This window comes from Pseudomonas sp. FBCC-B1667 (assembly GCF_059133255.1).
This window is the reverse complement of record NZ_CP101437.1, coordinates 172,858-229,995: the sequence shown is the minus strand read 5'-3', so window position 1 is coordinate 229,995 and position 57,138 is coordinate 172,858. Positions and strand designations below refer to the sequence as shown.

The following is a 57,138-nucleotide window of genomic DNA, read 5'->3' as shown; positions in this document are numbered from 1 at the left end:
CGACGCCGTGGCAGATCCCTATCCAAACAAGCCTTCCAAGTGATCATGGGGGGCTGAACCATGCTGATATCGTTCACGATCGACGCGCAGGCTTTCGAGCAGGAGCAAAAGGAGCCAGTCAAAAAGACCCTGAGGATCTCCGACCACGAAATCACCCACGCCCTGCAGCGAATCGCCAAGGCGAGCCTGACCGAATACTTGAAAATGCTGGTAGAAGGCGGCATGCCGAGCCGGGCCGATGAAGCAAAACAGGATCGCTTGCTGTATCTGATTCAAAATTATTTCGGGCAGACGTTGCCGACTGAATCGCAGATCTCGACGATTTTCCAGTTGACCCAGAGCCAAAGCAAAACCCTGTTGAAAAACACGGTTTCACGCTTTCGCAATCAACTGGACGAGATTCTGCAGCACAGCATGCGCGCGGTCGTCGAGTCTGCGGAACACGCAAAAGATGTCTATCTGGTGGTCATCAGTTCGGACGTGATCCGTGATGAGCTGAACATGCTGATCACGCAAAACGAGCCGACGTTTAAACCCATCATCAAGCGTAAAGGCAGCGCCGGGCAGTTTGAGATCAGCGAGGACTCCCACGATTTGTTGTGCACGACGCTGGGACTCAATGCCGTTCAGTGACATCGTCGCGGTCAGTGGCTTGCTGCTGACCTTGACCACCTTCATGTTCAATCTGGCCTGGCCGAGGCTCAGTGAGGCATTGGCGCTGGATGAGCACCAATCCGGCGTGCAGGCCAGAACGCGCTGCCGCGAGAAGGTCAAGGATGCTTTTTACTGGCTTGCGCTGCCGCTAACCTGCGCTTTTGCTGCGCTGTTTTACGTCAACCTGCCCGCGGCCGTGCGCATATTTCGCAGTAGCAGGCTGGAGCTGTGGGACTTCGATGTTGATCGAACGCTATATGTGATGGTGGTCACGGCGCTACTGGCATTTGCGCTGATAAATGCAGGATTGACGCTGAAATTGTTCAAAAAATGGCAAAGCCTGGGTTGAACGCAAACAAATAGACCCCGTTCAGCCTGACTGAACGGGGTCTATTTTTTACCTGTGGCGCGCGATTACACGCCGAACCGGGCGCGGTACGCTTCCACAGCTGGCAGATGCTGCTTGAGCTGCGGATCGTCGGCGAGGAACTCGAGTACCTGGTTCAGCGAAACGATGCTGATCACCGGAATGCCAAAGTCACGCTCCACTTCCTGAATCGCCGACAACTCACCGTTGCCACGCTCCTGACGGTTCAGGGCGATCAGCACGCCCTTGGCCTTGGCGCCGTCCTGGGAAGCGATGATCTGCATCACTTCACGAATCGCGGTGCCGGCGGTGATCACGTCGTCGATGATCAGCACGTCGCCGGTCAGCGGAGCGCCGACCAGGCTGCCGCCTTCGCCATGGGCCTTGGCCTCTTTGCGGTTGAAGCACCACGGCAGATCGCGCTCGTAATGTTCGGCCAGGGCCACTGCCGTGGTCGCCGCCAACGGGATGCCTTTGTAGGCTGGACCAAACAGTACGTCGAACGAAATACCGCTCTCGACGATGGCTGCCGCGTAAAATCGACCCAGCTGTGCAAGGGCCGAACCCGTGTTGAACAGGCCGGCATTGAAGAAGTAAGGACTGGTGCGCCCGGACTTCAGGGTGAACTCACCGAAGCGCAAAACGCCGCGATCGATGGCAAAACGAATGAAATCGCGCTGATACGCTTGCATGAAAAAAACCCCAAATACCACGGATTTAGCTAATTAGGTTGACGCCGTGTATCATACACGCACGCGATTTTTGGGGCCATTTATGCGGATCATCAGTGTGAACGTCAATGGTATTCAGGCTGCAGTCGAGCGTGGTTTGCTCAGTTGGCTGCAAGCACAGAATGCCGACGTCATCTGCCTGCAGGACACCCGCGCCTCCGCCTTTGAACTGGACGACCCAGCCTTCCAACTGGATGGCTACTTCCTTTATGCCTGCGAAGCCGAAGTTCCTGCCCAGGGTGGCGTGGCTTTGTATTCGCGGTTGCAACCGAAGGCAGTCATCAGCGGTCTCGGCTTCGAGACGGCCGACCGCTACGGGCGCTACCTGCAAGCCGATTTCGATAAGGTCAGCATCGCGACCTTGCTGCTCCCTTCGGGGCAGAATGGCGATGAAGACTTGAACCAGAAGTTCAAGCTAATGGACGACTTCGCCCGTTATCTGGATAAACAGCGACGCAAACGTCGCGAGTACATTTACTGTGGCTCGCTGTACGTGGCGCAACAGAAGCTGGATATCAAAAACTGGCGCGACAGCCAGCAATCCCCGGGCTTCCTGGCACCTGAACGTGCCTGGATGGACGAGATTGTCGGCAACATGGGGTATGTCGATGCCCTGCGTGAAGTCAGCCGTGAAGGCGACCAGTACAGCTGGTGGCCGGACAACGAACAGGCTGAGATGCTCAACCTGGGGTGGCGTTTCGACTATCAGTTGCTGACACCGGGCCTGCGCCGCTTTGTTCGCAGTGCGCGCCTGCCGCGTCAGCCACGGTTCTCGCAGCATGCTCCGTTGATTGTGGACTACGACTGGACGCTGACTATCTAAGCGTCGTTCCGCAGATAAAAAAATGCCCGTATCGCAAGATACGGGCATTTTTTATGCACCAGCAAACATGACCCAAACCCTAGGCAACGGCAAAAAACGGTAGCGCAAGGTACAGCTTGATTACGATGACATTAATGATATCGATGAAGAAAGCCCCCACCATGGGCACCACGAGAAACGCGATCTGCGAAGGCCCATAACGCTGAGTCACCGCCTGCATGTTCGCGATAGCCGTGGGCGTGGCACCTAGCCCAAAACCACAGTGCCCGGCCGCCAACACCGCCGCATCGTAATTACTGCCCATGACTCTGAACGTCACGAAAATCGCATACAGCGCCATGACCAACGCTTGCGCCGCCAGAATGATGAAGATCGGCAAGGCCAGTGCCGCCAGATCCCAGAGCTTGAGCGACATCAAGGCAATCGCCAGAAACAGCGACAGGCTGACATTCCCCAGCACGGAGACTTCACGCTCGAATACCTGATACAAGCCCAATGCCGACAGCCCATTGCGCAACACCACACCCACGAACAAGACGCACACGAACGTCGGCAACTCAAGCGCAGTTCCCTGCAACCAGCCATTTAGAAGATTGCCAGCCAGTAAGCTGACTGCAATCAGAGCGAGTGACTCGATAAAAGAAAACGGCGTAATCGAGCGCTCTTTGTTCGGTTGCTCAAAGCCCTTTGGTAACCGAGGCGTTTCCTGAGGTTGGCAGCCCGGTACCTGAACACGCTTGATCAGCAGACGAGCGACCGGACCACCGATCAAGCCGCCTAACACCAGGCCAAACGTCGCAGAGGCAATCGCAAGCTCGGAGGCAGAAGCCAGACCGTACTTTTCACTGAACACCGTCCCCCACGCAGCGCCCGTGCCGTGACCGCCCGACAACGTAATCGAGCCTGTCAGCAGCCCCATCAAAGGATCGAGCCCCAGCATTTTTGCGAGGCCGATGCCCATGGCATTCTGGACGATCAGAAGCCCGACCACTGCCAGCAGAAAAACGCCCACTACGCGACCGCCCTTCTTCAGGCTCGCAAAGTCCGCACTCAAGCCGATAGTGGCAAAAAAAGCCAACATCAACGGCGTCTGTAATGAAGTATCAAAGCGGACTTCAATATCAAAGGTTCGCAATACCAGAAGTGCCAGTGCAACCAACAGGCCACCGGCAACGGGTTCAGGGATATTGTAATTACGTAAAAACCCAACACGTGTAACAAGTCCGCGCCCTAGCAAAAGTACTAAGGAGGCGGCCACAAGCGTTCCATAAAAATCGAGCTGAATCATTGGGATTATTCTTGGCTATATATTCAGAGGCGAACTTTTTACCTGGGCTGGCCTCTTGAACCGGCTGAGTGTCTCAACACTGATTGCTTGAAATTCAAAGACCTTCGATGGCTTGAATATGTCGAAATATTTCAGAATGAATATGACGTGGGGCAACTCTATCAACCGTAAAGTCCTATTGCCAATGGCATAGGTCGTGCTGATGCAATGCAGTTGTGACTAAAAGTGTAAGAGCGATAATTGTGTATACAGAACATAGCCGCCGTCTTTGGATATCGCAAAAAAATCGGCGGTAAAGATATCCAGACTTCAAAAAGCAAATGCCCCGACAAATCGGGGCATTGTTTTAACGCACGCTACTTGATCAACCGCCAAGTGAACGGGTACCGATAGGGAAACCCTTCGTTAGCCTTGACGCCCGCAATGATCGTCAGCACCAACGCACCAATCGCCACCAGACCGAACATGAAGAACCCGATAATCACCACCATCAACAAGAAGCAGATGGCGGAGGCAATGGCGACGGTGATCTGAAAGTTCAACGCTTCCTTACCCTGTGCATCGACAAACGGGTCCATCTCGCGCTTCATCTGCCAGAGAATCAGCGGACCGATCAGCGTGCCGAACGGAATCCAGATCCCCAGCAAGGCGGACAAGTGACAAAACATCGCCCACTGCCGAGCTTCTTTGCTCGGGGTGGGAAGTACCTGTTGCTCGTCACTCATAATGTCCTCCTTGTTTGGATCAGACCGGTCAGTCGGCCAGTGCAGCCTTCTGCAGTTCGAAGATTTCGGTCATGCCTTTCTTCGCCAGTTCCAGCATAGCGTTCAGCTCTTCAGGCTGGAATGGCGCGCCTTCGGCAGTGCCCTGAACTTCGATGAAGCCGCCAGTGCTGGTCATTACCACGTTCAGGTCGGTCTCGGCAGCCGAGTCTTCCAGGTAGTCGAGGTCGAGCACAGGCTCGCCTTGGTACATGCCCACGGAAACGGCCGCGATCATTTGCTTGAGCGGGTCGCCGCCTTTCAGGCCGCCGCGCTTCTTGATGACTTTCAAGGCATCGACCAGTGCAACCATGGCGCCGGTGATGGACGCGGTGCGGGTGCCGCCATCAGCCTGGATCACGTCGCAATCGACGTACAGAGTCACGTCGCCGAGCTTGGACATGTCCAGCGAAGCGCGCAGGGAACGACCGATCAGACGCTGGATTTCCAAGGTGCGGCCGCCTTGCTTGCCACGGCTCGCTTCACGCTGGTTACGCTCGCCAGTGGCGCGCGGCAGCATGCCGTATTCGGCGGTCAACCAGCCCTGGCCCTGGCCTTTGAGGAAACGCGGCACGCCGTTTTCGACGCTGACGGTGCAGATGACTTTGGTGTCACCGAACTCGACCAGTACAGAACCCTCGGCGTGTTTGGTGTAGTTGCGGGTAATGCGGATCGAGCGAAGCTGATCGGCAGCGCGACCACTTGGACGTTTCATAGGGAATACCTGTACGGGGGACGGAAATCTGCGGAGCATTATAGAGCCGCCGGCCACGACTGGGCACTTCTAAAAAATTCGCCCGACGACCGAAGGCCCTGAACAGCGCTTTACCGACGGTCTGCAGCCCTTTGTCACACCGTGTGTTTGGGCGCATCCGCCCCACTGCGCTACAATCCTGCGCCTTTGCTGCCTGTCGGCTTTCATTCACAGATATCGGGTCTGCGAAACCTTTGGCAACGCAAACCCGACTTGCGAGGTACCCCCATGGTGCACAGCATGACCGCCTTCGCCCGCGTAGAAACAGCCGGCACCCAAGGCACCCTGAGCTGGGAACTGCGCTCGGTCAACAGCCGCTACCTTGAGCCGCACTTGCGCCTGCCGGAATCCTTTCGGGATCTCGAAGGCGCAGTCCGCGAGGCCCTGCGCCAAGGCATCTCCCGGGGCAAGCTTGAATGCACCCTGCGCTTCACCGAAGAGAACACCGACAAACCCTTGCAAGTGGACCGCGAGCGCGCCGCCCAACTGGTCGCCGCCGCCGAGACAATTGCCAGCTTGATCAAGAATCCTGCGGCGCTCAACCCGCTGGAAGTGCTGGCCTGGCCCGGCGTGCTGGTAGGTGACGCCACCGACCCGCAAGCCTTGAATGCCGAAGCATTGGCGTTGCTCAACGAAGGCTTGAAAGAACTCAAGGCCGGCCGCGAGCGCGAAGGCGCGGAGCTGGCGCGACTGATCAGCGACCGTCTGACCTCCATTGAAGAAGACGTCGTCACCCTGCGCGACCTGGTCCCGCAGATGCTCGCCACCCAACGCCAGAAAGTCCTCGACCGCTTCACCGACATGAAGGCCGACCTCGACCCTCAGCGTCTGGAGCAGGAAATGGTCATGCTTGCGCAAAAGAGCGACGTCGCCGAAGAACTGGATCGCCTGAGCACCCACATCATTGAAGTTCGCCGGGTGCTCAAATCCGGCGGCGCTGCTGGTCGGCGCCTGGACTTCCTGATGCAGGAACTCAACCGCGAAGCCAACACACTGGGCTCCAAAGCCTTCGACCCGCGCAGCACCCAGGCGGCGGTCAACCTCAAAGTGTTGATCGAGCAGATGCGTGAACAAGTGCAGAATATTGAGTAAGGCAAACCCGACATGACCCACAGCACCGGCACCCTGTACATCATTTCCGCCCCTTCGGGCGCAGGCAAGAGCAGCCTGGTCAAGGCCCTGACCGACGCTGATCAGGAGATCCGCGTCTCGGTCTCCCACACCACCCGCGCCATGCGCCCCGGTGAAGTGAACGGCGTGAACTACCACTTCGTCGACCGCAGCGACTTTGTGAAGATGATCGAGCACGGCGATTTCCTCGAGCGCGCCGAAGTGTTCGGCAATCTCTACGGCACCTCGCAAAGCCACCTGCAGCAGACCCTGGACGAAGGTCACGACCTGATTCTGGAAATCGACTGGCAGGGTGCGGAGCAAGTGCGCAAGTTGATGCCCCAGGCGCGTTCGATCTTCATTCTGCCGCCGTCACTGGAAGCCTTGCACCAGCGCCTGAACAATCGCGGCCAGGACAGCAGCGAGGTCATCGAAGGCCGGATGCGCGAAGCCGTCAGCGAAATGAGCCACTACGTCGACTACGATTACCTGATCATCAACGACGATTTCGCCCACGCACTGCGCGATTTGCAGGCGATTTTCCGTGCCAATCAGTTGCATCAGAAGCGCCAGCAGCAGCGCAACGGAAAACTTTTGGCTGAATTGCTCGGCTAAACAGCTCTTTCCAAAACCGCTGCAAGGGCTTTACATTGGCACTTGCAGCGCGTTGAAGGGCCTGGTCAAAAAATCAGCGCTTCCCTAATCGCTGGTGATTTTTTAAACTGTTGAGTCCGCTTGCCCACCCGGGCAGCGCGCATATTGCATTCGCTCCGAGGAATACCATGGCCCGCGTAACCGTTGAAGACTGCCTGAACCACGTGGAAAACCGTTTTGAGCTGGTCATGCTGTCCACCAAGCGTGCCCGTCAACTGGCCACCGGCGGCAAAGAGCCACTGGTTCAGTGGGAAAACGACAAGCCTACCGTTGTAGCGCTGCGTGAAATCGCTGAAGGCCTGATGAGCTACGAGTTCATCGCCAACGCTGAAATCGTCGAAGACGAACCGCTGTTCGCAGCGTTCGAGGACGAGTCCAACGAGGCCGTCTAAGCCTATGCCTGGTCGACGTAGCACGGCGCGGGGTCACAGCGAACGGCAGGAGTTATCATGCCGAGCATAGACGCCCTCGCCGATCGCTTATCGACCTACCTCGGCAAGGACCAGGTCAACCTGGTCCGCCGAGCGTACTTCTACGCCGAACAAGCCCACGACGGTCAACGCCGCCGTAGCGGTGAGGCGTACGTCACGCACCCTCTTGCCGTGGCGAATATTCTTGCCGACATGCACATGGACCATCAGAGCCTGATGGCGGCGATGCTGCATGACGTGATCGAAGACACCGGTATTGCCAAAGAAGCGCTGCAAGCGCAGTTCGGTGAAACCGTGGCCGAACTGGTCGACGGGGTCAGCAAACTGACCCAGATGAACTTCGAGACCAAAGCCGAAGCCCAGGCCGAAAACTTCCAGAAAATGGCCATGGCCATGGCGCGCGACATACGCGTGATCCTGGTCAAGCTCGCCGATCGCCTGCACAACATGCGCACGCTGGAAGTCCTGTCGGGCGAAAAACGCCGGCGGATCGCCAAGGAAACCCTGGAAATCTATGCGCCCATCGCCAACCGGCTGGGCATGCACGCCATCCGCATAGAATTCGAGGACCTCGGCTTCAAGGCCATGCACCCGATGCGTTCCGCGCGGATCAACCAGGCGGTCAAACGCGCCCGGGGCAACCGCAAGGAAATCGTCAACAAGATCGAAGAGTCCCTCAGCCACTGCCTGGCCGTCGATGGCATTCAGGGCGAAGTCAGCGGTCGCCAGAAACACCTCTACGGCATCTACAAGAAAATGCGCGGCAAGCGTCGGGCCTTCAACGAGATCATGGACGTCTATGCGTTCCGGATCATCGTCGACAAGGTCGATACCTGCTATCGCGTGCTGGGTGCTGTGCATAATTTGTACAAACCGTTGCCGGGTCGCTTCAAGGATTACATCGCGATCCCCAAGGCCAACGGCTATCAGTCGCTGCACACCACGTTATTCGGCATGCATGGCGTTCCGATCGAAATCCAGATCCGCACCCGTGAAATGGAAGAGATGGCCAACAACGGCATCGCCGCTCATTGGCTGTACAAGTCCAGCGGCGACGAGCAGCCAAAAGGCACGCATGCCCGCGCCCGCCAGTGGGTCAAAGGCGTGCTGGAAATGCAGCAACGCGCCGGCAACTCGCTGGAATTCATCGAAAGCGTGAAGATCGACCTGTTCCCGGACGAGGTCTACGTGTTCACGCCCAAAGGCCGGATCATGGAGCTGCCCAAAGGCTCTACGGCGGTCGACTTCGCTTACGCGGTGCACACCGACGTGGGCAACAGCTGCATCGCCTGCCGGATCAATCGTCGCCTCGCACCACTGTCCGAACCGCTGCAAAGCGGCTCCACGGTCGAGATCGTCAGCGCTCCCGGCGCGAGACCAAACCCGGCTTGGCTCAACTTCGTGGTCACCGGCAAGGCGCGGACCCACATCCGCCATGCACTGAAACTGCAACGCCGCTCCGAATCCATCAGCCTCGGCGAACGCCTGCTGAACAAGGTATTGAACGGCTTCGACAGCTCGCTGGAAAAAATCCAGCCCGAGCGCGTCACGGCGATGCTGGCCGAATACCGCCTCGAACTGATCGAAGACCTGCTGGAAGATATCGGCCTGGGCAATCGCATGGCTTACGTGGTCGCCCGCCGCTTGCTTGGCGAAGGCGAACAGTTGCCAAGCCCGGAAGGCCCGCTGGCGATTCGCGGCACCGAAGGCCTGGTCCTCAGTTACGCCAAGTGCTGCACGCCGATCCCGGGTGACCCGATTGTCGGCCACCTGTCCGCGGGCAAAGGCATGGTTGTGCACCTGGACAACTGCCGCAACATCAGCGAAATCCGCCACAACCCGGAGAAATGCATTCAGCTCTCGTGGGCCAAGGATGTCACCGGCGAATTCAACGTCGAGCTGCGCGTCGAACTGGAACATCAGCGCGGCCTGATCGCCCTGCTGGCCAGCAGCGTCAACGCGGCCGACGGCAATATCGAAAAAATCAGCATGGACGAGCGCGATGGTCGCATCAGCGTGGTCCAACTGGTGGTCAGCGTGCACGACCGTGTGCACCTGGCCCGCGTGATCAAGAAACTGCGTGCCTTGACCGGGGTGATTCGCATCACCCGCATGCGTGCGTAAAGCCCACTCTAACAAGGAGTCATTCATGACCAAGACTGTTATCACCAGCGACAAAGCCCCGGCCGCTATCGGTACTTACTCCCAGGCGATCAAGGCTGGCAACACCGTTTACATGTCGGGTCAGATTCCTCTGGACCCAAAAACCATGGAACTGGTTGAAGGCTTCGAAGCCCAGACCGTCCAGGTGTTCGAGAACCTCAAAGCCGTAGCCGAAGCGGCCGGTGGTTCGTTCAAGGACATCGTCAAACTGAACATCTTCCTCACCGACCTGAGTCATTTCGCCAAGGTCAACGAAATCATGGGCAAGTACTTTGACCAGCCTTACCCTGCCCGCGCCGCCATCGGCGTAGCCGCCCTGCCAAAGGGCTCGCAGGTCGAGATGGATGCCATTCTGGTCATCGAGTAATACGTCCGGCGCAGCCCTCTAAAGGTTGCGCCGATCTTGTCTTGAAAGGATTCCACCATGCGCCAAGCGCTAGCCCTCTCGCTGGTCGCCCTACTCTTGGGCGGTTGTGCCAGCAACCCTGCCGATCGTGACATCAGCGGCACCTGGATCAATCAGGTGGCGATTGACGCTGCAGCCAAAGGCGCTCCCCTGCGCGAAGCGCTCCAGGCCTATGGCCCGAACCTGGAATGGGACGTCAACACCAAGGCCGGCCAAGCCCGCTACACCAACGGTTTCGAAAATGTCGATGGCAAGTTGCTGGGCGAAGAGTCCGGCGCCTGGAAGATCGAGTTTTATGGCAGTTCCGGCAGTGAGCTGAAACGCGACGGCAAGCAACTGCGCCAGGCTGCACTCGATAACGAACCCGCCCAGGTGTTCGACCGCGCGCAGATCCAGGTACCGGAAGGTGCGCCGGTGGGTGCGAGCTTCGAACGTGCGCTGTATACGGCGTACATGGGTGGCAACTGGAATATTGTCAGCGGTCAGGGCGAAGGCAATACCGTGCAATTCCAGGCTGACGGCCAAGTGGCCGGCCTGCCCGGTGCAGACCGCTATGCCTTGTGCCTGGCGGGCGATTGCGCGTCGATGAGCGGCGGCAACGACAACATGTGGCTGCAACTGAATGGCCAAGGCACCACCTGGATCTTTGCGCGCAAGGGCAAGGAGATGGAAATCTTCCAGGCGGTGAACACCGCACAGGCTGACGAAATGCCGCAGTTCACCCCGGGCGACCGCAAGTGGCTGCTGGAAAAGCAGTAACCCGATCTCAGCGACAACGAAGATCAAATGTGGGAGCGGGATTGCTCGCGAAGGAGCCGTAACATTCAGCATCATCGTTGACTGTTACACCGCTTTCGCGAGCAAGCCCGCCCCCACATTTGGCTTGTCGTAAACGGGAATCAGCTGCGGCCTTCAAGGATGGCGGCGTAGCCTTCGCGATAGCTCGGGTACTTCGGCGTCCAGCCCAAGGCTTTGACCCGCGCATTGCTGCAACGCTTGCTGCCGGTGCGCCGCACGCTCGAATCATCATCCCACCCCGTCACGCCCAGATACTCGCGCAACCAGCCCACCACTTCCGCCAGTGGTGCAGGCGCATCATCGACGCCGATATAAACGTCATCCAACGCCACACCACGCCGATCCGCTTCCAGCAGATACGCCATCAACCCCGCCGCATCGTCAGCGTGAATACGATTGCCATACAACGGTGGATCGACGGCCACGCGATAACCGCGACGCACCTGAGTCAGCAGCCATTCACGGCCCGGGCCATATATGCCGGTCAATCGCACAATGCTCGCCGGGATGCCACTCTGGAGCGCCACCTGCTCAGCCTCCAGCATCAATCGACCTGAATAGCCCGTGGCAATGGTCGGCGAAGTCTCATCGACCCATTCACCGTCCTGCTGTCCATACACACTGCTGCTGGACACAAACAGCAGCCGCTCCGGCACCTGACCGTAGTCGTTCAGCCACTCCAGCACATGCTGCAAACCCTGCACATACGCCGCGCGATAACCGGCCTCATCGTGGTCGGTAGCCGCCGCGCAATACACCAGGTAATCCACTGCCCCGATAGGCCATGTTTCGGGACAGTCTTCCTTGAACAAGTCGCCGGCAACGCCAATGACGCCCTCGGGCAGGCGTGAAACGTCACGTCTCAGGCCATGGACCTCCCACCCGCCAGCCACCAATTGCGCGGCCAGGCGACTGCCGACATCACCGCAACCGGCGATCAAAACTGAGGGTGTGGACATCGAAAAACTCCTATCGGAAAGCCACAGACTAGCGCCGACACAGGACGAGCGGCTAGTAATGCAGGAAAAAAAGAGACGCTATTACTTTTGTTAACAAGAATTAATTGCAATAATGCACGCCACTTTTGTTCTCGGCCTCGCGAGGCCTGGAAGAACATTAACCGTCTTTTTTTCTCAGGTCCGGCCAGCATGACACGCAATCAATTCTCCGCTTCGCCAACCAAACGACCTCGCGCCTGGAGCGCAGTGGCCGCTCTGCTGCTGAGCCTGATGCTCGCGCCGACCGCCGCATTCGCTGACGCACAAGCACCTGCCACTCCGGCTGTCGCCGCGGCACCAGCACCTGCCGATCACACGCCCCCTGCCGCTGCACCAGCCGCGACCGATCCGGCTCAGGCTCAGGCTCAGGCTCAGGCTGTTGAGACTGAAGACGCACCTGAAGTGCTCGAAGCCGACAACTCCCTGGGCATGGCTCACGACCTGTCGCCGTGGGGCATGTACCAGAACGCCGATATTATCGTGAAAATCGTGATGATCGGTCTGGCGATTGCTTCGATCATCACCTGGACCATCTGGATCGCCAAGGGCCTTGAGCTGATGGGCGCCAAGCGTCGTCTGCGCACAGAAATCGTCCACCTGAAAAAAGCCACCACCCTTAAAGAAGCCAGCGCGACCGCCACCCAGCAAGGCACCCTCGCCAACCTGTTGGTGCATGACGCCCTGGAAGAGATGCGCCTGTCGGTCAACAGCCGCGAGAAAGAAGGCATCAAGGAACGGGTTGCCTTCCGTCTTGAGCGCCTGGTAGCGGCGTGCGGTCGCAACATGAGCAGCGGCACCGGCGTCCTTGCCACCATCGGTTCCACCGCGCCGTTCGTGGGTCTGTTCGGCACCGTGTGGGGCATCATGAACAGCTTCATCGGCATCGCCAAAACCCAGACCACCAACCTCGCCGTTGTCGCACCCGGCATCGCCGAAGCCCTGCTGGCGACCGCACTGGGTCTGGTTGCCGCCATCCCGGCCGTGGTGATCTACAACGTCTTCGCCCGCTCCATCGCCGGTTACAAGGCTCAAGTCTCCGACGCCTCGGCTGAAGTCCTGCTGCTGGTCAGCCGTGACCTTGATCACCTGCCGACCACCGAGCGCTCCATGCAACCGCACAGGGTCAAAGTAGGGTAATCCGCCATGGGCTTGCATTTGAAAGAAGGCGCAGACGACGATCTGGCCGAGAACCACGAAATCAACGTCACGCCGTTCATCGACGTGATGCTGGTGCTGCTGATCATCTTCATGGTGGCCGCCCCTTTGGCCACCGTGGACATCAAGGTCGACCTGCCCGCTTCCACCGCCAAGCCGGCGCCTCGCCCGGAGAAACCGGTGTTCCTCAGCGTCAAGGCTGACCAGCGTCTGTTCCTCGGTGAAGACGAAGTGAAGGCCGAAGCCCTCGGCGCCACGCTGGACGCCAAGACCCAGGGCAAGAAAGACACGACGATCTTCTTCCAGGCCGATAAAGGCGTGGATTACGGCGACCTGATGAGCGTGATGGACAACCTGCGCTCCGCCGGTTACCTGAAGGTGGGTCTGGTCGGGCTTGAGTCGGCAGTCAAGAAATGATCACGACGCGCCATAAGCTGACGCGTTACAGCGCGAGCCTGGCCGTGGTGCTGGCCGTCCATGCACTGGCCATCGCGCTGGCGCTGAACTGGACGTCGCGCCCGCCGATCGAGTTGCCGCCGCAGGCCATGATGGTTGAGCTGGCACCGATTCCGGCACCGCCACCGCCTGCGCCGCCGAAGGTCATTACGCCGCCGCAGCCACCAGCGCCGGTGGAAGAACTGCCGATCCCGAAACTGGCTGAAGCGCCGAAAGCCGAGATTGCCGTGCCCAAGCCGGTCAAACCCAAGCCCAAGCCGCAACCGCCCAAGCCCGTGGAAAAGAAGCCGGAGCCGCCGAAGGAAAAGCCGTCCGAGGCCAAACCGAGCGACGCGCAACCGACTCAGGCACCGACCGAAAAATCCGCACAACCGGCACCGGGTCCATCGCCGGCGCAGCAAGCTGCCAAGGCCAGCTGGCAAAGCGAATTGCTCGCTCACCTCGCCAAACACAAGAAATACCCGGACGCTGCACGGCTGCGGAACAAGGAAGGCGTGAACCGTTTGCGCTTTGTCGTGGATGCGCAAGGGAATGTGTTGTCATTCCAACTGGAGAGCCCTTCTGGCAATGCCGATCTGGACCGCGCCACCTTGCAGATGATCCGTAACGCCCAGCCGCTGCCCAAGCCACCGGCTGACATGCTCACCAACGGCACCATCGAAATCACGGCACCGTTCCTGTATTCCATAGACAAACGCCGCCGCTAAATACAACAAATAGCACTGTAGGAGCCGAGCTTGCTCGCGATGGCGGACATACCGCCACTGAAGATGTTGAATGTGACGACCTCATCGCGAGCAAGCTCAGCTCCTACAGGTTCTGCGGCGAATGAAAGAGTTCTGAAAGGCACCCCGAAAGGTGCCTTTCGCATATCTGCCCGCGGCAAACACGCATTACCCGGTGTCACTCAACGCACTCACTCTGATAACGTGCGTCTATCGATTGCAGCCGCTATGCTTGGCGCGCAACTTCATGGACGCTTGCTATGACCCTCACAGAATTACGCTACATCGTTACCCTCGCCCAAGAGCAGCATTTCGGCCACGCGGCCGAGCGTTGCCACGTCAGTCAGCCGACCCTGTCGGTGGGCGTGAAAAAGCTTGAAGACGAACTCGGTGTGCTGATTTTCGAGCGCAGCAAGAGCGCCGTGCGCCTGACCCCGGTCGGTGAAGGCATCGTGGCCCAGGCACAAAAAGTCCTGGAACAAGCCCAAGGCATCCGTGAACTGGCCCAGGCCGGCAAAAACCAGCTGACCGCACCGCTGAAAGTCGGCGCAATCTACACCGTCGGCCCGTACCTCTTTCCGCACCTGATTCCACAACTGCACCGGGTCGCCCCGCAGATGCCGTTGTACATCGAAGAGAACTTCACCCACGTGCTGCGCGACAAACTGCGCAACGGCGAGCTCGACGCGATCATCATCGCCCTGCCGTTCAACGAAGCCGACGTCCTGACCCTGCAGCTCTACGACGAGCCGTTCTACGTCCTGATGCCGGCCCAGCACCCGTGGACCCAAAAAGACTCCATCGACGCCAGCCTGCTCAACGACAAGAGCCTGCTGCTGCTCGGCGAAGGCCACTGCTTCCGCGATCAAGTGCTGGAAGCCTGCCCGACCCTGACCAAAGGCAACGACGGCGCCAAGCACACCACGGTGGAATCCAGTTCCCTGGAAACCATCCGCCATATGGTCGCGTCCGGCCTCGGCATTTCGATCTTGCCGCTCTCGGCCGTCGACAGCCATCACTACGCTCCCGGCGTGCTCGAAGTGCGCCCACTGACGCCGCCAGTGCCGTTCCGTACCGTGGCCATCGCCTGGCGCGCGAGCTTCCCGCGTCCGAAGGCAATTGAAATTCTCGCTGACTCCATTCGCCTGTGCTCGGTGGCCAAGCCGTCCGTGCCGGTGGTGGCGGCGTAAGTTGCTGTCATGACCGAGTTGTCGCAAGTGTCGGTGACGGCACTCAAGGGTGTCGGCGAGGCCATGGCCGAGAAGCTGGCCAAGGTCGGCCTGGAGAATCTTCAGGACGTGCTGTTTCACCTGCCGCTGCGCTATCAGGACCGCACCCGCGTGGTCCCGATCGGCCACTTGCGGCCGGGACAAGACGCTGTGATCGAAGGCACCGTCAGCGGCGCCGACGTGGTCATGGGCCGTCGCCGCAGCCTCGTTGTGCGCCTGCAAGACGGCACCGGCGGGCTCAGCCTGCGCTTCTACCATTTCAGTAATGCACAGAAAGAAGGCCTCAAACGCGGCACGCGGATTCGCTGCTACGGCGAAGCGCGGCCTGGTGCGTCTGGGCTGGAAATCTACCACCCGGAATACCGCGCCATTACCGGCGACGAACCACCGCCGGTGGATGAAACCCTGACCCCGGTGTACCCGCTCACCGAAGGCCTGACCCAGCAGCGTTTGCGCCAATTGTGCATGCAAACCCTGACGATGCTCGGCCCGACCAGCCTGCCCGACTGGCTGCCAACCGAACTGGCGCGCGACTATCAACTCGCGCCGCTGGCCGACGCGATTCGCTACCTGCATCACCCGCCCGCCGATGCCGACGTCGACGAACTCGCCCTCGGTCATCACTGGGCGCAGCACCGTTTGGCCTTCGAAGAACTGCTGACCCATCAACTGTCCCAGCAACGGTTGCGCGAAAGCATGCGCTCCCTGCGCGCACCGGCCATGCCGAAAGCCACCCAACTTCCGGCCAAGTACCTGGCCAATCTCGGCTTCGCACCGACCGGCGCACAGCAACGGGTCGGCAACGAAATCGCCTACGACCTGAGCCAGCAAGAACCCATGCTGCGGCTGATTCAGGGCGATGTTGGCGCCGGTAAAACCGTGGTCGCCGCACTCGCCGCATTGCAGGCATTGGAGGCCGGTTATCAGGTCGCGCTGATGGCGCCCACCGAAATCCTCGCCGAGCAGCACTTCATCACCTTCAAGCGCTGGCTCGAACCGCTTGGCATCGAAGTCGCGTGGCTGGCCGGCAAGCTCAAGGGCAAGAACCGCGTCGCCGCGCTGGAACAGATCGCCAGCGGCACGCCGATGGTGGTCGGCACCCACGCGCTGTTCCAGGACGAAGTGCAGTTCAAGAACCTAGCGCTGGTGATCATCGACGAACAGCACCGCTTCGGCGTGCAGCAGCGTCTGGCGTTGCGACAGAAAGGCGTCGGCGGGCGCATGTGTCCGCATCAGCTGATCATGACCGCCACACCGATTCCGCGGACGCTGGCCATGAGCGCTTACGCCGACCTGGACACCTCGATCCTCGACGAACTGCCGCCCGGTCGTACGCCGGTCAACACTGTGTTGATCACCGACACCCGACGCGTTGAAGTCATCGAACGGGTGCGCGGCGCCTGCGCTGAAGGGCGTCAGGCCTATTGGGTGTGCACGCTGATCGAAGAGTCGGAAGAGCTGACCTGCCAGGCGGCAGAAACCACCTACGAAGACCTCACCGCCGCCCTCGGCGAGTTGAAGGTCGGGCTGATCCACGGCCGCATGAAGCCCGTCGAAAAGGCCGCCGTCATGGCTGAATTCAAGGCCGGCAACCTGCAACTGCTGGTCGCTACCACCGTGATCGAAGTCGGCGTCGACGTCCCGAACGCCAGCCTGATGATCATCGAAAACCCCGAACGCCTCGGCCTCGCGCAACTGCACCAATTGCGCGGCCGTGTCGGTCGAGGCAGCGCCGCCAGCCATTGCGTATTGCTCTACCATCCGCCGTTGTCGCAAATCGGTCGTCAGCGTCTCGGTATCATGCGTGAAACCAACGACGGTTTTGTCATCGCCGAAAAAGACCTCGAACTGCGCGGCCCCGGCGAAATGCTCGGCACGCGTCAGACCGGCCTGCTGCAATTCAAGGTCGCCGACCTGATGCGCGATGCCGATCTATTGCCCGCCGTGCGCGACGCCGCCCAGGCCTTGCTGGAGCGCTGGCCGGACCACGTCAGCCCGCTGCTCGACCGCTGGCTGCGCCATGGGCAGCAATACGGCCAAGTGTGAGCACCGTCGCAGTTTGTGGACGATGCTTTTAAACAAGCTGGTTATACTCCTGCAATTGTTTGAATACGGATACAGACCATGACTGAAGCTGCCCTCGCCCCGGAACCCCTGCACGCTCCGTCTGTTATTCGGTTGCTGCTGGGCAAGCTGGGCATTGCCTACGAAGAAGTGCTGGACCACCACGGCTTGAACGCCTCGCGCAAAGTACAGGCGGTGTTGCTGGACGACGCCGTCGGCGCGCTGATGGTGTTGTTTCCGCAAAGCCAGTTGCTGGACCTCAATCGCCTCGCCGAACTGACCGGCCGCCGCCTCACTGCCGTGCCCACCGAACGTCTGGTGAAGATGCTCGGCAAACACAGCTTGAGCCTGTTACCCGGCCTGCCGGCGTTGACCAGTTCGCCGTGCCTGTACGAAGAAAGCCTGCTGCGCGAACCGAAGTTGCTGATCAACTCGGGCGAGCCGGGCCTGCTGCTGGAAATCACCAGCGAAGATTTCAAGACCATGCTGACCAAGGCCAGCGCCGCGAACTTCGGCGAGAACCTGACCAGCATCCGTCCGAACCTCGACCGCCCTGACGATGACCGCAAGGAAATCACCCAGGCCGTACAAGTGTTCACCGCGCGGCGCATCCAGCAACGCCTGGAAGAGACCATCGAGATTCCGCCGCTGGCCGAGACCGCGCAGAAAATCATCAAACTGCGCGTCGACCCCAACGCCACCATCGACGACATCACCGGCGTGGTCGAAACCGACCCGGCGCTGGCGGCACAAGTCGTCAGCTGGGCCGCGTCGCCGTACTACGCCTCACCGGGCAAGATTCGTTCAGTAGAAGACGCGATTGTGCGGGTGCTGGGTTTCGACCTGGTGATCAACCTCGCGCTCGGCCTGGCCCTGGGCAAGACCCTGGCCCTGCCCAAAGACCACCCGCAACACGCCACGCCGTACTGGCAGCAATCGATCTACACCGCCGCCGTCATCGAAGGCCTGACCCGCGCCATGCCGCGCGCCCAGCGCCCGGAAGCCGGCCTGACCTACCTCGCCGGCCTGCTGCACAACTTCGGCTACTTGCTGCTGGCCCACGTCTTCCCGCCGCACTTCTCACTGATCTGCCGCCACCTGGAAGTCAACCAGCACCTGTGCCACAGCTACGTCGAACATCACCTGCTCGGCATCAGCCGCGAACAGATCGGCTCATGGCTGATGCGCTACTGGGACATGCCCGACGAACTGGCCACCGCCCTGCGCTTCCAGCACGACCCGCACTACGACGGCGACTACGCCGAATACCCGAACCTCGTCTGCCTGACCGTACGCCTGCTACGCGGCCGCGGCATCGGCTCCGGCCCGGACGAAGACATCCCCGACGCCTTGCTCGAACGCGTCGGCCTGACCCGCGACAAGGCTAATGACGTGGTCACCAAAGTCCTCGAAGCCGAAGTCCTGCTGCGCGAACTGGCTTCGCAGTTTAGCCAGGCCTAAAAACCCGCTCCCACACTCGGTCAAATGTGGGAGCGGGCTTGCTCGCGAAGAATCCCTCGCCGATCTACCTGATTCACCACACGCCCCTGTAGGAGTGAGCCTGCTCGCGATGAATCCAACTCGGTATCTCTGACTCACCACACCCACTGTGGCGAGGGAGCTTGCTCCCGCTCGACTGCGCAGCAGTCGCAACCCAGCCAACAACGTCTGCCTGACACACCCCGAACTCAGCCTTTAGGGCCGCTTCGCAGCCCAACGGGAGCAAGCTCCCTCACCACAAAGTCAGTCACTCGACTCAAGCCTTTGCTTTAGCTTTGGCCTTGCGCGGCTTCAAATACTTGGTCAACCCCTGAAACCAGATCACCAACGCCGGATTCCCTTTGATCTGAATCGACTTGTCCTGAATCCCCGTCATAAACGCCAACTGCTTGTTCTTCGCCTGCATCGTGGCAAAGCCATACGCCGCATCTTTAAAAGCAATCGCAAACGCCGGCTCGGCATACAGGCCCGACTTACTGGTAATACGCTGATCCTTCACAAAGAAATGCCGCGCCACTTTCCCGTCCAGGGTCTGTAGCTGGAACACCAATTCCTTGTCACCCAACTGCTGCTGAAACGCAGGATTAGTCCGACTGGCCTTACCCATCAACAAACCCAGCATCCACAGAAGAAAACGAAATTTCATGCGCACAGCCTCAAGAGAAAAGTGAACGGCCGGCGCAGTGTAGCGGCTTCAGACGATAACGACACTATTGGCTTGTGTTTGCAGAAGATGATGCAGTTTTTGGCGTCAATGACTGCCAAGTCACGCTTTTCAACTGACGAAGCAACGCCTATTTAGCCCACGATCAACGATTGATGGGCAACTGAAAATGCATGCGCTGCCCACAGAACTCCAGATCTTCTCGAAACAGACCGAAGGCCCTTTCACAGTGGCCATCCACGTAATGCTGCCAAATCGGGTCAACCAACGCCTCGCCTCCCAACCGTTCCGCCGCTGCCTCCAGCGTCATGGCGTTGTCTTTGCCCACCATCCCTCCTTGAACTTCACCCAACTGCGCTGAACATCCACCAACAATTGATTGTCGTCCGGGGACAAGCTGGCCAGCGCTTTTTTGTATTGGGCATTCAATGCCACGTCGAGTGAATCGAAAGTCTGCTGGCTGCACATCAGCAAATCAGGCGTTTCCAAACTGTCGAGATTGCAGTTGGGCTGGGCGAAAACCGTGGCCATGGACGCAGCCAGGACCACGCCCACGAAAATGAAAAACAGCTTCTTGCGTCCGTTCACTCCACCACTCCATTGCTACGCTCAGCCACTCGCGTGGGAATCTTCGATATCTTGCCCGCGTCGCTCATCAACGAGGCGTACCGCTTGTAAGCCTGTGCCGCCAGCGCTTTATTGTTCAGGCCCCAGTAACTGTCTGCGAGGTTCAGATAGGCCACGGTTCGGGTGGGGTTTCTGGCAATTACCGCGTTCAATAGCTCAGTGGACTCTGCGTAATAACCGGTTTCACCGAATAGAAACCCTAGGTCGTTGGACCAGTCCGGCGATTGGGCGAAGTCATACTTTTGCGCGATGTAGCTGTCCGGATAACAGTGACCGCTGCCTCCATCCATCAGGAAATTCGCCATCACCGTCGAAACGGCCTCGGTCTGCCCTTTTCGATACAGCCCCAACGCCTTGTCGAGCTGTTCCGCGACGTCAGTCATCATCAATTTTTTGTAATCGCTGGCAGCTTTAATGCGCAAGTCAGACAACCGCTCAAACACTTTGCGTCCATCGAAAGACGCCAAAGACATTTCACCGATCAGGCTTTTTGGTACTTCTTCGACACTGACAACCGAGTGATCACAGGACTCGTTGTTGACGACCTGCAATACATTTTTCAGCTCGAACTGCCTGGAGCTTTTGTTGTAGCGAAACACCAGGTTGAAGTTATAAACGGCGTTATCTTCTTCGCTGCTGACCAGCACAAGGGCGTTTCCGGCTTCGGCAGAAGACTGCTTGACCGACACGGACTCGCCTTGCATATCGATGACCTTCAGCACGCCAGCCGGGTTGTTGATTATGTTGACGCTGAAGATATCGCTCATGGCCGACGAGTATTGGCTCTTGATCAACGGCAATGCCTTGGAGGTATCCAGCAGGATGTCGTCACCGGTGCCGTGTTCAGGTGTGATCTGCAGGCGGCGGAAGTCTGCCCCAGCATCACCGGACAGCACAGACACGTTTTGACGGGATGCATCACCCAATAAACTGGCCTGTTGCTGTTTGATCACCGTTGGCTGATGGGCGCTGGAACTCGGCTGCGCGACCTCACTCGTACTCAGCGAAACTGGTTCTTTCAAGGGAAGCGCGCAGCCGGAATCACACGCCATCTTCAGAAACTCAGGCTCGTCAGTCCCCTCGAACACATAAGTTGCCGCGCCATTGCGTTGCCCGTCGCTGTCACCGGGACACTGACCGCCAACGAACCGGTGGCCGAAGATGCTGGGGGTTGATCCGCAACCGTTACCACGCTGGCTTCAACGTCCTTGCAAAAGGTGTTGATGGCGGAATCCAGAAGCCCCTGCCCCGCGCCAGCAACCAACTTCGCATTGGCCGGACGGCAGTCATAGCCATGCCAGTACGGGCCAATCTGTGTAGAGATATCCAAGGAAAAAATATAGATATGGTTCAGGACGATCTCTTTACCGTCATAGCTGAAAACCACCCAACGGTGCGATTTAGCCGAAGAGTAGTTCTCACTGTCCAGGATGTACTGCCTTCCGGATCGATACAGCGCGTTGGTAAACATCGCGCCGGTATATTCCGCGTCGTCGAACAGTCGCTTTCCTGAGCGGGCATCTAAAATATAGCCGTCTGCATTCAAGGCAATGGAACAACTGCCGGGCGTCTTGCCGTAAGGCTCACAGATCGTTGCGTGTGGAAAAACAAACTCAGCGGCGCCAGCGCCAAAACTCATTAGCGCCATCAGGAACATTGAAATCTTCAAGGTATACAGCTTCACCACTGACACCCCTTCTCGGGAGAAGACTCAATCTGCGGGTGATGCTCAAACCCATAGTGTTTCTTGCTTTTGGCATTGGTGTACGCCATGCCGTAAATCAGCGCCCCTTGACGGACCATGACATATTCGCCCGTGACTGCGCCGCCAACGACCTCGACCCACGTGGTGGTAGTGGTGGATTGAAAAGGTCGGCCGTCGGACATTGCTTCTTGCTCGGTACTTTTGAATACCAGCGGGATCGACTCTTTGGACGTCCCATACTTGACCCCCGCCCCGCTCCACTTGGCGGTCTGATCACTGTAGATCCTGAACTCCAACTTTATGTCCTTGCCTTCCTGGGATCGAAAACAGGAAATTTCCGTTTCCACGTCGCTGTGAGCGAATGTGGGGAAGGCCAACAACATCAGCATCACTACCTTTTTCAAAGACAACTCCCTTTGCCAAATCGCTTATGAATCGGTGATTTTCAACAGCCGGAATTCGTTGTTCACAAACTCGTAATAGCGAGTTCGGTCGCGGTTCTTCAGCCGTTTACCCTTCATGTCTTCTTCGGTATTGGCGGTGATGCCGGAGACGATGATCAAGTTGCTGTCTGGCTGGTAAGACAGCGTCAGCAAGTTGCCGTCGTAGGCATTGGGCAGCCCCGTCGCGACCTTGCCCGTCTGCGCGTCCAGCACCTCGACACACATCGTGCTGCCACCACAGCCCACCCGGTGCAGAACGTAGTGCCCGGCGAAATTGACCTTGCCGGCGAGGGCTTGTGCTCGTGCTTCATCCATCCATTGGTTGCTGTTTTCCTGGGGCGCCAGGGCGTTGTTTGGACCGGCAAACACTTCGGTGACGGTGAAGTCCGTGAAGGATGGATCGGCGGCGAAAGATAAAGAGGCTGCACCGGCCAGGATGCAGCCCCATAAAATCGGCAGTCCTTTCATGTTGTAACTCCTCAGCAAACCGATTATTCCCATTGGCAGCCTTTCTCCAAAGAGGCTTCGGTCCCCTTACTCAATTATCTCGACTCACCACTGACAGCCTGTCTCTAGTGACGCCTCCATGCTGATATCTTGATCGAACGAATACTTCTTACCGGATTTGTAATTCGTGTAGGTCATCCCATAGATCCGAGCCCCCTGACTGACCATCTCATACTCACCCGTCAGCGCCCCTTCGGAAACCTCCACCCAAGTTGTCGTGAATTCATAGGGCCAATCCTCTGCCAGGATTTCTTGCTCGGTGCTTCGATGGACTAGAGAAATGGCTTTCTTTGACTTGCTGTACTTAACTCCCGCGCCGCCCCACTTGGCGACCGAGTCGTAATAGGTTCTGAACTCAAAATTGATGCTTTTGCCTTCCTGCGATCGGAAGCAATAGACCTCCGTTGTGACTTCGCTGTGAGCCGCCAGCGGACAGAGGAGCAACAACGCAATAAAAAACACAGACAAAGATTTCAAACCGTTCATTCCTTTAGCGGTTCATGGGTAACTGAAAGCGTTCGTACGGCGCAATAGGCGGAGTGTTCACTGAACAGACGAAAAACCACGTAGCAGTGTCCGTCAGCGTTACGACCGAAAGCCTCTTACGTGCCATGGTCACTGTTGTATCCCAATGCGACGACCGGGCTCCAGTTTTTGATCTGCAACAGCCTTTCCATCAAGTGCTGCCAAACGCTTTTTAATACTCGCCGCGTCCTTGTAAGCGCATACCACGTCTACCCCCTTCTCCAGATCTCGACCGTCGCGACAGTCCTGCCATTCAGGATCTGGCGGATCACCGCGAAAAAACTTCAAAGACAACTGGTCGCCGTTTTTAATGAGCGGCAGCTCTAATACTGAATAGGAAAAGCCCTCGAAACTAATGTATGACTTTTTGCTTTTCCCCAGCACAAACATGGATTTCCCCGCCCGCTCCGGGGTCTTTCGCTCGTAGAAAAACACCGATACAACCTGCTCATCTTCCAGCTTCCACACATAGTTCAGCGTTGGCTTCGTTGCGTTAACTGGTGAGTAGAAAATTTCGGCGTCAGGAACGTGAACCTCTGTCACCTGATCTTTCAGATTGTTCTTCAAAAAGAACACCATGATCTTTTGATCGCCCACGGAAGCCACTACAGGCGGATGCAGCTCACCGATGGTTTGCGGATCGCTTGCCGATGCCGGTTGAGTTGGTAAGCCAATCATGAGCCCGAGCACGCAGACATACCTTAAAAGCCTTTCCAATTTCAGCTACCTTCCTTGGTGATACACGAATAGAACAATTCCTATCTTTGCTTGTACTTACATGGATTCAGGCGGGCCGCATTTCAGCTCTTTGATTTGCGAGTCCTGAATCGGAATCACACAGGCACGACGCTCCTTACCATTGCCACGAAGCTCCGCCAAGCTGAGCGTCATGTGCAACCCGTCCGCATGAAACTCAAGGTTTTCAAACCCGGCATAGGAATAACCATCCCAAAACGATTTGCCGTCAAAGCTGCAGAACCGCGCAAATGACAGCACTCTCCAGCCGCCGTCAGGCGCAAGGATCTGGACGTTGAGGCAAACGCTGCCGAAGGTAGTCACATAGCGAGCCACAACATCACCGTAGCGTTGTGAGCCCGCCGTGAACACCTTGCTAAGATCGAGCAAGTCGCCCGGCCTATCCGTCACGATCCCGTCCAGATAAATGGCACGCTCCAAACTCATTCTGGTAATGCAGTTATCGATCGTAGTGGTATGCGCCACTGCACCAGGCTCGATATCCGTGGCTTCAAGTGGGCAAGTGGTATCGCGCAACTTGATCCAGGCCCGTTGGGAATCTTTGGCAATAGCCATAAACGCTTTCCCTTGTTCCGGACCACGCTTTTGCTGAGTCTCAAATCGCGCCATCAGTTTTTTGTAGCTGGCATTGAGTTTCGCGTCAGCCTCCTTGCGAGCGGTTTCGGCGCATTGATCGACTTGCGCACTTGGAGAGACCACTCTGCAATTATCGTAAGCGAACGCGAATGAAGCGGGCAGAAGTCCAAAGGACAACGCGGCAAGCCGGATAAACATGTTCAATTTTTCGGTCCCTGATTTACGGATCGCTCGACGACTCGCTGTGGAATTTTTTGTATCTTGCCGGCGGCACTCATCCCTTCGCGGTACTGGCTGTAATACCGCCGCGCTTCCTCTTTTCGATCAAGTCGCCACAGCGAATCAGCCATGTTCAACATCAACACCGTGCGCTTGCCGACCGCTTCAATGCCGCGATAAAACTTCAGCGCAAACTCATCGTTACCGCCCTCGGCCAGGTAAAAACCCAGGTCGTTGAACGCCTGAACATTTTGCGCCGGAGGATGACACGCCATGTAGGACTCCAGACTCAAAAAGCTCAGGCTCCATTCGATGGATTGTGCGCGGGACTGCGCCGGCCCGATGTCCACGACATGCCTCAACAAGTCCTTTGGGGACTGCGTCTCCAAGAAGGGATTGAACACTTCGCCGTCGTTAGAAACCCACTGATTGCCCACCCATTTACCGACACAAAAGCTGGCAGAGCGCTCAGCCAGCACGCAACCGGTCTCCATCGAGATCACATCGCAATGCTGTTGCGACACCAGCTTTTCTTCACCACTCTCGACCGACAAAATGCCGAAGCTCACCGGGTCGAGCAACAAGGTTTTCTTGTCAGGACTAAGCCAACCGGAGTGCCCATCAGCTCCAACGTCGATGCTGAAGAGCGGGAAGGTTTTGCCGTTTACGGTGAACCATGCAGTCGCCGACTCCACACCAGGCATCATCCATTTTGTCGCTTGAAACGTCACTGTGTGCCCGTCGATACCGACTATTGACGGCTCCTCGGCAAAGGCACTGGCGGCGGCAAACAGACTACCGACTATCAACACCCACTTAAGGCTGGCCATAGGCGTTCCTTTTCACTGCAAGGCTTTCCGATTGCAGCTGCCTCTTCGTGATGCCATACGCTTTGATCAGCTCTTCCCAGGAACCCTTCGAGCCAAATGAACGCTGGTTACTATCGAAGCTGTATTGCTCCAATCGCCCGACTGTCGAGTAATAACCGTGCCGCTGCGAACAGGCACCGCAACCGCCATAGCCGTCTATCGAAACAAGGCTGCCTTTGCTGCCCTTCACGCAATCTATCTCCACTACCGCGTTGTTCAACTTCTTCGCCTTCTCACCGTCGGACGTGAGTTGTGAAACTTTGCCAATATCACGCCGAAGTACTTTGCCGCCGATAGCATCTGCGGCAACGGCATTGCCCGTATGAGCAATCGCGAACAAACTAGGCAGCAACCCGTGGAGGTATCTAGGTTTCAATTCATATCCTTCGAATTCATCAGCTCCAACTCACCATCCCGATACAACACCTCATACCCCATCCACGCCGGATCCACCTGCGGCATTACCGCTGAGGGTTTGCGCAGCTCCCGCAACAACGTCGAGCCATGGGACAAACGCCCACCCATCCGCGCTATCACCGCCCGCGCCGCTTGGTAGTGCGCATGTCGTCCAGGGTCAAGAGTGTCTTCGAGCAAAATGTCTTCACCCAAAATGCCTTGCACCTGCCCCGGATAAATCATGAAACCCGTCGCTTGTTCGGTACCTTCGCGGCCGTCCTGCCAGAAGCTGCCGTCGCGGCTGCGAATGTCCGGATGCGGTGCAAACCAATGTGCTCGATCCGCCATCGGCATGGCGTGATGCAGGCGGAAGAACACCCGCATCAGGTTGTCGCGATACCACTCGCGCACTTGCAGGTAATAACCACGCAGGCCCGGCAAGCCGGCTGAATGCGCCAAGCGGATAAACCCCGGCCAGTGCGGGAAGGCCTGCAACGGCAGATCGGTTGGTGCCGGGCGCGGTGTGGCGGGATCGGTTTCCCATGGCAGACGATGTGGGCTGTTTTCGAGGTCGTCATACGCTGTCGGTGGCCGTCCCAACAGGTCGCCGCCGCTGCTGGCCAGGGAGGTGGCGATGCATAGATTGCCCTGCACCACGAACACATAAAACCGGGTGAACCAGTCGGCCAGTTGCTGACCGTCGGCGTCTCGGGCAATCAGCTCCGCAAGCTCCTGATCGAAACGGCGCAAACGCTCTTCCAACGTCAACAACTGCCCGCGAGCGATGCGCTGCATGCGCAGAAACAACGGCAGCGAATGCATCAGGCGCAGCAGTCGCCACGGCAGATGCGGTGTTGCACCACCCACCTCACCGGCGTAACTGCTGGCGGAGATTCCCCAGTCCGCCAGCCGTGCAAGAAACAAATCATTGTTGATATACGAAGCGCCGCCAAACACCGCCGTGAACGGTTCGTTATCCTGCAACACCCGCGAATCCCAACGCCCCATGATCGCCGGAATACTTGCTGCAGCACGGCGCTGGGCGTACTCCACCAAGTGGCTCGGTTGCGGCGGCAGGATCTCGGCGATGTTGGCGGCGGTCAGGTGCCGGCGCCAGCCGTAATCGCTGATCGGCCGGTATTGCAGCAACCAGAGTTGCTGGCCATCCCAGGCCCATTCGACGTCGCCCGGCACGTAATGGAAGACTCGCAACACGCCTTGCAGAAAACGCCACAACAGGTCCGCTGTCAGGCCGTGAAAGGGCTTGAAGGTGCCGCTACTCCACGAGTCGCCGAGGCGGGAAATGATTGCGCGCTCGGGGCTCACCTGACCATCGGCCAGCGACTCCAGATGACCTTCGACCCATTCAAGTTCCACCGATAGATGTCGCACAAAAGCGATCCCGGACAACTGCGGTGTGATGAAGCGCTGCACCACCACTTCTTCCACACCCGCCGCGCTCAGCTCGGCAATGCGCGCGGGCACGTTGGGCGTCGGTTCCCGCAGAAATGTGGTGCTCAGCCCGGCGTTCGCCGCATCGGCTTGATCCTCGCCATAACTGGAGGAACGCACCGCCCAAGTGGCGTCCGGTTGGCTAGCGAGAAACGCCGGCAGACGTTCATCGTGACAATCATTGAGTGACAGCGCCGGCGGCACCGCTTGCCCGGCCAACTCGGCCAGACGCAAACGGCCGCCCTTGGTGTGCGCGACGAATCCGTGCTCGCCCGACTCCAGCCACGCAGCGAATTCCGCCGGCGAGTCGATCCACGGGTAATGACCCCAACCGGTTTTCAGGCTGATAGTCAGATCAGCGCGAGCCAGAATCGCCGACCATGCGGCAGCCTGTGCGATGCCCAGCACGTTGTCCTGATCGCCCCAGACCAGCTCGACCGGATCGGTGATCCACTCCAGCAGCGGCAACGCGGTGTCGGCCCGCACCAAGTCCCAATGGGGCACAAAAGCGCGGCATCGCGCATACCCCGCGCCCATGCGCTGGTACTGCGCGGGCGTCCAGGTCTGGTTGGAAAACTTGTGTTTGAACAGCGCTGGCTTGTTCGCCAGCAACCAGTGAATGGTCTTGCGAATCGACAGCGGCGACATCAGCGCCGGCAGCCGTCGTTGCCACAAAAATGCCCCGACCGGCGCCAGCAACACGCTACGGCAAAAGTGCCCTGGCTGACGTTGCAGCGCATGCAACACCAGCAACGCATTCACCCCGACCGCCATGATCGAGCTGCCCTGGACCGTCGCCGTTAACAACGCCTGCGCATAAGCCGCGAGATCTCCGCAGGGCGCTTGCGGGTTGGCGCCGAAGCCCGGCAGTTCGAGCGGCACCACCTCGTAGCGCTGAAAGTGCGGCAGCGCGTCATCCCACCAATCGGCAGCACTGCCGTTGCCGGCCAGCAGGTACATCAGCGGCTTGCTCATGGGCGATCCTCAGGCCAGATCGCGCAGGGCGGCGTCGAGGGTTGGATAGCGGAACGTGTAGCCCGCCTCGCTCAAACGCTCAGGCACCACACGCTGGCCGTCGAAAAACAGTTGAGCCATTTCCCCCGCCAGCGCACGCACCGGCGCCGCCGGAATGTGAAACCACACCGGACGCTTCAAGACCTTGCCGACCTGCTCGGCAAACGCTGCCTGACTGACCGTATCCGGCGCCACCAGGTTGTAAGTGCCGCTCAAGCTCTCATCATCGAACGCGCGTGCGATCACTTGAATCACATCGTCGCGATGCACCCAGCTCATGATCTGCTGACCATCGCCCATGCGTCCGCCAAAGCCCAGGCGAAACGGAATCAGCAACGGCAACAACGCACCGCCCGGCCCGAACACCACGCCGAGGCGCATGACCACCTGACGCACACCGAACTCAGTGGCCGGCTGGGCGGCCGTTTCCCATTGCGCGCAGAGTTCGGCCATGAAGCCGTCGCCCTTGGTCGATGTTTCATCGAGACGTTCGCTGGCGTCACGCACACCGTAGAAACCAATGGCCGAGGCCTGAACCCACAGCGCCGGTTTATGCGTGGCATTTTTCAGCCAACTCATCAGCGCTTCGGTGGTGTTGACGCGACTGGCGATCAGTTGCGCCTGACGCTTGGCGCTCCAGCGCGGCCCGGCCACTGGCGCACCGGCCAGGTTGATCACCACGTCGAAGGTTTCGTTGTAACCGAGTTTGCTCAGCGAACGCAGGCAACGGGCGCGGCCGTCAAACAGGTACGCCGCTTTCAACGGATCGCGGGCCAACACGCTGACGGAGTGGCCGGCATCAAGCAATTGATTGACCAAGGCTTCACCGATAAACCCGGTGCCACCGGTCACCAGCACCCGTTTGTAAGCTCCGCCAGCGAACGGATTAGACGGTTTACCTTCGCGCTGCATGCGCAGCGCCGCCAGTCCGTCACGAATACCCGAAGCCGTAACGCCGATAGCGAACAGCGTCAGCAACCAGCCACGCCAGCCGAAATCGATAGCGCTCAGGCCGGTAGGCAAATTCGCCCACTGCGCCAATTGCACCCCGTACAAAGCAAAAAACGCCCCGCCGTTCACCGCCAGCACGGTATGCATGATGCGCTCGATGGCCGGCAATTTTCGGCTGCGGTCCTCGACCACGAAGTCCCAGAGCGTCAGACCGATCTCCAGCGCGAACAGCAGCGCAATCACAATCGCCCACGTGCCTTGGAATGCCAGATGCGCCATGCCCAGAAACAGAATCCCGTAGAAGCACGAGCGCATCGCGTGGATCGACAACTCCAGACGGGCACTGTGGCGATACGGCAACGCTACCGTCAGTTCGTGGTGATACAGGGTATCGAGCGCCCCAAGGCAGGCCTGGGCAATCAGCAGAGCAATCGCCCAATCCAGGAGAGAAAAGTCAGGCATGGTTGGCATCACTCAGTGTGTGTTGAGGTGGAGGTGCGGCGGTCGTGGCGATACAGCCAAATCAGCGGTGGCAGTAAAGTGAGCAGCGCGAAGCTGTCGAACCATAGGTGCGACCAGACCTGCGCCTGGAGGGAAATCAACATGTCCTGCGGCGCCCAGAGCACGATGCCGGCGATCAACCAGCCCCAAGCCATTGAGGTTTTGAGTCGATGGCCGAGGTGCACGAGGGCGAGCATGTAGAGGGAATAGCTTTGCAGCGTGGCGCCGAACAAGGCTAACCACCAGGCTTGTTGGGTGCGGGCGGCGGTGGGTACGGCGTCGGTGGCCCAGAAGGCTTGTTCGATGGTTTGCAGGTAGCCGTCGAGCAAGCCGGAATGGCCGGCCCAGGTCAGTGTGACGCTGACGAGCAAATGCACCAGGGCGGCGGCGTATAGCCAAACAACCAGGGCTTTGCGAAGGATAAAAAGGGGGACTGGCATTCCGTGTCCTGAGGTCTTCCTTGAGGGGCGCAAGTCTAAAGGAAAACGGGGAATTTAGTGATTAATCACGGTGCCCGTTTCACCTCTGAAATTTCGAATGGAAAATCAACTAACAACCATCGGCATCGCTGCATTGAACCCAGCCCCGAATTTCCTTTCCTTTGGGGGTTTTAAACATGATTTGCAGCCGTACAGCCTGAAGCCATTCCTGCAACACCGAGTCGCCCATAATCAAATACATTTTCGTCAGGTCCGCCAAAACGGGACGAACTGAACTGTTGTGCAGCGGTAGAAGAAGACGCCGGAGTTTTTGACGCTGATGACTACCAAGTCATTGACGAAACGAGGGTGTTTAAAAGCGTGAAGATTTCGATCTTTCTACGCTCGACTCCCTCGGATATTTCCTTCAACACGTGGTGCTGTTCGTGAACTAGGCACGCTAGGGCTTCACCGATAGGCTTTGTTCGTCGCCGCAAAATCGGTGACACGGACGTGCAAGTCCGAATCCAGGTGCGCAATTGCTTATGGCTATTCGTCGAGCGTTTTCCTATGCTCGCGGATCGTTATGGCAGCTGTGCGTCGGAGACCTTCGGGTCTGCCGGTTCCTGGATCGGTCTTGCACACCAACGCTCAGCTGCCACCACTTTCGAAGTGCAAAGCGAAACGGTGTCAGTCTCTTAATTCCAGGAGCTACATCAATGATCAAGCCAACACCAAATCCACCAGAACACGAAGACACCTCCCCCTACGAATCCCTAGATTCGAAGAAACTCCACGAAGCCGCAGAACGCGCCCTCAACCACCATTTCGCCCCGCTGCCCAGCGAGAAGCCCAAGCCTCGCAAAGGCAACCTCTTCGCCGTCTCCCCCGACATCGACACCGAAGCCCTCCTGGCCAACGCCTCGGAAGACCTGCTGTCCATCAGCGCCATCGCTGCCAACCTGGCCGACGATGTGGAAGGTACGCTGCGCTCCGTAGCACTGGCGATCAGCAGAATGTCGGATGGGGTTCGGTTGTTGGTGGAGCGAGCGCTGGATCATATTGATACGCCGAATTCGGCGGTGAATCGGGCGAAGGTGTAGCGGAGCCGCGAATAGAAAAAGGGGACGTTGAGTCCCCTTTCTGCAACGACTTTTGCAAGCCATCTAAACTAGTGAAAATCTTCCGCACTTTTAGGACGCGACTCTATCCCCTGCATTGCTGCCCGGCTAACGAAGGCATGACCACCCGCGCCACAGGACTGCCGGAATATAACCTTGTCGCCCTTGAGCACCGTCAAAGAACTCACAAAGGCCTGGTTAACGAGGTAGGTATAAGGCCCCTTTTTGAACTTGATAATGTTCAGGTTAACGCTGCCTTCCGACGCATTGACCACGAAGAACTTGTCCTTGGGAGGCGCGCTGTTCTGCGGGTAGAGCATTTCTATTTTTCCCGGTACACCGTATCGGTATTGAACAGAACCGGCAGCGGGTTTGTTGTTTTCCTGCGCACAAACGGAAACCGTCTTTCCTCCCTTTAACGGACAACTGAAATAAATGTCTTCGTCTGCAGAACACAACGTTTCATTCGGCCCGTCATCCAATAGTGCAGGATGTATTGCAACTCGCTCCTGCCATTGCGTGCTGGCGACGCAATTCGATAGACAAGCCAACGTCGAGATATCCGGTTCCTCGCTTCCAGCGAACAGATAAGTCGCGGAACCCGTAGGGGTAAGAGCGTAGTAAACGGGGACACTGACGGTCAGTCCTTTGGCGGGCACCGTCACGCCGGAGTCCTCACCCGAGACAACCAAACCCTCCGCATCACCGCACAACTCCTGCAAAGCTGCATCACTGAACGAATCATCTGAGGGGCGGGCGAACAGCTTGGCATCGGCACGGCAGTCGTAGCCGTGCCAGTACGGCCCCGTATTCGAGTTGATATCTATCGAGAAAACATAAGCGCCCTCGAGCGTCACTCTTCCATTGTCATAATCAAAAACCAGCCATCGACGAGACTTCGCTTGGGAGAAATTTTCGTTCTCCAAAATGTACCGATCACCATCGCGATACAGCTCGAAAGAATTCATAGCCCCGACCGACTCTGGTGTGTCGGATAGCTTGTCACCGGAATCGGCATCCACCAGATAGTTGTTAGCGTCCAACACCAATGCGCAATCGCTACCGGCCCGCCTACAGGACTTGAGTGACGGGAACATCGGCTCTGCGACCACAGGCAAAGAAACCAGCAACAACGCCGCCAACAAAAGTCTTTTCAACATACCTCCCTATTCATGAATACGGCCCTGACGGCACAAAAAATTGACCGTGAAAAAGTGACAACTTTATTTACCGATAGCCAACCTACCTTAAATAAAATTTTTCCGTTTTTCTTTAAACAAGCCTGTCGAAGCCAGGCCTCTAATATTCAACTAGTAGATTGGCATCTGAAATCGCATTCTTGCCAAGCATCTCTCATGGGGCTCTCCATATAATTTTTGGGTCATGGCGCAATTTTTTTCAGCATACTCTTTCCAAGACGTTCCAAAGTCTGCATCTCCGCCCACGAGCTCAATAGCCTTAGGATAATTCATCGCGGTAGCTTTCTCATTAACCACTGAGACCGCTTTATAAAAGCCATCTCCAATAACACCAGTGCGGAGATACACGAGTTCACTCAACCGAAAACTCGTAAACTGTTTTATACAGGAAAGACTGTCTATAGGAGACTCTGCAGCTCCACCCCCCTCATCCTTGCAGTAACCTTCTTTCAACTTAATCCAGCTTTTCTGAGCAGCAAGCAATTCAGGCCTTAACGATGGATCTAGTTCGGATGATAGTGCCCTATACTGCTCATTAAGCACCTTATCAACTTTGGCAAAAGCTGCCTGAGAACAGATAATAATGTCAGGATTCGTTAAATTCGCAGAATTACACTTAGTATCCGCCAACGCAAAACCCATTGAGACGGAGAAAATGGAGACAGCAACAAACGTCTTATTAATTACTTCCAGCAACTGCATTTTAATGCCTCCTCAAAGTAGACCGCTTCTTTTTCACGCCTTGTCGCCACCCCAACTGTTTGAGAATCATTTTCCCAAAGCCTCTTCATACTTCGAAGTCGCGAAGGTATTAACTCAGGATTGTCGCTATCGAAATCTTCTTTAGAGGAAAAGGGGACGGATTTATTTATTGGCGACCGCATCATCATAAATAAATCAGTCAACTTTTCACTTTCAACCTCCACTTATCTTGACTCACCTTCATAAAGCTTCGTTTCTGAATTGAAGCGCCAAAGATGGGGAGTAGTCAGCGGCATTCCATCTCTGCGCATAATTTGATCTTGTTTATCTCTATTATAAGAATGGATCTGAATATTTTTATATGGAGTATTCTCTGGATGGCTATCTAGAACTTTTACATCTGCAAAGTAATCACCTCCCACATTCCTCAGAAAGCCTTGGCACTGGACAAAAAATCCGTAAGTAAAATCACCACTGGAACCCGCGCTAGAATATGAAAGAAAAATAAAGTCCTTCACTCCATCACCATTGAAGTCTTCGTTATAGACGATTTTCCCTTCCTCAATTGAAAATTTCTCATCCTCAACCCGTGAAAGCAAATCGATTGTGCGTGAGTCTTCGGTCCACTGCGATAAAAAATGCTTAGGCCCTTCCGTGGGATAACAGACTTCTACAGGGGCAGCGCGAGCAGCAGTAGCAAACAAAGCAAGAACAAAAAAGTACTTCATATATAAATTCGCTCTTTTCGAATTTGCTGCGAGACAGGCCAAACCTCCACATAACTGTTAAAGCTTGCCCACCTCCTTTCATCTGCAATTCAATAAACTGTTAAAGGAAACATGAAGAAGCTATATTTTTTATTATCACCAGATTTTGATATCCACTCGCCTTTATAGCCATCACCATCTGCCTTACCAACAAACTGAGCCCGCGGGCTTTTTCCACCAGCTGCGTACTCAGTCAATTTCATGCTTCCTGCTTCGACACATCCATCAAAAACAATTTTCTCGGAGGAGCTCTTATATTTATAACTCCCTTCACTAGCACATGAAGTATTTTTTATGTCGCCGAGAAACCAGGTACTTTTGGAAACTCTTCCGACATACGTGATGGCCGTGCCATCAGACTTCAGCTTGCAGTTCGAATAACAAGCCATCTGAAAAAAATCGGGCTTATCCGTGTCGAAAAACAAATACGTAGCTGAATCGGCTTTTTCCCCTGCGCTATAAACAGGGATATTTATAGCGATATCTAAACCCATGGACGAATCAGGCGTTTCTTTTCTTAGCTTCAGACTATTTCTGGCAGCTTTTCCACAAAATGCGCTTACTGCCGACTCACTAAATGCTTGATCCTTTGCATTGATTAGACTTCCTTCGCCGGCTCGGCATTCATATCCATACCAAGCAGCTACCGATGCCGCTGAAATGACCTGAGAAAAACTGTAGATCCTATCGACCGCAACTTGCTGCTTACTGTAGGAGAACACTACCCAGCTACGGGACTTAGAGGATGAAAAGTCCAAATGTTCCAGAACATATTTATCGCCATATATATAAAGCCAGTTAGCGCTCATCATCCCCGTATCCTCAGAGATTTCTGATAGCTTTTCACCTGTAACAGCATCAACTAAAAAACCGTCTTCATTGAGTACAACTTTGCAAGCTTGTGATTTTTCTTTACCGGCGCACGAATCATGACTGGGAAAAAATGGCTTCGCGTAACTTAAGGCGGGAACCAGAATGGCTAAAATCAAAACTAAAATCTTCAATTTTTAATTCTCTCTAAAAGATTTTCAAATTTTTGGGCATAAAATGCAATTACGTTTTTCTTGTCAGTCCCATTAATGATTCGACGAGCCGTAACATAATTTTTATTTCCAGGAGATAAATGCGCAGCAAGTGTCTCTCCTGCTTTGAATACCCCGCCCTTCATTCCGCCAATCATAATTCTAGTTGCATATTCTAACTCTAAAGCCAAATCTGGATTATTTGTAAAATCTATCCCCAAGGCTGCAGAAAACTTTTCATAGTTAGCTTTCCAGGTTATCTGACTAAGCCCACGACCCCGATACTTGTAGCCATCACCAATTTCAGTATTATGATAGTCCCTCGCCATAGCGGCCCTACGCCCTGTGGGGCCAGAACCGTAATCTATTTCGGCTTTTTCTTCACTGATTTTTTCAGCAATAGGGGCGAAGAAAACAACGCGATTAAAATCGTATGCCTCCACACGAATTGTGGCTAACATATAGGCCAAGTAAACATCATTGCACTCATCAAAGTACTCACCCCACAACTTCATCATCATCGCCAATAGCTTTTTCAGATTTTCTTCTGACTCTTGATTCAGAGAATAAGCCAGTGAAACATGAGTCACGTTGTCGTCTTCGAACCAGCCAAATACATGCCGATGTTCTTTTTTGTACTCCTCAACGAACTTCTCTATATTTAAGCACCCGCAAGAATACTTCATACAATTTGATATCAAGCCAACAGGGTGAATATGCTGTACGCTAGTAGTATCAGTTATTCCATGCTGCCCAACCAACTTAGCCCACCAACTTAACCGTTCAATTCGTACCTTTTCTTCTACCCAAGCTTTATGAGGGTCAGAATCGCTGTGGCCAATAATTTCATCCAGGGCATCCCAGTTTTCTTTTTTGTAGTCCCATTCATTCTCATAACGCGTCACCATCTGCGATATGGGTTGAGAGAACCACGGTTTGCCCAACGCCTCCGCAATTTCAGACGGCGCCAGCTTTTTATCCCCATTCCTGTCGAGAATTTTGTACAGCGTCTCGCTAACAGAACCAGCGAGGGCGACCTCAACATTCGGAAGATACGATTCACGCTCTTGTTCATCGAGCCTATCTTGAGCATGCAGAAAAGCTGCTAAGTGGTCGACATTGCTCGTGGTTTCGTCAATAAAGTTGAACCCATTCCATTCAAAAGGAGAGTGCCGCGAGAGCACTGTGTCGGGTTCTGCAAACCATCCATCAATTCCATTACCGTCTTTGTCACCTAATAACCCATCTAGGCGCCACCAATAGGTGGTGGAGGTCGATGTACCCATCACAACAGATTCTTTGATTTTCTTCTCCGCTGGCAATGCTTCAAGCAATCCAACAGGAATATAGAAGTCATACCCCACTTTATTACCTGGATCTGCTGCTTTAGGAGGGGTCGCGGCATTCATGTGTGGAGCATGAGTAACTAACCACGTGTCTACTGGTATCTTGACTAATGTCTTTTCAGCAGCGGGTAGGCCGACAGCCTTTTCTTTACTTTTACTAGTAAAAGATTTCACGTCCTCACAGCTGAAAACTTCGAGATGTAATAAATTCTTCGGGGCGGCATCTGCATGGGTCTGGTATTTTCCAACATGCCCCAACACCTCACCGGCCCTAACTTTGAAGGCCTGAGCCAGGGGAACTACCTGCCCAATAGGGGCATGGGGCTCGTTCTTGGCCTCCAAATCTTCAAGCCAAACAAATCCAGGCAATTTACCGTCGCCACCAGCCTTTAGAACTGGAATAGGCTGACCGCTTACGATCTCTACCAGCTTGCGATATTGTCTTGCGGCTTGTTCGTCGCTAATCCTAATCTGCGTACCCGCCGGTAAAAACGCGATCGGTTGCCCACTGCTAGTAGCATCGCGAACGTTAGCGCCGCTCTTTTGGTCTGGAGGAGCGTCTTTTGCTTCCTCTCCTACCAGATAGCTCTCACCCCCCAGATGTTTCATTTGCCCCTTAAATACCCATCCAGTGTTGACAGCCAAGCTTGGTAACTCAGGAGTGACGCTTACTACTTCAAGCCAGTTTTGGTTAGACGGTGCCGGCTTGGTGAGAATCTTAGTGCCACGGGGTAGTACGGCCAAAATGGGTGTTTGAGACGAATTTCCTTCACGACCCCTAAGCCCCAATGATTTGGTTCGAAGATTTTCCTTTACTTGATAAAGGCCTTTCCCCCAGAAACCCGGTGGTTTAAGCGTAGGATTCGTTTTATAGGTTTCCCAATCAAGTAGGTGCATATAGAGACTGAAGAAAGTCAGGCTCGGCCCAGTTGCAGCAGCCGCACCGCTAGCAGGAGCTGGCGTAGAAGGTGACGGAAGTTCAAGTCGATGCTTCACCAGCACAAACCCCGTCGAATAAACCGAGTGCGCCGAGCCAAAATCAGAAGTTGGATATTTCTCGTCAATTCGGTATGCGACGACCTCTCCATCAGCGATGCATCTGACCTCCGTCAAATCCTTCACCAACCCCGAAGCTTCATCGAAGTGAACACCACCATGCCAAAGGCCATTTGCCCCCAATGGGTAGTAACCATCTTTAGCTTTGGCTAACGCTTTGTAGAACTGCTGCGGATCGGTCGCTTCGGCTGTCCCTACTTTCAGGGGATACGACCATTTTTGAATTTTGTTTGTTGTCTCTGTCATTACCAATTACCTGATTTCTGATCCCTGGTGGCTTGGATTGCCGTCGGTGTCTATTACCCGGAAAAATTGAGCATCCGCTTCGGTTTGCGCTTGATCTGCTCCTCAGACGCATTCCCCAACGCCTGATCCATCAAACTCCCCGCCTTATCCTTATCCGCCGCCCCCGGCAGCACCGGCGGTTTAATCCCAATCCCCGTGCCGCTGCCCGCCGAACCACCCGCATTAATCTTCACCACCGGCCCAACAACCGTCACCCCACCCGCATCCAGCTTGATAAAACTCCCGCCACCCAAAATGGTGAGTTCGCTGCCAGCCTCGATAACAATCTTCGCCCCAGCCTTCACATGAATCTCTTTCCCAACGCTGGTCAGCTGCGCAGTCCCCAGCTTCACATGCTGGTTCTGCCCAATTGTCAGGTGATCATCCAGCCGCGTTTCAACCTTACGATCAGCAATCGTCGTGCGATGTTCTTCAGCCTTGAGCTCGGTGTAGGTGTTCTTCACCACCGTGTCATGCCGCTCATTGCCGACGCGAATTTTCTGATCGTGCTCAATGTTTTCATCCCAATCCCGCTGGGCATGAATGAAGATCTGCTCCGCGCCTTTCTTGTCTTCAATGCGCAGTTCATTGAACCCGCCGCCCCCCGGTGAGCTGAGGGTTTTGAAGACGGTGCGGGTTTTATTGGCCGGCAGTTCGTAGGGAACCTGGTTTTCCTTGTGATACAGGCACCCGGTCACCAACGGCTGATCGGGATCCCCTTCAAGGAACGTCACCAGCACTTCCATGCCGATGCGCGGAATGACAATCGCGCCATACCGATCCCCGGCCCAACTCGAAGACACGCGCATCCAGCAACTGGTTTTGTCGTCGGCCTGGCCTTCGCGGTCCCAGTGGAATTGCACTTTGATGCGGCCGTACTGGTCGCAGTGAATTTCTTCGCCCTTGGGCCCGGTGACCATGGCGGTCTGGCTGCCGAGGACGCGGGGTTTGGGGTGTTGCAGCGCCGGGCGGTAGAACACGTTCCACGGGGTGGCGAGGAAGCGGTTGCGGTAGCCCTGGTGGAAGTCGTCTTTGTTGTCGGTGGTGTCGCTGGTCACGGACTCTTCGAGGACTTGCGGTTGTTTGCCTTCGTGGACGATTTCGGTGAGCAGCCAGAGGTCGTTCCACTCGGTGCGCGGGTGGTCGGACATTTCCAGGAAGTGGCCGCTGATCAGCCTGGTCTGGTCGCCGTGGCCTTCGGCTTGCTGGTAGTCGGCGCGGTGGCGTTCGAGGGCGCGTTGGCTGAGAAATTTGCCGCGCGCGCGGTCGAGGAAGCGGCCGGGGTAGTCGTAATCTTCCAGATCCGGTTCGGTGCTTTCGCCGTCGGGTTTGTAGGCGGCTTCGAGTTGCAGGCGTGGTTTTTCGAAGTCGTAGTCGCGGCGGGTGGTGCGGCTGGTGCGGGTTTCGAGGCGCAGTCTGAAGCCTTTGATGACGGGCTCGTCGGCGACCATGCCGCTGCCTTGCACGTAGGCCGTTGGCTGCCCGAGTTTCGGGAATACGGTCTGGTCGTCGCCGAAGACCAGCAGATGGGCTTTGTCGCTGTGCTGGAAGTGGTAGTGAATGCCTTCCTCTTCGCACAGGCGCTGGACGAAGTGCAGGTCGGTTTCGTCGTACTGCACGCAGTAGTCGCGGTCCGGGCAGGGCTGGCTGAGCTGGAAGCGGTAGGCGTTGCCTTTGATGCCGTGCTCTTCGAGGATCAGCGCGATGATTTTCGGCGCGGACAACTGCTGGTAAATGCGCTGGTTGGTGCGGTGATGCAGGTATTGCAGGTGCGGCACCAGGGAGATTTTGTAACGGGTCAGGCGCTTGCCGGCATCGCCTTGGGCGACGCGGTAGATCTGGCCGTGGATGCCGGACCCTGCGGATCGAACGCCAGGAACGCCTGTTTGTGCAGGAGTTTTTCCAGGTCCAGATCGGGGTTTTCACTGACCAGTTCGAGGTCGAAGCGATACGGCTGGCTGATGCCTTCGGTGCCGGTGAACGACAGCACTTGCAGGTCGCCCGAAAGCACGGCGCCCACGTAGTCTTTGATGGTCAGCCTGAAGTGCGTTTCGTTAGAAGGATTAAACATAGTGTGCTCCCTGCTCGGTAGTCATCCGTTACGTCGATGCATAGGGCGCTACTGTCAGATCATTCGCCTTATGTCGTATTAATCTAAACAAAAGGCCGCGACCTCCTGATTTCCTTCATACATGGATGTCGCACCTATCGGACATTTCCTGCAAGACGCAGCGCCGTCCATGAACTATCCGCCCCTCGCTTTCACCGCTAACCTTTATTTGTCACCGCAAAAAACGGTGACACGGACGTGCAAGTCCGGGTAAAAGACGACGCACAACGTCATTGGTTGCCGGTTGAGCAGATTCCTGTTCGTGGCGCCCGTTTTATGGCGGCTGTGCGCGGGAGATCTTTCTTTCGAGAATGATCTGCCGGGGTCCGTCTGCCCGGTCTTGCACACCTGCGCACGGCTGCCACCTTATTCGCGTGCAAGTGAACGGTGGTAGCTCCCAAAATACAGATGGAGATACATAAATGTCCAAGGTAACGCCCAATCCACCAGGCAATTCTGGTACTACTTCCGAAGAACCCCTCGACACCAAAAAACTCGACAAGGAAGCCGCCGACCGCGTCTTCGCCCATTACTTCCCTCCCACCAGCGAAAAACCGACCAAACGCCGTAAAGGCAAACTATTCACCGTCTCCGCCGATATTGATTCGGAAGCCCTGTTGGCCAACGCCTCCGAAGACATGCTGTCGATTAGCGCCATCGCTGCCAAATTAGCGGACGATGTCGAAGGCTCAAATCGCTCTGTAGCACTCGCCGTTAGCAGAATTGCCGATGGTGCACAGCTCATGGTGGAACGGGCACTGGACCATCTGGAAGAGTTGATGGCGACAAGACAGGAAGCGAAAACGTAAGGGGCGTGAGGGGGGACGGATTAAGCTAAAAGTAAATCCACCCCCTTTCCCCAATGTTTTAAAGGTTCTCGCTCATATCCGCACATTCATCCGCCTCGGCAAGAACTTTACGTTCACCGTAGTTAAAAACACACACAGGGTGTTTAAAGCTACCCCGCACTTTCTGACAAGCACTACTGTTTCTTTCTTTATAGACACATTGCTCATCGGAAATGATCAATTCCTTGCTTGGCGTCAAAGTCAAAACTTTAGCACCATCAATACGATAAATACTTTCGTGTATTGAGCCACCAGATTGCTGAATATCTTTGTAGCTCCCGTCCTGCAACTCAGAGGTGCTAGCAGGAATAGATCCGATATAATTAGCTTCACCGCCTTTAGCTGAAGCAGAAAAAATCATGACTTGAGCATTAAGCCCCATATCATCACTGGTTGGATAAGAAAATATGACGGAATCGCTAGGTTCATCTGACGCCTCTCTATAGACATAATCAGACCGACACCCTAGATCAGGATTTTTAAGGGAAAAAGTTCCTCCTTCAAAAGAGAGAACCAAACCAACTGCTGAGTCGGAATCTTGGTCAGCATCTTCGCACAATAGCTTATGTTCTACTGGGCTAGACCAAGCCGCACCGCTGTAGATAAAAAACGATAGTATGATCAGTGGGAAAAAGGGGACGGATTTATTTATTGGAGACCGAATCATCATAAATAAATCCGTCTCATTTTCATAAATAAATCGGTCCTATTTTCTTTTTTAGTCGATTAACCGTCTATCGACAGGAGAACTTTTTTTAGCTTGGATATATCATCCTCATAAAAATTATTGCACTGAGAAACAAAAATAACCTCTTCACTTCTGTCGCGCTCAAGCGTGCTACAAACGAGAATATATCCATCATTGTCCTGCGGCCCCTTATATACAACGACCTTCATATCTAACAGACTCCATCCATTTTGTGCCATTTTTGACCTAGCTGATGCAGGCGCATCAGAAATTTCAATTATTGACTCAGGATCCGGGAGTTTAATCAAACCATTGTATGGAGGATGACTACCAACAGCCAACTTACTTAAAACATTTCCCCTATCACGCCCACGAGCAAAAACCGTAGGAAGACTATCGAAAGCCGTAGCGGTGGAAGACAAACTGGAAGAAACTAACTTTACTATGTCCACACCATTATCTTTATAGCATTCGGCAATTTCGAAGCCCGCTGGCAAATCATTGAATCCGCATTTTTGTTCTTCAGCAGTAACACCTCCAAAACACCATGCGGAGCACATTAGACTGAAAAGAACACAAGACAATTTAAACTTTCTCATTAAGCACACCCCAAATTTGTTCAAACGCAGCCTTTCTTTCAGTATCATGCAAAGGAACTTTGTTGGGACTTCCCCTGTTGATGATAGACCCAACCACTTTGCAGTTTTCTGGGGCCGCCCCTTCGTCTGCACGTTTATTTATCTTTTCTCTAGACCAAAAAAATCCAGATGCGTCGCAAGCATTGTAATCGTCCGAAGAGAGCAGTGAGGGATTAGGATCCACTGTAAAATTTTTCCCCCGATACATTTCATAACTTTTGTAATTACGTCTTCCTGTAATTTGCAAAAAACCTCGACCATGAAATCTGAAACCATCGCCAACTGCCCCACCATTCGACGAATTAGCGACTCCGTTATCCATACCAGCAGCCTTTGTTGCTATCTTGTTTGGCCGTGTAGCCATGTAATTTGGTCGATTTATTGTAGGCTTTGGATTCGGTCCAGGGTTAGGAAGCTCAACCGGTCGTTGACCTGATGGCAGATCACGATTCAGGCTTACCGCCCTATCATATTCAGTTCCAGCTTCACTCGGGGTCATAATTTCGTACATCTTTCTGAAGTATGGCTCCTCACCATTTTCTTCCCGATATTGCCACCAGCCTGTCTCTATTCCAACTTGAGCAAAGAAGTGCCCCACTCTGAGCTTAGAGCTACTGAGCAAATACTTATTCAACATTTTATTCGTTGGAACTCTTAAAGCAGCAGCTCGCTGCTTTCCGACAGACGGGGCCTGCTTCAAAACTCTCATAAGTTCATCACTACTAAACCAACCGCACCTCCTAAAAACCCGAATAAACTCTGCGGGCGGAAAATGCCAATGCTTGCTCTCGATACCAGCCAAGTTTGCCTGTTCCCAGAACGCCAACTCTTTCTGATGAATTTTTATTTTGTCAAATTGATCCTGCGGCATCGGGCCACCATCCGCCACTTTAAGCAACCACCCATAGCGGATATCGAAATCACTCGAAGTCCACTCACTCGGAAACTTACAAACCAAGCGCTTAATACGTTGCTGTGTTTCCGCTGAGCGCAAGCGAGACATACTCAGTTCATGCTCGTTTGTATAGCGTTCCGAAAGATTCTGTTTTTCTTCCTCTGAAAGAACTGCGTAGCCAGGTGAATTTGCCATGCTCACAGCATCACCATTTCCAGGCTGGATCGAACCTGAGCTAAACCCCAGCAAACTCCTGATGAAATCCGACTGGCAATGGCTGTCCGTATCCGTATCGTCGTCTACAAGTTGCCAACCCTGCCAATGCGGAAAATCCGCATCGCTGAATTTCGTAACGCTGGCTGCGTTCAGATTGACCCAACCAACCTTGCTCTGTTCACCGGCCTTGCCAGGAAACTTGATCTGGCGCCAGTGCGCAGCATCGAGAGGCTGAAGCACGTCGGGACCTAGCACTCTGCCGAAACGCAACAGTTCATAACCAGCGCTTGGGGACTGTGGGTAATATTGCTTGGCTTTGTCGTACAGCTTGTACTCGTATTCAGCCTCCTCGTGCTGCGCGCCTATTTCTACTCCACTAATGTAAAAAGACGTTAGCGTGCATTGGCCTTTTTCAAAGTGCATACGTACGAAGATGCCTTCCTGAAGCTGCGAAGCTACAGCCGGCTCATACCCGTCTATTGTCGCAGGGGTACCTGTGGAAGATGCTGAGCTACCACCTTCTTGGATCGGTGGATTAGAGGGCATCGCTGGGGGACGGTAAACTACCGGGCTGTTGTTCAGCGGTTGGCGGCGATCAGGAGGAGCCGCGCCGTAAAAAAGAACCTCAGGGGGGACAAAAAAATACATATCGCCCCAACAGCTATCCGTCCGCCCGTTACTAGACTGGTAGCGAAGGTCCCGAGTCGTTCTACCCGTCAGATTGGCTATCTGGCTCGGATCCGCAATGATCTCGAAATGGATTCGCCCCTCTTTACCGTAGATGCTGCCCGCTTCGCCAATAGCGTCTTTTCGGAGGACAGTTGCTCCTATTTGTAGCGGGGTCAAATTGATCTTCGACAGGTGCATGTAGATTGAATAGAAAACGACTTTCGACTGAGTTCCCTCCCCAACCTCTGTTTCGTGGCGTAGGACGATACAACCGTTGTCGGTCCAGCCGCCCCGAAAGTTAAGCGCATGATCCGACGCTGGGCTCAATGGAGCAGGACTGCGAAAATACGCCAGTGTCCCATCAGAGATAGCGCGAACAGGAATAGCTTTCCCACCCTCTTGGGGTGCAGTCAGATGGATACCACCATGCCAATTAAGGTCAAAGCTAAGGGGATAACCACCGTCACCAGGAACTCCACCAACCATGGCGCGCGCCAGATATGTAGTGGTCTAATGAAACCGGACACCCATTTAGGCGAGAATGCTCGCCAGATCGAGGTGTCAGATGACCAAACAACGCCGTTCCTTTTCTGCTGAATTCAAACGCGAGGCTGCCGACCTCGTGCTCAAGCAAAACTACAGCTACATCGAAGCCAGCCGTTCGCTCGGCGTCGGCGAGTCGGCCCTGCGCCGCTGGGTTGATCAGGTTCAGCAGGAGCGCCAAGGCGTCACTCCGCAGAGCAAAGCGCTGACCCCGGAACAGCAGAAAATCCAGGAGCTGGAAGCCCGGATCGCCCGCCTTGAACGGGAAAAATCGATATTAAAAAAGGCTACCGCGCTCTTGATGTCGGAAGATCACGAGCGTACGCGCTGATCAATCAGCTGAGCGTCCATGAGCCGATTGATTGGCTGTGCAAGGTGTTTGAGGTCACCCGTTCGTGCTACTACGCCCAGCGTCTTAAGCGCCGCACACCGGATGTCGAACGGCTTCGGTTACGCAGCCGGGTGAGCGAGCTGTTCTCGCAAAGTCGCAGTGCTGCGGGCAGCCGCAGCATCCTGTCGCTGATGCGTGACGACGGTGAGCAGCTCGGTCGGTTCAAAGTGCGCAGCCTGATGCGCGAGCTTGACCTCGTCAGTAAACAGCCCGGATCACATGCCTATAAACGAGCGACGGTTGAACGGTTGGATATCCCGAACTTCTTGAATCGAGAGTTCGATGTTCCAGCACCCAACCAGGTGTGGTGCGGCGACATCACCTACATCTGGGCCCAGGGGAAATGGCATTACCTGGCTGTCGTGCTGGATCTTTGCACGCGCCGGGTGGTGGGCTGGGCGTTGTCGGAAAAGCCGGACGCCGATCTGGTTATCAAGGCGCTGGATATGGCTTACGAGCAACGAGGAAGACCTCAGGGTCTGCTGTTTCACTCGGATCAAGGGTCGCAGTATGCGAGTCGTTTATTTCGCCAGCGGCTGTGGCGATATCGCATGCGCCAGAGCATGAGTCGTCGGGGAAATTGCTGGGACAATGCGCCAATGGAGCGCGTGTTCCGCAGCTTGAAAACGGAGTGGATACCGACCACGGGTTACCGAACGGCTCAAGAAGCCCAGCGCGATATCAGCCACTTCTTGATGCATCGGTACAACTGGGTTCGACCCCATCAATTCAACGGTGGGCTGGCGCCAGCTCGGGCCGAAGAAAAACTTAACGTCGTGTCCGGGATTAGTTGACCACTACAATATGCATCGTCGGTTTCTCCCGCAACAGGGCTCGGAAGAAAGGGAGGGCTAATAATCATTTTGAAAAATCCTTGTCCATGTTGACGCTTGTTATTCCGTTCATAGCGAGAAAGGGTAATCGACTGTAGGTTTGAGTTTTTCCTGCGGAGCATTCCCCAACGCCTGATCCATCAAACTCCCCGCCTTATCCTTATCCGCAGCGCCCGGCAGACGCGGAGGCTTGATGCCAATCCCCGTCCCACTCCCCGCCGAACCACCCGCATTAATCTTCACCACCGGCCCAACAACCGTCACCCCACCGGCATCCAGCTTGATAAAGCTCCCGCCACCCAAAATGGTCAGTTCGCTGCCAGCTTCAATAACAATCTTCGCCCCAGCCTTCAGATGAATTTCTTTCCCAACGCTAGTCAGCTGCGCAGTCCCCAACTTCACATGCTGGTTCTGCCCAATCGTCAGGTGATCATCCAGCCGCGTTTCAACCTTGCGATCCGCAATCGTGGTGCGATGCTCTTCCGCCTTCAGCTCGGTGTAGGTGTTCTTCACCACCGTGTCGTGGCGTTCGTTACCCACGCGAATCTTCTGGTCATGCTCAATGTTTTCATCCCAATCCCGCTGGGCATGGATGAAGATTTGTTCGGCACCTTTCTTGTCTTCGATGCGCAGTTCATTGAACCCACCGCCCCCCGGTGAGCTGAGGGTTTTGAACACGGTGCGAGTCTTGTTCGCCGGCAATTCGTAGGGAACCTGGTTTTCCTTGTGGTACAGGCACCCGGTCACCAACGGCTGATCGGGATCCCCTTCAAGGAACGTCACCAGCACTTCCATGCCGATGCGCGGAATGACAATCGCGCCATACCGATCCCCGGCCCAACTCGAAGAAACGCGCATCCAGCAGCTGGTTTTGTCGTCGGCCAGGCCTTCGCGGTCCCAGTGGAATTGCACTTTGATGCGGCCGTACTGATCGCAGTGGATTTCTTCGCCTTTGGGGCCGGTGACCATGGCGGTCTGGCTGCCGAGGACGCGGGGTTTGGGGTGTTGCAGCGCCGGGCGATAGAACACGTTCCACGGGGTGGCGAGGAAGCGGTTGCGGTAGCCCTGGTGGAAGTCGTCTTTGTTGTCGGTGGTGTCGCTGGTCACGGACTCTTCGAGGACTTGCGGTTGTTTGCCTTCGTGGACGATTTCGGTGAGCAGCCAGAGGTCGTTCCACTCGGTGCGCGGGTGGTCGGACATTTCCAGGAAGTGGCCGCTGATCAGCCGGGTCTGGTCGCCGTGGCCTTCGGCTTGCTGGTAGTCGGCGCGGTGGCGTTCGAGGGCGCGTTGGCTGAGAAATTTGCCGCGCGCGCGGTCGAGGAAGCGGCCGGGGTAGTCGTAATCTTCCAGATCCGGTTCGGTGCTTTCGCCGTCGGGTTTGTAGGCGGCTTCGAGTTGCAGGCGTGGTTTTTCGAAATCGTAGTCGCGGCGCGTGACGCGGCCGGTGCGGGTTTCGAGGCGCAGTTTGAAGCCTTTGATGACGGGCTCGTCGGCGACCATGCCGCTGCCTTGCACATACGCGGTTGGCTGGCCGAGCTTCGGGAACACGGTCTGGTCGTCGCCGAAGACCAGCAGATGGGCTTTGTCGCTGTGCTGGAAGTGGTAGTGAATGCCTTCCTCTTCGCACAGGCGCTGGACGAAGTGCAGGTCGGTTTCGTCGTACTGCACGCAGTAGTCGCGGTCCGGGCAGGGCTGGCTGAGCTGAAAGCGGTAGGCGTTGGCCTTGATGCCGTGCTCGTCGAGGATCAGCGCGATGATTTTCGGTGCGGACATCTGCTGGTAGATGCGCTGGTTGGTGCGGTGATGCAGGTATTGCAGGTGCGGCACCAGGGAGATTTTGTAGCGGGTCAGGCGCTTGCCGGCGTCACCTTGGGCGACGCGGTAGATCTGGCCGTGGATGCCGGAGCCCCCGCCCTTAGAAGAAGCCGCATCGAACGCCAAGAACGCCTGCTTGTGCAGGAGTTTTTCCAGGTCCAGATCGGGGTTTTCACTGACCAGTTCGAGGTCGAAGCGATACGGCTGGCTGATGCCTTCGGTGCCGGTGAACGACAGCACTTGCAGGTCGCCCACATAGTCTTCCACGGTCAGGCTGAAGTGGGTTTCGTTAGACGGGTTGAACATTGCTTGCTCCCTGTTCGGTAGTCATCCGTTACGCCCGCAGTCGAAGGCGTTGCAGCAAAGACGAAGTGACGCCCAGGGCGTCACGCAGTTGGGCGGCGGTGATGGTGCGCTTGGCCGCATCGAAAGCCAGCGCCGTTCGCAGGGCTGGCCAGCAGTGTTTCGGTAGATTGCGCGGTGCGTGCAGCTCGCGTTCGAGCTGGCCGTCACGGGCTTCGGTCGACGGCAAGCGGCGGAACGGGTGTTTGCCGCCCGCCAGTTCGTAGAGCACGCAGGCCACACCGTACACATCGGCGCTGGCCGACAGCGGTTGACCTTCAAGCAGTTCGGGGGCGGCGTAGCCCGGGGTCCAGGCGTTGAAGCGGTCGCGGCTCAGGTGCGGCAATCCGGGGAGGATGCCTACCACGGCCTGGCCGAGACCGAAGTCGAACAGGCGCACGCCTTCTTCGCTGAGCATCACGTTGCTCGGTTTCATGTCACCGTGCAGCACGCCGCGAGTGTGGGCGTAGGCCAGCGCGTCGAGCAGCGGCAGCGCGATGTCGCGCAGTTCTTTCCACGGCAGGCCCAACGGGCGCTCGCAGAGCAGTTTGTCCAGGGTCAGCCCACGCATGAGTTCCATGGTGATGAAGGCGCGCTGGCAGTCGGTGTCCACTTCAAAGGTATGGAAGCGCAGCACGTTGTCGTGGCGCAGGCGCCGGATCAGGGCGAACTCGCTGTAGAGCAAGGCGCTGGCGTCCGGCGATTCGGCAAATTCTTCGCTGAGGATTTTCAGCGCGATGTAAGGGTCGGGATCGCCGAACTGTTCGCTCAGCAAGTCCCGTGCGCGGTAAACCGCGCCCATGCCGCCGGCACCGAGCAGACGCTCGATGCGGTAACGGCCCGCCAGCACGTCGGGCATTTCGCCGATGCTGGCCTTGGTTGGCGCCAGCGCGGGCTCAGCTTTATGCGACTTGGCGAACGCGAAGTAAGTCAGGTTATTGGCTTCCTCGTCGGTCACCAGCAGGTCGTCGAGCGGCGGCATGAGTTGGGTCATTGTCGGATCACCACGGCAGTCAGGTTGTCCCGGGCCGAGCCACGCAGGGCGCCATCGAACAGACGCTCCAGCGCAACGTGCGGCGCGGTCAGGCTCAGGGCGTTGCCCAAGGCATCGCTGCTGAGTCCTTGGTACAAACCATCGCTGCACAACAGAAACGTATCGCCGGGGTAGACCTCGAGTTCGAGCACGTCCAGCGTCAGCACATCAGCCGCCCCGACCGCACGGGTCAGGGCATGGGCCGATGGATGCGCACGGGCGTCCTCGACGCTCATGTTTTGCTCGTCGATGAGTTGCTGTTGCAGCGAATGGTCCTTGGACAGTTGATACAAACGCTGGCCGCGCCACAGGTAGCAACGGCTGTCGCCGGCCCAGATACAGGCCGCTCGATTGCCTTCCACCAGCAGCGCCACCACGGTGCTGCCCATGATGCTGTCATGGCGCCCGGCGGTGACGGTCAACTCCTGACCCAAGCGGCGATTCAACCAGTGCAGGCACTGGCGAATGCCTTTGAGGCGTTCGTCGAAATCATCCTGCACCGGCAATTCCGCCAGGCTGGCGACGATCAACTGGCTGGCGATGTCGCCACCCTGATGACCGCCCATGCCGTCGGCGACCACCCACAAGCCCTGCTGTGGACAGTCGAGAAAGGCATCTTCGTTGCGCGCCCGAACCTTGCCGGCGTCGGTACGCGCAGCGCTGCGCCAGGGACTGGCAACCAGCATCAGAGCTGCACCGGCATACGGAAGGTGCGCAGCACGCCCATGTCGAACGGGTTCGGCGTGCGCTGGCTGCTGAGCAGGTAGTTGGCGCGCAGGCCACCCACGTCAGCTTTCAGGACCATCACGTCGCGACCGTTCAGGTACTCGGTCTGCATCAGGTCGAACAGACGGAACAGCGACCACGGGCCGGTGTTCTTCTCGATGCCGATCGGACGGCCAGCCATTTTGTCGAGGACCAGGCTGGTGCGACCGTCTTCAGCGTCGGTCGGCCATTTGAAGGACACCGGCACGATCGGGCCGTGACGGTATTCGATGGTCTTGTCGCCAAACTTGAACTCGGAACGGCTGACGGCCGGATCGAGGGTGTACGGCTCCAGTTTGAACTGCACTTGCGGCTCGGCCGGGTTGACCGAGAAGAAGCTCTGGCGGATCACTTGTGCCGCGGCCATCTGGTCGAGGTAGACCTTGGAAATCGGCAGGCTGTGACCGTCAATGACACGCAGACGGAAGTTGCCCGGATCACCGCTCACGAACGGACGCATGTAGGTGTCGAAGAAGCGATCGTTGATGCCCTGGGCCTTGAAGAACTCGCGGAAGTCGCTGATCGCCACGTCGCTGGTGCTGTGGGCGCTGAACGGGTAGCGCTTGTTGATCGCCTTGCCGTAGAAGCTGTAAAGCTCGCTCTGATAACGCTGGTTCAGGTACTGGTAGGAATCGTTCAGCACCAAACGCCAGGTGTCTTCAGCCAGGACGTTGAACCAGACGCTGACCGGACGCGGCAGACGGTTCGAGGCATTGCGCAAGTTGCTCAGCGCATCACGCTGGCCGCTCATGCGGGTCTTGGCCATTTCAAACGCGGCCTGCTCCGGGGAACTGGCCCGCGCCAGGCTCGCCAGCTGCAGTTGCAGGTCGTTGAGCGCCGTCAGGGCCGGGGTCAGATCAGCGGCCGGGCCGTTGTTGTCATCCAGCAAACGGTGCAGCGGTTCGAATCGACGTTGCAGGGATTTCTTCGCGGTGTCGGGCAGGTTCTTGGTCATGTCGGCAGCTTTATCCGCCGCCGCTGCCGCGAGTTTGCCGAGCTTGCCGCCCTTCTCTGCCAGTTTCCCGGCTGCATCAGCGGCGTCTTCAGCATTGTCGGCGGCTGCCGGGAAGCGCGTGTTCTCGCGCACTTCCACCAGCAATTGCAGGACCGGCGAGTTGGCCGAGGTCAGGCCCGCCAGTTGCTCGGCGCCCTCGCCCGCATCGTTGATCGGTGGCAGGGCAACCTGGCCGACCGCTTCACTCCAGAAGTTGGCGTAGTCGCGGAAGTACAGCTGCTCCAGCTCGACCATCAGGCGACGCAAGTCCATGCCACTGATGCCCGAGCCTTCGCCCAGCACCCAGTTGTCACGCAGGATGTCGGTGACCAGTGCACTGCCCTGGACCGAGAAGTACTGCTGATAACCCTGTTGGGTGTAGAAGCCCGGGATCACGTAATCGGTGCCGACAAACAGCGAACCTTGTGGCCCGAGGTGTTGGCTGAGCCGGTATTCCGGCAGGTTGCGGGCCTGCTCGCGCAGCATCCGGTAAACCACGTTGGCCAGCGACTCGCTGCGCAGGACCTGACGCGCCTGCGCCACCAGTTGATCGTTCAGCGGGTAGATAAACGGTTGCTGGAGCAAGCGCTCGAAGTGCGTGTTCAGACCGTTCTGCACCGCGGTGTTGCCGGCGTAACGCTGGGACCATTCGGTGGCGACCCAATCCTTGAGCCATGGGCCGTCGCGACGGTCTTTCATGTTCAGCATGAGGTACGCGCGCAGGCTGTTGAGCAGGCGTTCGCGGTCTTGCATGTTGGCGCGGATCTGCCCTTCCAGCAGCGTCGCAACTTTCGGCAGCAGTTGCGCTTCAAGCTCGCGCTCGTAGGCGTCCTTGACCACTGGATTGACGTCTTCACCCTGGTACAGACCGCCACGCTCGTGGTAACTCACGTCGCCTTTTTTCGGGAAGACCTGAGTCGCCGCGTAAGCCGTGTCGAGCGGCTTGAGCACCGCCATGGAATCATCACGCGCGGTCAGGGCCGAGCGCTGTTGCGTCCAGTTAGTGGCGAGGTTACGCAGGTTTTCCAGACGCTCGTAGTTGGCGGAGAAACCGCCCGCCCACAGCATGCCGAACAGTGCCAATGCCGCCAAAGCACCCACATACAGGGCACGTTGGCCCCAATGGATGCGGCTGCGTTCGCGTTTGTCCAGGCCTGCCAGATCGGCCTCGGGAAAAATCACCCGGCTGAGCAAATGGTGGATGAACCGTGAACGGCCGCTGCGCAAGGTCGGCAGTACGCCCACGTTCATCCCCAGGTTGGCGCCGATGCCGGCGGTGGTCTGGTCCATTTCCTGGGTCAGGTGCGGTGCGCTGGTCAGGTAGAAACCGCGCAACTGACTGACACGCTGGTAGCGGTTGCCGGTGAACGCCATGTCGACGAACAGGCACAGGCGCTCGCCGATCTGCCCCAGTTGATGCGGGAAGTCGAGGATACGGCCACGGCGCTGGGTGTCGCGCTCTTGGTGCATGCGCATGATCACTTGGCTGTTCAGGCGACGCAGCAGTTCTTCGAACTCGGTACGCAGCACGGTCACGTCGGTGCCGCTCTGCTCTTTGCGGAAGCTGGTGCCGAGTACCTGATCGCTTTCATCGCGGGTCAGTTGATCGAAGAACTCGTCGAAACCGAGCAGCTTGTCAGCCTTGCTCAGTACCAGGTAAACCGGCACGTCGACGTGGAGTTTTTGATGCACGTCCTGCAAGCGGGCACGCACTTGGCGGGCCAGGGTTTCGAGGTCTTTCTCGTCGGGGCACAGCAGGGTTTCCACCGGAATAGTCACCAGCACACCGTTCAATGGACGGTTGCGGCGACGCTTGCGCAGCAGGTCGAGCAAGGTGCTCCAGGCGCTGCCATCGACTTCGCCGTCCGGCTGGGTCAGGTAGCGTCCGGCGGTGTCGATCAGTACACCGTGGTCGGCGAAATACCAGTCGCAATGACGGGTGCCTTGGGTATCGCGGGTGAGCTTGCGGTCGACCTTGTTGATCGGAAATTCAAGGCCCGAGAAGTCCAGCAGGCTGGTCTTGCCGCTGCCCTGTGGACCAATCAGCAAGTACCACGGCAAATCACTGCGCCAGCGCTCGCTACGACCGCGATACAGGCTCGACGTCTTGAGGGTTTTCAGGGCGTCCTTGAAACGCACCTTCAACTCTTTCTGTTCGTCGTCGATCAGCTCTTCGCGGCGAATACGGTCCTGGCCGTCTTCGGTATCTTCGACGGCTTTTTTACGCACACCGGCGCGCCAGCTGATGAAGACCATGGTCAGGCCCCAGATCAGAAACAGCACGCTGATGGTCAGCAAGCGCGAGGTCGAACCTTCCCAGAACTTGTAGTCATCCACCGCCAGCAGCGGCCCGACGAACCACACCAGCAGCGCGACAAACAGCACCACCAGCAAGGTCCAGACCCAGGTCTTGCGCAAGAATGCGCCGACTTTCTTGAAAAACTTTTTCATCACACGTCCCTGTTTACGGCTGCGACTGCGGCTGGACCGCGGCCGGATCTAGCTGCTGAAAAGGTTGCAGAACGGTTTCGCGTTGCTCGCCCAATACCCAGGCGAAACCCGAATACATCACCACCAGGCAGACGAAGGTGAACAGCACCACCATCCACGCCGGCACAATGCGCACCAGGCTGCGGCGCTGATCGTTCAGGCCTTCCCAATGTGGCGACAGTTCACGCGGCACGTCGCCACGCAGTTGGCGGATCTGCCGGTACAAAGCATCGCGGATGCCTTCGAGTTCGAGCATGCCGCGCGCTTGTACGCGGTACTTGCCTTCGAAACCCAGGGACAGGCACAGGTACATCAGCTCCAGCATCGGCAGGTGCTTGACCGGGTTTTTCGACAGGCGATCCAGCAGCTGGAAGAACTTCTCGCCACCGAAGGTTTCGTTGTGGAAGCTGCTGAGCAGGCTCATCTGCGACCATTCGCTTTCGTTGCCCCACGGCGTGGTCACGACGGCTTCGTCGACCACGGTGCACAGCACGTAACGCGCGGCCATCACCTGGCTGCTTTCGGCGCCGTTGTGCAGTGCGCGCACTTCAAACAGCTTGAGCCCGGCGGTCAGTCGCTCGTTGAGCGCATACATGTCTTCGCGGGCGCCGCTGTGCTTGAGTCGCACCACTTCGGACAACAGCTCGGAGGCGGCCGCCACCAGCGAATTGAGGCTGATGTTGAACGCTTCGGCCGGTCGCAGACGCGCGGCGTAGATCATGCGTTCTTCGAGCTGTTCGAAACGCGGTGGTGCCGCGAAATCGGTCAGCGGACTTTGCGCCGGGCCGTGGCCCTGGCGGTCGAGCAAGACGGTTTTATCGTCCTGATGGTGTTCCATGTCCTTAATCATTTCAGTCAGTTCCTGATGGCCCAGAATTTCAGCTCGAGCTCGGCAAATTCACCGGAAACGTGGAACGCGAAGCCGCCGGAGCGCTCCAGGTCTGCCAGGTCTCCCGAACTGAGTTCGAGGATGAAATAGGTTTTGTTGGAGTGGAACGCGATCTGCCGCGGGGCCACCGGCAACGGTTTGACCTTGATGCCCGGCAGGTGCAGGTTGACCAGTTGGCGGATGCGCTCCACCGGGCCGACTTTGAGGTGCGCCGGCAAGCGGTGGCGCAGTTCTTCGGAATCGCAGTTGGCACTGGCGGCCAGCACGAACGACGCCGAGCCCAGCAGTTTGTGGTCGTGCAACGGCGAGACGATGATCCCGTACTGACGTTCCTGCAGGATCAGTTCGATGGCGTGCTGTTCCAGCACCATCGACAACACCTGACGGATCGCTTCCATCAACTTGCGAAAGCTCGCGCCCTGATCGCTGTGCTGGTAACGGCTGTCCAGGCGCGGGCGTTTGCTGTCGCTGGAGAAGGTCGCCAGGTCACCGAGCATGGTCAGCAACGTGCGGTACAACTCTTCCGGGTGGACCTGTTCCAGACCGAGGTAGTGACGCAGCAGCAACTCGGTGCGGTTAATCAGTTGCAGCATCATGAAGTCGCCGACTTCCGCGCCACCGACCTTGCCGTTGGAACGGATGCGGTCGGCAATGGTGTCACCACGGTGACCAAGCATGCTGATCACTTCTTTGAGGCACGACAGCAGGTAGCTGGAGGAATGCGCCTGAATGTAGGTCGGCACGAAATCCGGGTCGAGGCTGATCACGCCGTCGGGCGTGGTGTCGAGCACGTCGCAGATCTTCAGTTTCACGTAGGCCTGGTCGCTCTGTTGCTCGCCGAGCAACAGTTTGAAGTCCGGGCGACCACAGCGCACCTGGCTGGCGGAATCATCACCGGCGTTGGAGTCGGCCACTTCGGCTTCGTACGCGGTGTAGCGCGCCAGCACGTCGGATTGCTCCGGACGGCGCGCCTCGATGTGGTTGCCGGTCACCAGCGGCAGCGCCAGGTAAATCGGCGTGTTGCCGGTGTTCGGCGGCACGTCCAGTGCCAGCGGTTCGGTGTTGCCGCCGAGCTCGAACAGGCTGCCGTCCGGCAGAATCCCCGAGGCCTGGCTGATCACCAGTTTGCCCATGTTTAGGAACTGCAAGTCGATGTCCAGATTGAGGAAGCCCCAGGTGTAACTGCCCAGCAACTGGGTGCGGGTCTTCATCTGGTGATCGTAGTAACGATCGTTGTGCTGGAAGTGCTGCGGGCGCAGCAGCATGCCTTCCTGCCAAATGACTTTATGGTTATTCATGATCAGTCATCCGCCTTGGCGAGCGTTTCGAGGCTGCTGCGGATACCGGCCTGATCGAGCGTCAGGTCAGCGTCGGTGACTTCCACCGGGGTGATTTGCACGGTGTAGCGCCATTTGGTTTCCGGCAGGTCGCGGTAGGCGGCGAGCACACCAACGTAGCGGCTGCCCTCCTCCACACTGAGTTTCAGCTCGACGGTTTCGCCCGGGCGCAGCTCGAGTTCTTCGCTGGCCACCAGGTCTGGGGCCAGGGATTCCTTGGCGCGTTCATACAGGCTGAAGAAATCGGCGTTTTCGAACGTCACCGGGTGCTTGAGCTCGAACAGGCGCACAACAATCGGCGACGGACGCCCGTTGAGGTCCGGGTTCAGCTGATCGCTGGCGGTCAGTTTCAGGTTGAGCTTGGTGACTGTCGAATACGGCGACAGTGACGAGCAGCCGGCCAACAGCAACAGGGCCATGAGCGTCGTCAGCGTCTTGAAAAAAGCGGTCGAGCAGCGAGACATGCGCATCATCCTTGGTGGTCGGTGTGTAGGGTTGAAATCAGGCGGATCTGTTCTTCGTAGGCCTGAGCGAAGTCGCGGGCCAACAGGCGCTCGCTCCAGTCATCGTCCTGACGCAGGGCCTGGTGATAACGACCGTAGGCTCTCCAGCGACTGCCCGAGGTGGCGACCAACGGCTTGTTGTCGCGCTCGAAACGCAGGGTCAATTGCTGTGGCGAGAAGTGCTCCAGCGTGCCGCGAACGGCGGCGCGGCTGGCGGTCAGCAGCGCGACCTGATGCGCCTGCACATCGCGGAACGCGCGCGAGATCGCTTGTTCTGCCGGCAACTGGCCCGGCTTGTTCGGCTGCAACAAAATGCCCAGTGCTTCACCGGCATCGACGGCGAATTTCAGCGGGTTCTTTTGCGAACCTTGCACGGTGGTCTGGGCCAGGCGCAGTTCGTTTTTCAGTTCGCTGCGGGTGCGCAGGCTCTGCTGCAAACCGCCGACGCTTTGCTTCAGCAAGCGTGCCGCGTTCAACGCCAAGGCTTCGCGGGCGTCGTGATCGAGGCCCTTGAGATCCACGCCCAGCGCGGCACCGAAATGCTCCCAAAAGCCTTCGCTCTGACGCTCCACCGCTTTCGGCGGCGGGGCCGGGGCGGGTTCGACCGGGGCGTTGATCAGCTCCGGGACCATCAGGCTTTCCATGTCGATACGGGCGTAATCGGCGCGCTGACGAGAGTCTTCGATCGTGGTGCTCGGGGAGATCAATTGCTCGATTTCCGAATACACACGCTCTTGCTGATCCAGTGCATTGAGCGGGTCGAGGTCGAGGAACGCGTCATCCGGAATGATGCTGCCTGCCGCTTGCGGACGGCCAACTTCAACGTCGAAGGTCGCCGGGTCACGCACCAGCCGCGCGCGGATCTCGAAATCACCCAGCACATAGACGCTGCCGTGCTCGATACGCATGGCTTCGCCCTTGCGCAGGCGTGCACCGCTTTCGCTGTTCTG

The 57,138-nt window shown here is 56.9% G+C and carries 55 protein-coding genes and 1 pseudogene (2 of these 56 cut by a window edge); 19 read left to right on the top strand and 37 right to left on the bottom strand.

What is annotated here, in order from left to right; translation table 11 throughout:
- The 3 genes in view from NL116_RS01040 to NL116_RS01030 are tightly spaced (at most 17 nt apart) and all read left to right on the top strand, a layout consistent with a single transcriptional unit that may run on beyond the window.
- On the top strand, window positions 1-43 hold the final stretch of the coding sequence (locus tag NL116_RS01040) for a hypothetical protein (RefSeq protein WP_494375656.1). 170 nt of this gene lie to the left of the window's left edge; 43 of the gene's 213 nt are visible here — the last part of the coding sequence; its start codon lies beyond the left edge, outside the window; the stop codon is at window positions 41-43.
- 17 nt (window positions 44-60) lie between these two features.
- Window positions 61-633 carry a hypothetical protein gene (locus NL116_RS01035; protein WP_494375655.1) on the top strand — a complete coding sequence of 191 codons (573 nt, stop codon included), beginning with the start codon at window positions 61-63 and terminating at the stop codon, window positions 631-633.
- On the top strand, window positions 620-1,003 hold the full coding sequence (locus tag NL116_RS01030; RefSeq protein WP_494375654.1) for a hypothetical protein: 384 nt from the start codon (window positions 620-622) through the stop codon (window positions 1,001-1,003). The genes NL116_RS01035 and NL116_RS01030 overlap by 14 nt, the downstream gene beginning before the upstream one ends.
- 65 nt (window positions 1,004-1,068) lie before the next feature.
- On the opposite strand, the gene pyrE is transcribed toward NL116_RS01030, so the two are convergent.
- Complete coding sequence (gene pyrE, locus NL116_RS01025) at window positions 1,069-1,713, bottom strand: orotate phosphoribosyltransferase (RefSeq protein ID WP_494375653.1); 645 nt, start codon at window positions 1,711-1,713, stop codon at window positions 1,069-1,071.
- 82 nt (window positions 1,714-1,795) lie between these two features.
- On the opposite strand from pyrE, the gene crc reads away from it, so the two are divergent.
- Window positions 1,796-2,575 carry a catabolite repression control protein Crc gene (gene crc, locus NL116_RS01020; RefSeq protein ID WP_007934608.1) on the top strand — a complete coding sequence of 260 codons (780 nt, stop codon included), beginning with the start codon at window positions 1,796-1,798 and terminating at the stop codon, window positions 2,573-2,575.
- 79 nt (window positions 2,576-2,654) lie between these two features.
- On the opposite strand, the gene gltS is transcribed toward crc, so the two are convergent.
- The 3 genes from gltS to rph form a co-directional block, all read right to left on the bottom strand.
- Window positions 2,655-3,863, bottom strand: coding sequence for a sodium/glutamate symporter (gltS, locus tag NL116_RS01015; RefSeq protein WP_494375652.1), 1,209 nt, complete (start codon window positions 3,861-3,863; stop codon window positions 2,655-2,657).
- 356 nt (window positions 3,864-4,219) lie between these two features.
- A complete protein-coding gene (locus tag NL116_RS01010) occupies window positions 4,220-4,588 on the bottom strand; it encodes a DUF4870 domain-containing protein (RefSeq protein WP_494375651.1) in 369 nt (122 codons plus the stop codon).
- A 28-nt stretch (window positions 4,589-4,616) separates the two neighbouring features.
- Complete coding sequence (gene rph / locus NL116_RS01005) at window positions 4,617-5,339, bottom strand: ribonuclease PH (RefSeq protein WP_010465211.1); 723 nt, start codon at window positions 5,337-5,339, stop codon at window positions 4,617-4,619.
- A 267-nt stretch (window positions 5,340-5,606) separates the two neighbouring features.
- On the opposite strand from rph, the gene NL116_RS01000 reads away from it, so the two are divergent.
- From NL116_RS01000 to NL116_RS00975, 6 genes are all read left to right on the top strand, one after another.
- Window positions 5,607-6,470 carry a YicC/YloC family endoribonuclease gene (locus tag NL116_RS01000; RefSeq protein WP_494375650.1) on the top strand — a complete coding sequence of 288 codons (864 nt, stop codon included), beginning with the start codon at window positions 5,607-5,609 and terminating at the stop codon, window positions 6,468-6,470.
- 12 nt (window positions 6,471-6,482) lie between these two features.
- Complete coding sequence (gene gmk, locus NL116_RS00995) at window positions 6,483-7,103, top strand: guanylate kinase (protein WP_494375649.1); 621 nt, start codon at window positions 6,483-6,485, stop codon at window positions 7,101-7,103.
- Between the two features lie 167 nt (window positions 7,104-7,270).
- Window positions 7,271-7,534: a DNA-directed RNA polymerase subunit omega gene (gene rpoZ, locus NL116_RS00990; RefSeq protein ID WP_007894670.1), complete on the top strand. Its 264-nt coding sequence runs from the start codon at window positions 7,271-7,273 to the stop codon at window positions 7,532-7,534.
- A gap of 57 nt (window positions 7,535-7,591) precedes the next feature.
- On the top strand, window positions 7,592-9,697 hold the full coding sequence (spoT, locus tag NL116_RS00985) for a bifunctional GTP diphosphokinase/guanosine-3',5'-bis pyrophosphate 3'-pyrophosphohydrolase (protein ID WP_027926347.1): 2,106 nt from the start codon (window positions 7,592-7,594) through the stop codon (window positions 9,695-9,697).
- Between the two features lie 25 nt (window positions 9,698-9,722).
- Entirely contained in the window at window positions 9,723-10,103 is a 381-nt protein-coding gene (locus NL116_RS00980; RefSeq protein WP_003229509.1) for a RidA family protein, read from the top strand.
- Window positions 10,104-10,160: 57 nt separating this feature from the next.
- A complete protein-coding gene (locus NL116_RS00975; protein WP_494375648.1) occupies window positions 10,161-10,901 on the top strand; it encodes a hypothetical protein in 741 nt (246 codons plus the stop codon).
- A gap of 140 nt (window positions 10,902-11,041) precedes the next feature.
- Here NL116_RS00975 and NL116_RS00970 read toward each other — a convergent pair whose 3' ends face one another.
- On the bottom strand, window positions 11,042-11,899 hold the full coding sequence (locus tag NL116_RS00970) for an SDR family oxidoreductase (protein ID WP_494375647.1): 858 nt from the start codon (window positions 11,897-11,899) through the stop codon (window positions 11,042-11,044).
- 189 nt (window positions 11,900-12,088) lie between these two features.
- Here NL116_RS00970 and exbB point away from each other — a divergent pair, with 189 nt between their 5' ends.
- The 6 genes from exbB to NL116_RS00940 all read left to right on the top strand — a co-directional run bounded on the left by exbB (window position 12,089) and on the right by NL116_RS00940 (window position 19,028).
- The gene (exbB, locus tag NL116_RS00965) at window positions 12,089-13,075 is read left to right on the top strand and encodes a tonB-system energizer ExbB (RefSeq protein ID WP_494375646.1); all 987 of its coding nucleotides are present in this window, start codon (window positions 12,089-12,091) and stop codon (window positions 13,073-13,075) included.
- 6 nt (window positions 13,076-13,081) lie between these two features.
- Window positions 13,082-13,510 (top strand): TonB system transport protein ExbD, encoded by a 429-nt coding sequence (gene exbD / locus NL116_RS00960; RefSeq protein ID WP_140664802.1) that lies wholly within the window; start codon window positions 13,082-13,084, stop codon window positions 13,508-13,510.
- Window positions 13,507-14,256, top strand: a complete 750-nt coding sequence (locus NL116_RS00955) for an energy transducer TonB family protein (RefSeq protein ID WP_494375645.1) — start codon at window positions 13,507-13,509, stop codon at window positions 14,254-14,256. The genes exbD and NL116_RS00955 overlap by 4 nt, the downstream gene beginning before the upstream one ends.
- 278 nt (window positions 14,257-14,534) lie before the next feature.
- Window positions 14,535-15,464 (top strand): hydrogen peroxide-inducible genes activator, encoded by a 930-nt coding sequence (locus tag NL116_RS00950; RefSeq protein ID WP_494375644.1) that lies wholly within the window; start codon window positions 14,535-14,537, stop codon window positions 15,462-15,464.
- 9 nt (window positions 15,465-15,473) lie between these two features.
- Window positions 15,474-17,549, top strand: a complete 2,076-nt coding sequence (gene recG / locus NL116_RS00945) for an ATP-dependent DNA helicase RecG (protein ID WP_494375643.1) — start codon at window positions 15,474-15,476, stop codon at window positions 17,547-17,549.
- A gap of 78 nt (window positions 17,550-17,627) precedes the next feature.
- A complete protein-coding gene (locus NL116_RS00940) occupies window positions 17,628-19,028 on the top strand; it encodes an aminoacyl-tRNA deacylase and HDOD domain-containing protein (protein ID WP_494375642.1) in 1,401 nt (466 codons plus the stop codon).
- A gap of 295 nt (window positions 19,029-19,323) precedes the next feature.
- On the opposite strand, the gene NL116_RS00935 is transcribed toward NL116_RS00940, so the two are convergent.
- The 15 genes from NL116_RS00935 to NL116_RS00865 all read right to left on the bottom strand — a co-directional run bounded on the left by NL116_RS00935 (window position 19,324) and on the right by NL116_RS00865 (window position 30,712).
- A complete protein-coding gene (locus tag NL116_RS00935) occupies window positions 19,324-19,713 on the bottom strand; it encodes a hypothetical protein (RefSeq protein WP_046045033.1) in 390 nt (129 codons plus the stop codon).
- 163 nt (window positions 19,714-19,876) lie between these two features.
- Window positions 19,877-20,059 (bottom strand): hypothetical protein, encoded by a 183-nt coding sequence (locus NL116_RS00930; RefSeq protein WP_494375641.1) that lies wholly within the window; start codon window positions 20,057-20,059, stop codon window positions 19,877-19,879.
- Window positions 20,038-20,319 carry a lysozyme inhibitor LprI family protein gene (locus NL116_RS00925; protein WP_494375640.1) on the bottom strand — a complete coding sequence of 94 codons (282 nt, stop codon included), beginning with the start codon at window positions 20,317-20,319 and terminating at the stop codon, window positions 20,038-20,040. The genes NL116_RS00930 and NL116_RS00925 overlap by 22 nt, the downstream gene beginning before the upstream one ends.
- The gene (locus tag NL116_RS00920) at window positions 20,316-21,380 is read right to left on the bottom strand and encodes a tetratricopeptide repeat protein (protein WP_494375639.1); all 1,065 of its coding nucleotides are present in this window, start codon (window positions 21,378-21,380) and stop codon (window positions 20,316-20,318) included. The genes NL116_RS00925 and NL116_RS00920 overlap by 4 nt, the downstream gene beginning before the upstream one ends.
- A gap of 32 nt (window positions 21,381-21,412) precedes the next feature.
- Window positions 21,413-22,042 (bottom strand): hypothetical protein, encoded by a 630-nt coding sequence (locus tag NL116_RS00915; RefSeq protein WP_494375638.1) that lies wholly within the window; start codon window positions 22,040-22,042, stop codon window positions 21,413-21,415.
- Entirely contained in the window at window positions 22,039-22,467 is a 429-nt protein-coding gene (locus NL116_RS00910; RefSeq protein ID WP_494375637.1) for a hypothetical protein, read from the bottom strand. The genes NL116_RS00915 and NL116_RS00910 overlap by 4 nt, the downstream gene beginning before the upstream one ends.
- Window positions 22,468-22,491: 24 nt before the next feature.
- On the bottom strand, window positions 22,492-22,974 hold the full coding sequence (locus tag NL116_RS00905; protein WP_494375636.1) for a hypothetical protein: 483 nt from the start codon (window positions 22,972-22,974) through the stop codon (window positions 22,492-22,494).
- 84 nt (window positions 22,975-23,058) lie between these two features.
- Window positions 23,059-23,499 (bottom strand): hypothetical protein, encoded by a 441-nt coding sequence (locus NL116_RS00900; RefSeq protein WP_494375635.1) that lies wholly within the window; start codon window positions 23,497-23,499, stop codon window positions 23,059-23,061.
- A gap of 129 nt (window positions 23,500-23,628) precedes the next feature.
- Window positions 23,629-24,228 carry a hypothetical protein gene (locus NL116_RS00895; RefSeq protein WP_494375634.1) on the bottom strand — a complete coding sequence of 200 codons (600 nt, stop codon included), beginning with the start codon at window positions 24,226-24,228 and terminating at the stop codon, window positions 23,629-23,631.
- Window positions 24,229-24,312: 84 nt separating this feature from the next.
- Window positions 24,313-25,068: a lysozyme inhibitor LprI family protein gene (locus NL116_RS00890; RefSeq protein WP_494378163.1), complete on the bottom strand. Its 756-nt coding sequence runs from the start codon at window positions 25,066-25,068 to the stop codon at window positions 24,313-24,315.
- 2 nt (window positions 25,069-25,070) lie between these two features.
- Window positions 25,071-25,919: a tetratricopeptide repeat protein gene (locus NL116_RS00885; RefSeq protein WP_494375633.1), complete on the bottom strand. Its 849-nt coding sequence runs from the start codon at window positions 25,917-25,919 to the stop codon at window positions 25,071-25,073.
- A complete protein-coding gene (locus NL116_RS00880) occupies window positions 25,906-26,334 on the bottom strand; it encodes a hypothetical protein (protein ID WP_494375632.1) in 429 nt (142 codons plus the stop codon). Before NL116_RS00880 ends, NL116_RS00885 begins: the two co-directional genes overlap by 14 nt.
- Window positions 26,331-28,781: a PEP-utilizing enzyme gene (locus NL116_RS00875; RefSeq protein ID WP_494375631.1), complete on the bottom strand. Its 2,451-nt coding sequence runs from the start codon at window positions 28,779-28,781 to the stop codon at window positions 26,331-26,333. Before NL116_RS00875 ends, NL116_RS00880 begins: the two co-directional genes overlap by 4 nt.
- A 9-nt stretch (window positions 28,782-28,790) precedes the next feature.
- A complete protein-coding gene (locus NL116_RS00870) occupies window positions 28,791-30,233 on the bottom strand; it encodes a TIGR01777 family oxidoreductase (RefSeq protein ID WP_494375630.1) in 1,443 nt (480 codons plus the stop codon).
- A gap of 8 nt (window positions 30,234-30,241) precedes the next feature.
- Window positions 30,242-30,712 (bottom strand): cell division protein, encoded by a 471-nt coding sequence (locus NL116_RS00865; protein ID WP_494375629.1) that lies wholly within the window; start codon window positions 30,710-30,712, stop codon window positions 30,242-30,244.
- 698 nt (window positions 30,713-31,410) lie between these two features.
- Between NL116_RS00865 and NL116_RS00860 the strand changes: the two genes are divergently transcribed.
- On the top strand, window positions 31,411-31,794 hold the full coding sequence (locus NL116_RS00860; protein WP_494375628.1) for a DUF6124 family protein: 384 nt from the start codon (window positions 31,411-31,413) through the stop codon (window positions 31,792-31,794).
- A 68-nt stretch (window positions 31,795-31,862) separates the two neighbouring features.
- Here the strand turns inward: NL116_RS00860 and NL116_RS00855 are convergent, their stop codons facing one another.
- The 6 genes and pseudogenes from NL116_RS00855 to NL116_RS00830 all read right to left on the bottom strand — a co-directional run bounded on the left by NL116_RS00855 (window position 31,863) and on the right by NL116_RS00830 (window position 40,260).
- Complete coding sequence (locus NL116_RS00855) at window positions 31,863-32,972, bottom strand: hypothetical protein (RefSeq protein ID WP_494375627.1); 1,110 nt, start codon at window positions 32,970-32,972, stop codon at window positions 31,863-31,865.
- 150 nt (window positions 32,973-33,122) lie between these two features.
- Window positions 33,123-33,713 (bottom strand): lysozyme inhibitor LprI family protein, encoded by a 591-nt coding sequence (locus NL116_RS00850; protein WP_494375626.1) that lies wholly within the window; start codon window positions 33,711-33,713, stop codon window positions 33,123-33,125.
- Window positions 33,714-33,937: 224 nt separating this feature from the next.
- Window positions 33,938-34,441: a hypothetical protein gene (locus NL116_RS00845; RefSeq protein WP_494375625.1), complete on the bottom strand. Its 504-nt coding sequence runs from the start codon at window positions 34,439-34,441 to the stop codon at window positions 33,938-33,940.
- Window positions 34,442-34,530: 89 nt separating this feature from the next.
- Complete coding sequence (locus NL116_RS00840; protein WP_494375624.1) at window positions 34,531-35,484, bottom strand: hypothetical protein; 954 nt, start codon at window positions 35,482-35,484, stop codon at window positions 34,531-34,533.
- Window positions 35,481-38,150 (bottom strand): hypothetical protein, encoded by a 2,670-nt coding sequence (locus tag NL116_RS00835; RefSeq protein ID WP_494375623.1) that lies wholly within the window; start codon window positions 38,148-38,150, stop codon window positions 35,481-35,483. The genes NL116_RS00840 and NL116_RS00835 overlap by 4 nt, the downstream gene beginning before the upstream one ends.
- Window positions 38,151-38,203: 53 nt before the next feature.
- A pseudogene (locus tag NL116_RS00830) lies at window positions 38,204-40,260 on the bottom strand (type VI secretion system Vgr family protein).
- Between the two features lie 461 nt (window positions 40,261-40,721).
- On the opposite strand from NL116_RS00830, the gene NL116_RS00825 reads away from it, so the two are divergent.
- Window positions 40,722-41,108: a DUF6124 family protein gene (locus NL116_RS00825; RefSeq protein ID WP_494375622.1), complete on the top strand. Its 387-nt coding sequence runs from the start codon at window positions 40,722-40,724 to the stop codon at window positions 41,106-41,108.
- A gap of 58 nt (window positions 41,109-41,166) precedes the next feature.
- On the opposite strand, the gene NL116_RS00820 is transcribed toward NL116_RS00825, so the two are convergent.
- The 3 genes from NL116_RS00820 to NL116_RS00810 are packed head-to-tail and all read right to left on the bottom strand — an operon-like array spanning window position 41,167 to window position 44,739.
- On the bottom strand, window positions 41,167-41,817 hold the full coding sequence (locus NL116_RS00820; RefSeq protein ID WP_494375621.1) for a hypothetical protein: 651 nt from the start codon (window positions 41,815-41,817) through the stop codon (window positions 41,167-41,169).
- Between the two features lie 56 nt (window positions 41,818-41,873).
- Window positions 41,874-42,434: a hypothetical protein gene (locus NL116_RS00815; protein ID WP_494375620.1), complete on the bottom strand. Its 561-nt coding sequence runs from the start codon at window positions 42,432-42,434 to the stop codon at window positions 41,874-41,876.
- On the bottom strand, window positions 42,421-44,739 hold the full coding sequence (locus NL116_RS00810; RefSeq protein ID WP_494375619.1) for a hypothetical protein: 2,319 nt from the start codon (window positions 44,737-44,739) through the stop codon (window positions 42,421-42,423). Before NL116_RS00810 ends, NL116_RS00815 begins: the two co-directional genes overlap by 14 nt.
- A gap of 79 nt (window positions 44,740-44,818) precedes the next feature.
- Here NL116_RS00810 and NL116_RS00805 point away from each other — a divergent pair.
- Window positions 44,819-45,981 (top strand): IS3 family transposase gene (locus NL116_RS00805; RefSeq protein WP_494372978.1). Its coding sequence is split into 2 segments (ribosomal slippage): window positions 44,819-45,074 and window positions 45,074-45,981, totalling 1,164 coding nucleotides; the frame shifts between segments, so codons are not numbered across the junction.
- A 108-nt stretch (window positions 45,982-46,089) separates the two neighbouring features.
- Here the strand turns inward: NL116_RS00805 and NL116_RS00800 are convergent.
- The 8 genes in view from NL116_RS00800 to tagH are tightly spaced (at most 28 nt apart) and all read right to left on the bottom strand, a layout consistent with a single transcriptional unit that may run on beyond the window.
- Window positions 46,090-48,141 carry a type VI secretion system Vgr family protein gene (locus NL116_RS00800; protein ID WP_494375618.1) on the bottom strand — a complete coding sequence of 684 codons (2,052 nt, stop codon included), beginning with the start codon at window positions 48,139-48,141 and terminating at the stop codon, window positions 46,090-46,092.
- A 28-nt stretch (window positions 48,142-48,169) separates the two neighbouring features.
- The gene (locus NL116_RS00795; protein WP_494375617.1) at window positions 48,170-49,171 is read right to left on the bottom strand and encodes a serine/threonine-protein kinase; all 1,002 of its coding nucleotides are present in this window, start codon (window positions 49,169-49,171) and stop codon (window positions 48,170-48,172) included.
- Window positions 49,168-49,896, bottom strand: coding sequence for a PP2C family protein-serine/threonine phosphatase (locus NL116_RS00790; RefSeq protein WP_494375616.1), 729 nt, complete (start codon window positions 49,894-49,896; stop codon window positions 49,168-49,170). The genes NL116_RS00795 and NL116_RS00790 overlap by 4 nt, the downstream gene beginning before the upstream one ends.
- Complete coding sequence (gene tssM / locus NL116_RS00785; protein WP_494375615.1) at window positions 49,896-53,420, bottom strand: type VI secretion system membrane subunit TssM; 3,525 nt, start codon at window positions 53,418-53,420, stop codon at window positions 49,896-49,898. Before tssM ends, NL116_RS00790 begins: the two co-directional genes overlap by 1 nt.
- A gap of 13 nt (window positions 53,421-53,433) precedes the next feature.
- Entirely contained in the window at window positions 53,434-54,309 is an 876-nt protein-coding gene (gene icmH / locus NL116_RS00780; protein ID WP_494375614.1) for a type IVB secretion system protein IcmH/DotU, read from the bottom strand.
- Window positions 54,310-54,314: 5 nt separating this feature from the next.
- Window positions 54,315-55,646, bottom strand: coding sequence for a type VI secretion system baseplate subunit TssK (gene tssK, locus NL116_RS00775; protein WP_494375613.1), 1,332 nt, complete (start codon window positions 55,644-55,646; stop codon window positions 54,315-54,317).
- A gap of 2 nt (window positions 55,647-55,648) precedes the next feature.
- Window positions 55,649-56,149, bottom strand: a complete 501-nt coding sequence (gene tssJ / locus NL116_RS00770) for a type VI secretion system lipoprotein TssJ (protein ID WP_494375612.1) — start codon at window positions 56,147-56,149, stop codon at window positions 55,649-55,651.
- 5 nt (window positions 56,150-56,154) lie between these two features.
- Window positions 56,155-57,138, bottom strand: partial view of a type VI secretion system-associated FHA domain protein TagH gene (tagH, locus tag NL116_RS00765; RefSeq protein WP_494375611.1) — the 3' portion only. The gene runs 213 nt beyond the window's last position; only the last 984 of its 1,197 coding nucleotides appear in the window; its start codon lies beyond the right edge, outside the window; the stop codon is at window positions 56,155-56,157.

Bases quoted from the DNA above. Each gene is read 5' to 3' on its own strand.
- crc (WP_007934608.1), top strand. From the start codon at position 1,796: ATGCGGATCATCAGTGTGAACGTCAATGGTATTCAGGCTGCAGTCGAG.
- NL116_RS01035 (WP_494375655.1), top strand. From the start codon at position 61: ATGCTGATATCGTTCACGATCGACGCGCAGGCTTTCGAGCAGGAGCAA.
- NL116_RS00900 (WP_494375635.1), bottom strand. From the start codon at position 23,499: ATGAACGGTTTGAAATCTTTGTCTGTGTTTTTTATTGCGTTGTTGCTC.
- icmH (WP_494375614.1), bottom strand. From the start codon at position 54,309: ATGATTAAGGACATGGAACACCATCAGGACGATAAAACCGTCTTGCTC.
- rph (WP_010465211.1), bottom strand. From the start codon at position 5,339: ATGAAACGTCCAAGTGGTCGCGCTGCCGATCAGCTTCGCTCGATCCGC.
- NL116_RS00980 (WP_003229509.1), top strand. From the start codon at position 9,723: ATGACCAAGACTGTTATCACCAGCGACAAAGCCCCGGCCGCTATCGGT.
- NL116_RS00815 (WP_494375620.1), bottom strand. From the start codon at position 42,434: ATGAGAAAGTTTAAATTGTCTTGTGTTCTTTTCAGTCTAATGTGCTCC.
- tssK (WP_494375613.1), bottom strand. From the start codon at position 55,646: ATGAATAACCATAAAGTCATTTGGCAGGAAGGCATGCTGCTGCGCCCG.
- NL116_RS00825 (WP_494375622.1), top strand. From the start codon at position 40,722: ATGTCCAAGGTAACGCCCAATCCACCAGGCAATTCTGGTACTACTTCC.
- NL116_RS00850 (WP_494375626.1), bottom strand. From the start codon at position 33,713: ATGCAGTTGCTGGAAGTAATTAATAAGACGTTTGTTGCTGTCTCCATT.
- NL116_RS01000 (WP_494375650.1), top strand. From the start codon at position 5,607: ATGGTGCACAGCATGACCGCCTTCGCCCGCGTAGAAACAGCCGGCACC.
- NL116_RS00975 (WP_494375648.1), top strand. From the start codon at position 10,161: ATGCGCCAAGCGCTAGCCCTCTCGCTGGTCGCCCTACTCTTGGGCGGT.
- NL116_RS00955 (WP_494375645.1), top strand. From the start codon at position 13,507: ATGATCACGACGCGCCATAAGCTGACGCGTTACAGCGCGAGCCTGGCC.
- NL116_RS01010 (WP_494375651.1), bottom strand. From the start codon at position 4,588: ATGAGTGACGAGCAACAGGTACTTCCCACCCCGAGCAAAGAAGCTCGG.
- NL116_RS00875 (WP_494375631.1), bottom strand. From the start codon at position 28,781: ATGAGCAAGCCGCTGATGTACCTGCTGGCCGGCAACGGCAGTGCTGCC.
- NL116_RS00935 (WP_046045033.1), bottom strand. From the start codon at position 19,713: ATGAAATTTCGTTTTCTTCTGTGGATGCTGGGTTTGTTGATGGGTAAG.
- exbB (WP_494375646.1), top strand. From the start codon at position 12,089: ATGACACGCAATCAATTCTCCGCTTCGCCAACCAAACGACCTCGCGCC.
- NL116_RS00865 (WP_494375629.1), bottom strand. From the start codon at position 30,712: ATGCCAGTCCCCCTTTTTATCCTTCGCAAAGCCCTGGTTGTTTGGCTA.
- NL116_RS00860 (WP_494375628.1), top strand. From the start codon at position 31,411: ATGATCAAGCCAACACCAAATCCACCAGAACACGAAGACACCTCCCCC.
- NL116_RS00800 (WP_494375618.1), bottom strand. From the start codon at position 48,141: ATGTTCAACCCGTCTAACGAAACCCACTTCAGCCTGACCGTGGAAGAC.
- NL116_RS00845 (WP_494375625.1), bottom strand. From the start codon at position 34,441: ATGAAGTACTTTTTTGTTCTTGCTTTGTTTGCTACTGCTGCTCGCGCT.
- spoT (WP_027926347.1), top strand. From the start codon at position 7,592: ATGCCGAGCATAGACGCCCTCGCCGATCGCTTATCGACCTACCTCGGC.
- rpoZ (WP_007894670.1), top strand. From the start codon at position 7,271: ATGGCCCGCGTAACCGTTGAAGACTGCCTGAACCACGTGGAAAACCGT.
- recG (WP_494375643.1), top strand. From the start codon at position 15,474: ATGACCGAGTTGTCGCAAGTGTCGGTGACGGCACTCAAGGGTGTCGGC.
- NL116_RS00855 (WP_494375627.1), bottom strand. From the start codon at position 32,972: ATGTTGAAAAGACTTTTGTTGGCGGCGTTGTTGCTGGTTTCTTTGCCT.
- gltS (WP_494375652.1), bottom strand. From the start codon at position 3,863: ATGATTCAGCTCGATTTTTATGGAACGCTTGTGGCCGCCTCCTTAGTA.
- gmk (WP_494375649.1), top strand. From the start codon at position 6,483: ATGACCCACAGCACCGGCACCCTGTACATCATTTCCGCCCCTTCGGGC.
- pyrE (WP_494375653.1), bottom strand. From the start codon at position 1,713: ATGCAAGCGTATCAGCGCGATTTCATTCGTTTTGCCATCGATCGCGGC.
- NL116_RS00835 (WP_494375623.1), bottom strand. From the start codon at position 38,150: ATGACAGAGACAACAAACAAAATTCAAAAATGGTCGTATCCCCTGAAA.
- tssJ (WP_494375612.1), bottom strand. From the start codon at position 56,149: ATGTCTCGCTGCTCGACCGCTTTTTTCAAGACGCTGACGACGCTCATG.
- NL116_RS01030 (WP_494375654.1), top strand. From the start codon at position 620: ATGCCGTTCAGTGACATCGTCGCGGTCAGTGGCTTGCTGCTGACCTTG.
- NL116_RS00890 (WP_494378163.1), bottom strand. From the start codon at position 25,068: ATGTTTATCCGGCTTGCCGCGTTGTCCTTTGGACTTCTGCCCGCTTCA.
- NL116_RS00810 (WP_494375619.1), bottom strand. From the start codon at position 44,739: ATGGTTGGTGGAGTTCCTGGTGACGGTGGTTATCCCCTTAGCTTTGAC.
- NL116_RS00950 (WP_494375644.1), top strand. From the start codon at position 14,535: ATGACCCTCACAGAATTACGCTACATCGTTACCCTCGCCCAAGAGCAG.
- NL116_RS00970 (WP_494375647.1), bottom strand. From the start codon at position 11,899: ATGTCCACACCCTCAGTTTTGATCGCCGGTTGCGGTGATGTCGGCAGT.
- NL116_RS00905 (WP_494375636.1), bottom strand. From the start codon at position 22,974: ATGAAAGGACTGCCGATTTTATGGGGCTGCATCCTGGCCGGTGCAGCC.
- NL116_RS00820 (WP_494375621.1), bottom strand. From the start codon at position 41,817: ATGATGATTCGGTCTCCAATAAATAAATCCGTCCCCTTTTTCCCACTG.
- tssM (WP_494375615.1), bottom strand. From the start codon at position 53,420: ATGAAAAAGTTTTTCAAGAAAGTCGGCGCATTCTTGCGCAAGACCTGG.
- exbD (WP_140664802.1), top strand. From the start codon at position 13,082: ATGGGCTTGCATTTGAAAGAAGGCGCAGACGACGATCTGGCCGAGAAC.
- NL116_RS00870 (WP_494375630.1), bottom strand. From the start codon at position 30,233: ATGCCTGACTTTTCTCTCCTGGATTGGGCGATTGCTCTGCTGATTGCC.
- NL116_RS00795 (WP_494375617.1), bottom strand. From the start codon at position 49,171: ATGACCCAACTCATGCCGCCGCTCGACGACCTGCTGGTGACCGACGAG.
- NL116_RS00790 (WP_494375616.1), bottom strand. From the start codon at position 49,896: ATGCTGGTTGCCAGTCCCTGGCGCAGCGCTGCGCGTACCGACGCCGGC.
- NL116_RS00940 (WP_494375642.1), top strand. From the start codon at position 17,628: ATGACTGAAGCTGCCCTCGCCCCGGAACCCCTGCACGCTCCGTCTGTT.
- NL116_RS00885 (WP_494375633.1), bottom strand. From the start codon at position 25,919: ATGGCCAGCCTTAAGTGGGTGTTGATAGTCGGTAGTCTGTTTGCCGCC.